This is a genomic window from Psychrobacter sp. NG25 (assembly GCF_015234355.1).
In the GTDB taxonomy this organism is placed as follows: domain Bacteria; phylum Pseudomonadota; class Gammaproteobacteria; order Pseudomonadales; family Moraxellaceae; genus Psychrobacter.
The window spans coordinates 288,358-331,389 of the sequence record NZ_JADGMV010000004.1; the positions used below are offsets into that span (position 1 = coordinate 288,358).

Genomic DNA, 43,032 nt, shown 5'->3' on the forward strand with positions numbered 1-43,032 from the left:
TGCTCTAGATAATTTGCTAGCTGGCCTAGCATACTTGCTGGTGTGGGTAGTTGTAAAAAGCGCACCGCCCCTGAAACTTGACGCATCATTTCAGGGATGTTCTGAATATTAAGTATATCGCGCTCTGGCTCAGCTAAATAATCATTGATGGCTTGCTCGGCACTGGCAATCGCGCTACGACTTTCTTGTATCAATGTATCGTGTGCCGTATTGAGCTGATGCAACGAGATATGAGGGTTGTTAAGTGGCAAGTAGATCGCCCCTGGCGTATGCATTTCTGCCATCGCAATAGCAGCATTTTCAGCATGCATCAATGCCAGTAGCAGATGATCAAAATCGTCAGGTGACGGCGCTTGCCATTTGTCTACTGCTGCTGCTGCTGTGCTGAGACTATCAGCTGCATTTGATAGACCAAGCAAGCACAGAGCCGAGCTCAACGTTGTTAGCTCTTCAATAATCTGGGCTGTCTGTGCATCAACAGGATTGATCGAATCACCGCGCGTATAGCTATCGACATTTTCTTTAATGGTGTTGATTTGGGTTTGAATGATGCTATTTAATGTATCGGTCAGCTCACGATTAGGGCCGAACAAAAAGCGTTTCATTTGCTCAAACTGAGGGGCTTCCAACTGATTTTTAGCATACTGCTCACGCAACTGTTGTGCTGCTTCATTATCGCGCTGGCATGCAAAACTGACCAAGTCAGCAAAGCGTTTATCCATCACTGGTAAGTAGCTTTGGAATTGCTGCTCTAAATAAATAAGGGTATGTTTTTGGTTAAGGTTCAGCGGTAATATCGTGGCGATATCAGTAACCGCTGCATTGGCTGCTTGCCAAAACAGGCTGCTGGTATTTGCCGCTATCAAGGCACAAGCTGCACTCATACCATCAAGTTTCTGCTGATCGTCTGGGCCAATATTGCCATCTTGATTAAGCAATGCAACACCAAGGCCACTGCGATAAGCGTAAGTTAATAACTCACTGTCTAGATTAAGCTCGTTCAGTGGCTGAAAGTTTTTTTCAGGATTGGCAATAACGACACTGCTGCTACCAAAGGCAGAGAAGTAGTCTGATGTAATAGCGGCATGTTGTCCATGAGCATTGAGCTTGTTAATAATATCCAGTAACAAGGTCGGCTCGACCGACTCTGTCAAGAGTACAAACTCTATGTAGCGCTCTAGTGTCATGATGGCTTCTGACAAATCCATAATCAGATCAGTATCGTTATTATCGCCATTATCATATAGTCGCTGTAAACTGTTGACGATAGAGGTGTTCAGTGCCTCTGCACCAACCAAAGAGATAAGCTCAAAAATACAAGACAGCTGTTTTAGTACAATGATAGAGTCTAATAATAGAGGCGCCTGACTACTATCATCATTAAATTCACTCAGATGAATCTCAGTATCTTTAAGGGTTACGATGATTTCATCATGCAATAAATGCAGTGACGGTAGGTTGAAATCAGTGACACTAAGCGTTGGGGCAGTTAATTTCATTTGCGCAGACTGATCCATAAGGAGTTTCCATATTGTACTGATGAGAATAGCAATGGTTTGGATGACGATTAAGAAAGCATTTATTGATAGTTTTTTGACGCTTTATATAACAATAATCAAGACTATATTGTACAAATGTCGATATCGCAAGTCATTTAAATGACGACTACATATAGGTTTTTAGTGCAGGGTAGTCTTCTGATAGCGAGGCATACCAGTTTTGGTTGGTATTTTCATCGCTAGGTGATGCCAGTAATAAAGACGCTAGATTGGCAAGGTTAGCATGGGCTGTCTGTCCGCCGTCTGTTTGTGTGTCTTCTTCGATAGCAAGTGTGACCTGTCCACCCGTCATCGCCAGATAAACTTCAGCTAAAATCTCTGAATCCAGTAAGGCTCCGTGAAAAGTACGGTCCTGCTTACCGACATTTAGGCGGCGTACAAGTGCATCTAGGGTGTTTTTCTGTCCAGGGTATTGCTGCTTTGCCATGAATAGAGAGTCGGTCACTTGTACTCGTTCGGCAAAGTCAGTCATACCGACTTTCGCAAACTCCATATTCAAGAAGTTCATATCAAATGAGGCATTGTGAGCGATGATTTCGGCACCGTCCATAAAGTCATATAGTGATTGAGCAACTTGATCAAAAGTGGGCTTGTCTGTTAAGAAAGCCTCAGAGATACCATGAATGCGAATAACTTCATCATCCATACCGCGCTGTGGATTGATATAAACGTGTAGTTTTTCGCCCGTGAATTTACGACCAATCATCTCAACGATACCGACTTCAATGATTCGATCGCCTTTTAGCGGATCAAGCCCGGTGGTTTCGGTATCCATAATGAGCTGGCGATCAGATTCGTGGCGATTTATCGGTTTGGGTAGCAGCGGCTTGAAATGTGGATTGGCACGGCTAGTATCACCATCAAATTTTGGGGCATCAGCGTCTATACGCATGTCTACATCTGTATCTGGCATATCTGTATTACTCATCGGTTTGCTAGCATTATCATCATGGTCATTCATTTTTATAGTGTTGTCTTGGTTGATCGTATGATCACCATGATTTTTATCGTCATGACTGTCTAGTGGCTCTTCGTCGAGATTGTAGTTATCTATGAACTCGTCATCTATGAGCTCTTCATCTACAAGGTCTTCGTCATCCATTATATCTAGACCTAATGGGTCGAAACTTAGCCAGTCATCATTAGACGATTTTTGTGTATTATCAGTCATTATTTGAGTTTTTTTTTAGCCGTATCTTGTAAGTCTATATCCGATATGTCCGCACTGCGTGACGTAACACCGAGGTTGGCTAGTTCATCTGCCTTTTCGTTACCTGCATGTCCAGCATGGCCTTTTACCCAGTGCCAGTCAACCTCTCGCTGTTGGCATAGGTTATCCAGTTGCTGCCAAAGGTCTTGGTTGGCGACGGGTTTCTTACTCGCTGTTTTCCAACCTCTTTTTTTCCAGCCTTCAATCCATTCAGTGATGCCTTTTTTGACATAGCTGGAGTCTGTCCAAATCTCAAGGTTGTGCCCATGCGGGCTATGGGTCAGGGCTTGTATCGCACCCATCAGCTCCATACGATTATTGGTCGTCTCTTTATCGCCGCCATATAAGTCTTGCGTGCGTCCATCGCTAAAAATAAGATGTGCGCCCCAGCCGCCAGCACCTGGATTGCCTTTGCAGGCACCATCTGTATAGGCAACCGTCGTGTTCGGTTTGGCAGCTAATGGATTCATCGCGTTACTGGTATTGAATGAGAGTACTGAAGTGCGGTTGTCTGACATAAAAAATTATTAACCTAATAAGTGATGAGTGTAAAGCACAGAGATTTTGCAAACGTTTTGTTCTGGCTATCACTCCATATGCTGAGGTTGAGTATAACAAATCTATCATTAAGATGGGCAGTCGTCACGCACAAAATCGCAAAGCCACATATCATAATAGTAACCTTTCCGTTTTCTGTTAAAATAGGCTGGCTAGCGTTAAGGTCTTGGCTATTTAACTGAATAAATATTTGCTTATTAAATCGCTACGTGACGCTAAAACTGTTTTCAACAACAGTTCAAGCTATCAGTTATCATTGTTTAACGGTAATTTTTTCATAAAAGTCTAATGCATAAATGCAGGATAATCCTATTATGTCCTTACGCTCAAACGTTTTTTATAAAAGTCTGACAAACCTAACGGTTGGTATTGCTGTGAGCAGTACGCTATTTTTGACGGCTTGTAATGATGGTGGGTCGCAACTCGATAAGGAAGTAGCTGCGCCAGTAGACCTCTCTGTGTTTGAAGGGTGTTATACGGTTAGTAGTGAAGAGCCTGCACAGATCAGAGTTAGCCAACAAAATGGCGCATGGGTCATGCAAATGAAAGAGCCTGCAAATGCGAAACGTGTTTGGGATGATGCTGAGCCGTTAGAGTTGATAGAAAACAGCGAGATACCAAAGTTTTTCTCTATTGATCCTGATAATGTCGATGCTGTCCTTGGTCGCCCTGATAGAGTGCTAGTGCTGGCTCATGTCAAACCTGTTTATGCCAATATCGATCCGCTACTAGACAGTGAGTATTTGTCCTATATTTATCGAGGAGCCAATACTATCTATCGTGTGGAGTGTGATGAGGTGAATACGGATATCTTAGCCAATCCACATGCCAATATCATTATTGATAATGTCAATGAGAGCAGCTAAACCAGCCTATCAATGCTCCTTTCTCCATACTTCTTTATTGCCTTGTGGTAAAAGCGATAACAAGTCATTTTTTATAAACAGTTAGGTCATCCATATGATCAGAGTCAGGCAATATGAATTTTTTTAGTTATGTGGTGTTGGGCGGGTTTTCTTATGCAGCTGGTTGGGTGATAAGAACGTACATACTCGATAAAAAGCCTGAACCGGAGCAGCCTTATAATCTCAAGCATCCTGCCATCTTGACGTATCTGGGCGGATTTTTTATTATCATGCTGATTGTCTCATGGCTGATTGGTCGTTATGCATTGGGACATGCTGCCATAGATTTTCCTTTTATTATTATCAATAGCTTGGTTGCCACCTTTGTTTGTTCGTTCGGTCTCAATCCTGAAAAAGCCAATTATGAAGTGCCTGATTAAATTATAGTATTGAATGAACTGGAAATAACAAAAGCCACGACCGAAACATTAATTCTCGATCGTGGCTTTTTTGATGCTGCGCTTTTGTTAACCTTCTAGGGTATTAACATTCACGAAGCTTTCTTAAGATTAGTACCAGTCTAGTCGTTATCTTTCTCATCAGGACTAGTCTTGTCGTCATCAGTGTTGTTCTTATCTTCTAACTTATTTTTAGTATTTGATTGTTCTTGCTTCCACTCTTTGTATTTTTGCAGATCTTTTTTGGCCTGTTTTAAACAAAATTTAAGTACCAGCGCATCATCGATATGGCCGATAAATGGAATGGAGTCAGGAATGAGGTCAATTGGATTTAGTACATAGAGCGCACCAATAACGCCAGCTGAGATAGTTTTAAAAGGAATCTTACGGTAGTCACCTTTGTAATAGTCTTTGACAAGACTCATAAATAACATCAGATCATCACTAAAAGGCTCAAGGTAGCCACTGTCCTCCAGTTTTTCTTTGAGTTTACTTTCTTTGCTAAGTAAATATTCCAAATTAGAGTCGAGTGCTTTGTTTTTATCCGTTTTTTTGTTAAACATAGTTATTACCTTTTTCCTTTGCGATGAATTTGTATTTACAGTAACAAATCTGATCGACCCGTATTGTGTGTCTCAGTAGCGAAAAAGTAAATATCGGTAAAGATTGGGCAACCATCAACGCTGAAAAAGCGTCTACAATATGCTGCCACAAGGTTTAAGAAAACAAATCATAAAAATAAAAGTGATAAGGTAGCAGTAAGATATGGGTATTAAGACTCAGTCATGGAAAGATGATAAAAATAGTCATGCAACTGAAACGAAATCTGGATTGAATCGTCGCCAGTTTTTACGTCAAGTTGGTATGAGTGCTGGGGCAGGGTTGTTAGCGACTCACAGTATCACTCAGGCCCTGGCCTCTAATGCTATGGATCCAAGCAGCACGCAACTGACTAAAGATGATCTGCCAACTGCGCTGATGGATGATGGTTCATTACCACAAATGTCACAGGCGTCGTTAACGCAGACAAACTGTATCACGCCTACAATTGAGACGCGACTTTTTGCCAGCTCTAACGTCGGTGGCAGTGACGACCGCACGCAATTGGCATTAGATCGTGTGGCGTGTGCGGGTTTTAAAGTAAATAATCCTGCGATTACCAATCGGCAGTATTTACGGTTTGCTGGTACGGATTCGCAGCGAGCGAGTGACCTGCAAAACATTGCTACAGGTGCTATCGCAGCACCCAAACTACTGCTGGGTGTGCGCGGTGGTTATGGTGCCATGCGTTTGTTACCGATGGTTGACTGGTCGACGCTGGGACGTATTATGAAGGAGCGGGGCACAATCCTCGCAGGCTTTAGTGATGTGACCGCTATTCAATGCGCATTGCTGGCAAAGGGAGATATGAGTTCGCTTGCGGCGCCGATGCTCTATAGTGAATTTGGCAAGTCCAAACCTGACGAGATCAGCTGTCGACAATTCGTTGAAGCACTCACCAACCCCAATCTGGCTATCAACATATCAGACGCGTCCTTAACCAGTCCTAGTTTGCCTAGTATTTTGACAAGTACTGAGCCAAAAGCTATAACTGGCACTATGTGGGGTGGCAACTTGAGCGTGGTATCGGCGCTGGCAGGTAGTGAGTATTTACCGCGTATCGATGGCGGTATTGTATTCTTAGAAGATGTAGGCGAGCAGGCGTATCGTATTGAGCGCATGCTATATGACCTATATCTCGCAGGTGTCTTTAAAAATCAACAAGCGATTGTATTTGGGGCATTATCTGGTACGGGCGAGGACAGCTATGACAAACGTTACGATGTGGCCACAGTCATTCGCCAATTGCATGAACTAACAGGATTGCCAATTTATAGTGGTATGAGCTTTGGTCACATTGGACAAAAGAGCAGCTTTCCACTCGGTGCAACTTGTCAGCTAACACCTAATACTGATAGCGGGTATCAGCTAGCATTTACCGATTACCCGACCATTAAGGCTGAAACCATACATGTCGAAGGATTGTGGCAAACAATTTAGGCATTAGACAAACTTTAAAAAACTAGCCATTAAAGAACCGTGTTAAATCGCTAACCGCGAAAACTTATCCTGATACTCTTTTGGTGTCAGCTCCGTTGCGCGCTTAAAGAGGCGTGTGAATGAAGAAATATCATCATAGCCCACTTGTTCAGCAAGCGATTTTATCGTCACATCTCCCAATTCTAGCAGGCGCTTTGCCTGCTCAATTCTGACAGCTTGAATATACTCAATCGGGCGCATGGCAACAGAAGATTGAAAACGCCTGTTTAAAGTACGCGGGGTGATATTGACCATGGCAGCCAATCCGCTCACCTGAATAGTCTGATAAAAATTTTCCTCAATGAATTCTTGTACCTGCTTGACCAATGGGTCTGAATGCGGTTTGTGCAACGTTACGTTGGTATAGCTGTTTTGATTGCCTCGTTTACTATCGATGATTTGGGTTTTGGCTACTTGAGTAGAAATCTCACGTCCGCAATAGCGCTCTATTAGTAACAATCCCAAATCATAAAATGCACTACCACCCGCCGCACAAAATATATTACCCGACTGACTGTCTGATTTACTCTTCGAATGGGTGACAAACTGATTCTCTTGTAAGTTAACGGGTGGAAAATCTGCCTTGAATTTACTGGCGTAACCCCAGTGCGTGGTGGCGATTTTATTATCTAATAATCCTGCTTTTGCCAGAAAAAAAGCGCCGCTACAGTTGCTGGCTATATCTGACTTGGTGTCTGCCAACCGCTTTAAATGGGGTATTAATTCTGCATTTCGGCTCAATACTTTATCGATTGAATCACCAATAGTCGGAATCAATAGCAAGTCGCATTCCGCCACTTCCTGAATATCGCAATGCGCTTGCATGATCAAGCGGTTGCTACATCTAATATCCACGCCACCAACGCTCGCTATCTGCACATTAAATCGTGGTTCTACTGGCTCATCTAAAAATCGTTGCCAACTGACACCAGTGAATGAGAATAAATCTAACGCACCTGTCAACGCGCTGCCGAGCACACCATCGAATCCAATAATAATGACTTTAAACGGTTTGAAATAGGGCATGGGTATCTATTCTCCTTTTACTTGACTGACCAAAAATATAAATTTTCTATCTGAATTTTCTAAATATAAGTGTTATTTATGTCGTATTTGACCATAATTATGTCATAAATGACAATACGGTAAGGCGTTAAATTAGCTTAATATCGATTGATAACCAAATTTAATCAGCTAACGAGAATACTATGGCAGCAGATACGCTTATCAATGACTTTGAGTTACCGTTCCAATTGTATGATGTATTGGGTACTGAAAATTTAACCGAGCATGCTAAGTTTGCAGAGCATAGCCGCGAAACGTTTGATGCCGTATTGGATACGGCCAACAAAATTGCGACCCAGTTGTTTTTGCCGCATAACCATGTAGCGGATAAGAATGAGCCACAGTTTGATGGTAAAAAGGTCAGCATGCTAAGTGATGTAAAAGTCGCTTTTGATGCATTCCGTGAGTCAGGGTTCATCGCTGGTCGTTATAGTTTTGAAGACGGCGGCATGCAGTTGCCTGAAACAGTGATGACGGCCGTGGCAGGTTATTTTATGGCTGCCAATCCATCAACGACTGCTTATCCATTTTTGACCACTGCTGCGATTAATGTGATTTCACATTTTGCTAGCGATGAGATTAAAGCTGCCTTTATGCCGCGCATGCTGACAGGTGAATTCACTGGAACCATGGCATTGACCGAGCCACATGCAGGTTCGTCACTTGCTGATATCAAAACCACTGCGGTAAAACAAGACGATGGTTCTTACCGCGTAAAAGGCAGCAAGATTTATATCTCAGGCGGTGATCATGAACTGTCTGACAATATCGTCCATTTAGTATTGGCCAAGGTGCCAGGTGGTCCAGGCGGCGTGAAAGGCATCTCTTTATTTGCTGTTCCCAAGTATCGCTTAAACGATGATGCATCGGTCGGCGAGCGCAACGATGTGCATTTGACAGGACTCATTCATAAGCTAGGCTATAGAGGCACGACGTCTACGGCATTGAGCTTTGGTGACGAAGGTGAGTGTTATGGTTATCTCATCGGTGAAGAGCATTTCGGCCTGCGCTATATGTTCAAAATGATGAATGAAGCGCGCATCGCTGTTGGTTTTGGCGCATCGATGGTTGGTTATCGCGGTTATCAGTATTCACTTGATTATGCTAAAGACAGAACGCAAGGCAGAATCGCCCCGAACAATAAACCTGAAGATGCGGCAACCGCTATCATTAATCATGGTGACGTAAAGCGTATGTTACTCGCGCAAAAAGCCTACTCTGAAGGTGGTATCTCCTTATGTCTATATGGTTCAAACCTGATTGACCGTATCAATACTTGTGAAGACGAAACATTAAAAAATGAGCTGACAGAGTTGTTAGATCTTCTTACCCCAGTATTGAAAGCATGGCCATCTGAATATGGGCCAAAAGCCAATGACTTGGGCATTCAAGTATTGGGCGGTGCAGGCTATACGCGTGAGTATCAGGCTGAGCAGTTTTGGCGTGACAATCGCCTAAACCCCATCCATGAAGGCACAAATGGTGTGCAGGCGCTAGATTTGTCATTCCGCAAGTTATGGCAAAAAGGTGGTTTGGGTATTCAAATTCTCAAACGTGAAATCACGCAGGATCTAGAAAATATCACTACACCTGAGAGCGCGCAACTTGCAGGTAAATTGATGCCTTACATGGGTCACTTACATGAAGTATTAGTGCATCTCAGCAAAGTGTTACAAACCGAAGAAGCCGTGACATTGACGGGCAACGCGCAAGCATTGATGAATATCTTTGCCTCAATTGTACTGAGCTGGATCTGGATTCGTCAAGCGAGTAAGGCTGAGCAGCTATTAAGCACGACGCAAAATGCTGAGCAGCAGAATTTCTATAAAGGCAAGATACAAGCGGCCAAATACTTCATCGATTGGGAACTACCATTAGTTAAACGCGACATCGAATTATTAACCAATACCAACTCGGTTTGTACTGATATGCAAACAGAATGGTTCTAAGGACAACTCTAAGGAAAGAGACATGACAAAAATTAATAAACAGTGGCGATTAAAAGCAAGACCAGTAGGCGAGCCTAGTGCCGAGACTTGGGATTATACCGAGACAGAAATACCGACTATCACCGATGGTCAGCTACTGATTAAAGTTGAATACATCTCTATCGATCCGGCGATGCGTGGTTGGCTAAACGATGCCAAATCTTATATCGCACCGGTACAGATTGGTGAAGTCATGCGTGCTGGTACTGTAGGCGAAGTGATTGAAAGTAAGCATGAGAAATTTATCGTTGGTGACTATGTCGCAGGTCACGATGGCGTGCAGTCCTATGCCGTCAGTGATGGTGCTAATCTGTACAAAGTTGATCCAAAACTGGCACCATTGTCTTACTACTTGGGCGTACTCGGCATGCCGGGTATGACAGGGTATTTTGGTTTGCTCAAAACAGGTCAGCCAAAAGCGGGTGAGACTGTCGTCGTCTCTGGCGCAGCTGGTGCTGTTGGTAGCTTGGTTGGTCAGATTGCCAAAATTAAAGGCTGCCGCGTTGTCGGTATCGCAGGCGGCGCTGAGAAATGCAAATTCTTAGTCGATGAGCTTGGGTTTGATGCGACAATTGACTATAAAAATGAAGATGTGAAAAAAGCACTAAAGAAAACCTGTCCAGACGGCGTCGATGTGTACTTTGACAACGTAGGCGGTGATATCTTAAATGACGTCCTCACACAAATAAACCTGCATGCGCGTATCGTCATTTGCGGTGCGATCAGTCAGTATAACAACACCACAGAAGTCAAAGGCCCATCGAACTATTTATCATTATTGGTCAATCGTGCCCGTATGGAAGGCATCGTGGTATTTGATAATATCAAAGAATATCCAGTCGCCATGAAAGATATCGCTGGCTGGATTCAGTCAGGTGATATGAAAGTGAAAGACCATATCGTTGAAGGTATCGAGACGTTCCCAGATACTTTGATGATGCTCTTTAAAGGTGAAAACTTCGGTAAACTAGTACTTAAGGTAGAGGGATAGATCATGACACTGAATACAAACGGAATTGCATCAGATGTAACGGGTAAACGAATTTTAATCACGGGCGGTGCATCAGGCATCGGGGCAGCAAGCGCATTATTGCTAGCCAGTCGCGGCGCAAAAGTCGTGATCGGTGATATGGCAGAAGAAATGGGAGAAGCGGTTGCCAAGCAAGGTCAAGACGCTGGCAACAGTATTGTCTTCAAAAAAGTAGACGTGACCAGTGGTGATGAAGTACGAGCGTTGTTCGACTTTGCAGTAGAAACGCTTGGTGGCCTAGATGTTGTGGTAAACAATGCTGGTATCGACCATAAGCCTTCGCCGATGCATGAGCTGAGTGATGAGGACTTTGATCGTAATATCGCAGTGAATTTAAAAGGCGTTTGGCACTGTATGCGTGCCGCCGTCAACTGTATGATACCTAATGGTGGCGGTCATGTGATTAACGTCGCATCTATCGCAGGCCTACGCTCAGCGCCTATGATTTCAGCTTATAGCGCTGCTAAACATGGGGTTATGGGTCTGACCAAATCTGCTGCTCATGAGTATGCCCGCGCCAATATTCGTTTTAACGCTGTATGCCCAAGCTTCATTGATACACCGATGGTACGCAATACCATGGCGACCATGGACGAGCGTACGCAGCAAGCAACGATTAAGGCAAGTCCACTGCGCCGCCTAGGAGATGTGAATGAAATTTCTAGTGCGATTGCATGGCTAGCTAGCGATGAAAGCACCTTTATGAATGGCCATGCCTTTACACTCGATGGTGGTATGCTAGCGTAACTGTGGCAATTGAGCGCTCATTATTTATTTACTAGTGCTCGATAATCGCTGTTAGATATGACAGCGATTATCTGCATTTAGCGACCTAGTGATGGTGCTCAGGCATGATTGTTTGAGAATATAAAGTTTATAAAAATATAAGGAATAACGATGAAAGATTTATTTGATTTAACCGGTAAAGTTGCTTTGGTTACTGGCGCTAGCCGTGGTATTGGCGAATCTATTGCTCGTTTATTGGCTTCAAGAGGCGCGCATGTGATCGTCTCTAGTCGTAAGATTGATGCTTGCCAAGCAGTCGCTGATAGCATCGTCGCTGATGGTCACAAAGCAAGCGCCTTTGCTTGTCATGTAGGTGAGATGGCGCAGATTGATGCGATTTTTGAGCATATCAAAAGTGAATTTGGTCAAATCGATATCTTAGTCAATAACGCTGCAGCTAACCCGTACTACGGCCATATCTTAGATACAGATTTAGCAGCTTTTGATAAGACCGTCGAAGTTAATATCCGCGGTTATTTCTTTATGTCGACGGCCGCTGGCAAAATGATGAAAGAGCAAGGCGGCGGTGTCATTTTGAATACCGCATCGGTCAACGGTTTGGTAGCAGGCGACAAGCAAGGCATTTACTCAATCACCAAAGCGGCGGTTATTAGCATGACCAAAGCTTTTGCAAAAGAATGTGGCCCACTCAATATCCGCGTCAATGCGTTATTGCCAGGTTTAACCGATACCAAGTTCGCCTCTGCCTTAACAACCAATGATAAAGTCTTAAAAATGGCGCTACATGCTATTCCACTAGGGCGCGTCGCGAATCCTGATGAAATGGCTGGCACAGTATTGTATCTAGTGTCGGACGCTTCAAGTTATACCACAGGCGCAACGATCGTTGTCGATGGCGGTATGCTGGCTTAATTAGCCGATCAGAAAACTTGGAATATAAATTCAAGAAAAGTTACTTAAGAACCGCATGAAATTTACTTTCATGCGGTTTTTTTGATTTGGTTTTTTGATGGAATGTTAAAATAATCTTGGTTTTGCACTAACGAATAAATTGCTAATTTTAAATGAGCATCAGCTGTATAGTGGCATAATAAAGCTGCTAATCGCTACTTGAATAATATAGGAATTAAGCATGAATTCAGTGATCAATCATAAAATAAATATAACTTCTCAAAATAAAACATGGCTATTCGTGCCAGCGACTCGCATCGACAGAGTAGCCAAAGCTTTTGCTAGTGGCGCAGATGCAGTTATTGTCGATTTAGAAGATGCCGTTGCGCCAGAGAGTAAAGCAGACGCCCGCGAAGCATTACAGCAATATCATGACAGCGCAGGTTATCAGCCGATTTGGGTACGTGTTAATAAGGCAGGTAGAGAGGAGTTTTTCAAAGACATAGTACTTTGTCAAAAAATGCCAAATTTGGCTGGCGTGCTACTGGCTAAAGCTGAGCAAGTCGCCGACATTGAGAGCGTATATCAGCTTACCAACTTACCTGTGATTGCATTGATTGAGAGTGCCATTGGATTATATCAAATCGACAGTATGGCAAAAGCAGTCGGGTTAGCCGCGTTTAGTTATGGATTTTTAGATCTGTGCAATGATTTGCGGGTACAAGTAGATACGCCTGCTGCGGATATCATCGCTAACCAAATCCGCTACCAATTAATTCTAACGTCAAAAGTACATCAGTTGGCAGCGCCTATTGATACGGTTTATCCTGACTTCAATGATGAGATAGGATTAAGCGCGCGAGTAAATTTATGGTCACAGATGGGCATGTCAGGAATGCTGTGTATTCATCCCAAACAAGTGGCTGTCGTCAAGCAGGCATTACAACCAACAGACGAAGCATTGTCATTTGCTCAGCGTGTGGTCGAGGAGTATGAGCGCAGTGGACAGGCAGTGTTTGAAATAGATGGTCAAATGGCAGATGCACCAGTGATTGAGAGCAGTCGTCAACTGTTAGATAAGTAGCTAAAGTTTGTTAAATCAACACTATTATTATTGATATAATGATTCTCTCACTCGATATTATTGTGCATAAAATATTTCTATAGTCGGTTCAATATAATTTAGATACAAGGAAGGCGAGTGAAAGTACTCAACTCGTAGACTAAGCAAGCCTGACACCGTACCAATTTATAGAGGATTGACTATACATAGACCATATTGCCCATCAGTATCAAACGCTCTTACTCAAAATCGGAGAAACTCATTGCGAGCTGTCAACTATAAGTATTTGATTGTGATTGTTCTACTAGCGCTTGCAGTGAGTTTTGCTATCTTTCGTTGGTGGCGAGGACCGCTGTTGCCTAGCTATACAGTCTCATCTATGCCATTGGTACAAACGGTAGTTGCGACCGGACGTGTCGTGACGACATCACGTACTCAAATTGGTAGTGAGGTGACGGGGGTCGTGCTTGAGCGCTTGGTACAAGAAGGCGACGAAGTGGCAAAAGGTGATTTATTATTGGTACTTAGCTCAGATGATGTGGCTGCACAAGTACGTCAAGCAGAGGCTGAGTTGGCTGAGCTTGTGACCAGTAGACGCCCACAAGCACAGGTTGACCTATCAAAAGCTGAGGTGCAGCTTACACAGGCGACTCGTAATGTGGCACGTCGACATGAATTGGCAGCAATTTCAGCGATATCGGATGAAGAAATGGAGCAGGCGGAGCAGTCCCAGAGCCAAGCCCGCAATGACTTGGAAGCGGCGCGTCTAAGAGCAAAGGCATTGGCTTCTGGCGGTGTTGAAGAAGCACTATTACGTGAGCGCATTGCGGCATTGCAGGCTCAACTGGCCAAGACAGAAGTGCGTAGCAAGGTTGCTGGCACAGTACTGACTCGTGACGTGGAGCCGGGCGATCTGGTACAGCCCGGTAAAACCTTATTTACTATAGCACTTGCTGGCAATACAGAGGTACATGTACCGCTTGATGAGCGCAATTTATCACGATTGGCCTTGCAACAAGAAGCGCTTGCCATCGCCGATGCGTATCCAGATCAACCTTTTCCTACTCGTATTGACTTCATAGCACCGAGTATTGATTCGCAGCGAGGTACGGTAGAGGTTCGGCTATCGGTTGATCCCGTGCCTGAGTTTCTACGACAAGACATGACCGTTTCAGTGAATATTGAAACAGGTCGCCGTGAGCAGGCACTGGTGCTGCCCAATGATGCTTTAGCCAATATCCAAGAAGATACGGCTCAAGTATGGTTGCTACGTGAGGGTAAAGTACAACGTCAAAAAATAACATTAGGACTTCGTGGTCTAGCGATGTCGGAAGTCATTGCAGGGCTGGATAACGGAGATCAAGTGCTGGTTGATGCGACTTCGCCATTGGTCGATGGTGAGCGAGTGCGTACTGATGAGTCAGCAACCCGTAATGAACCAGTGGTAACCTCCAAGTGAAAAATTTGTTCGGGCGCCTATGGATCGACGCGGTCATTGCGATCAGTTTTTTACGCGAGGGACGGGTACAGTCGCTGATGATTACATTAGGTGTGGCTATTGGTGTGGCTGTTATCGTGTTTATCACAGCCTTAATTCAAGGTTTACAAACCAATTTAATCGATAAAACGCTTGGTAGCCAATCTCATATTCAATTGGTATCACCAGATGAAGTTAATCTAGTGGCACCAGTAGCAGCGGGAACCGCACAGCTGATACAAGAAGATAAGCGTCCCCAACGGCTACGATCTATCAATAACTGGCAGCAGATTACCGCTACCTTAGATAAACTACCGTTACTGACGGCAGTATCACCTGTGGTATCAGGACCTGCGTTTGTTCGGCGCGGAGAAGCTTTAGAGTCGGTCGTATTAGTCGGAACAGAGCTCGAACGATACCAAAAAATCATACCGCTTGATGAGTATCTAATCAGTGGCGATCTGCGAGTCGGTGCTGATAATGTACTCATCGGCAGTGAGCTTGCCAACAATCTCGGTGTTCAAGTGGGTAGCAAGCTGCGACTCGATACAGGTGAGCAGGACAATACCGTGGTAAATGTCGCTGGGATATTTGAGTTGGGTGTCCGTGAGCTGGATGCACGTTATGTCTATCTGGACCTAAAGCAAGCACAGTCATTGCTCAGTTTGCCAGGAGGCGTCACAGTGATTGACCTAACGGTTGCCGATATCTTTGAGGCGGACAATATTGCTGAGCAAGTAGGGCGTCTGACCTCTTTGCAGGCAGAAAGTTGGATTGAGACCAATGCACAATTGATGAGTGGGCTATCAGCGCAGAGCTTGTCTACCAATATGATTATCGTTTTTGTGGGTATTTCGGTCGCCTTTGGTATTGCGAGCGTACTATCCGTCAGTGTGGTACAGCGTACTCGAGAAATTGGAATCTTACGTGCCACTGGCGCGACTCGTCAGCAAATCTTATGGATATTTTTGATTCAGGGTGCTGTGTTTGGTTTGCTTGGTTCTGTTTTGGGTAGTGCGGTGAGTTATGTGCTGGTGTGGGTATTTAACACTTTTGGCCCAAGTTTATTTTATATTCCAGTGTCTATAGAGCTTATCTTACTAGCAATGTTGCTAGCGACGCTAACCGGTGTATTGGCTGCTGCTATACCAGCGCGCCGAGCTGCCGCATTGGATCCCGTGGTGGCTATTCGTTATGTCTAATAATAACTCTCATGAAGTGCTGCGTTTAGAGGCACTAAAAAAATCTTATAATATTGGCCAACCCAATGAGATTGAGGTGCTACATGGTATTGACTTGCGCATTGATAATAATGATTTTGCTGCGCTCATTGGTCCCTCTGGCTCTGGAAAAAGCACCTTGTTGAATGTGCTTGGCTTGCTAGACAAACCGACTAGTGGTGAGCTGTACCTGCTCGGGCAGGCAACGAGTAATATGGATGATGCCGGTCGCACGGCACTGCGAGGTGGCAGTATTGGCTTTGTATTTCAGTTTCATCATCTTATTCAGGCATTTACTGCGTTAGATAACGTATTAATGCCATTGATGCTGACTCAGGGTCGCCCGAATCAATCTGCCATACAAAAAGCGCGCGAGTTACTGGCTTCGGTGGGTCTAGAGAAGTTCGCTAATACCAAGCCGAATGAGCTCTCAGGTGGCCAGCAACAACGAGTGGCTATTGCTCGCGCGCTCATCACAGAGCCTGCATTGTTATTAGCTGATGAACCCACAGGTAATCTAGATACAGTAACGGCTGCCGAGGTATTTGAGCTGTTTCGCAAAGTCAACCGTGAGCGTGATTGCGGTGTGTTGTTGGTTACTCATGATCCACGTCTATCTGCATCCTGTGATCGGACTATCAATCTGGTAGACGGTCTTATCGAAAGTGATTCGCTAAATGTTAAAAAATCTGAATTCTAATCCTAATATCACAAATTAGCATTACAGAAACTTTGCGAATATATCATCAATATACTTTTCTACTGCATCCGTATCATTCGTTACTTGCGAATATGTTCTCAAGCCGATCATTTGAATTTGAAAATAGCGGGCAAGTTCCTCGGCACTTTCATCTGTGTTAATCTCACCATTATCAATGGCTTGCTGAAAAACTTTAACAAAAGACGCTTCGATATTTTCTAGAATATTTGTCGCATGCGTAAGCAAGTCTGGACTGTCATTTTGTGTCAGCTCACTGATTGTTTTGACAATCATACACATGCCACTCGGGGTAGTGCTTTTATTGCAAACAGTCACGCTGTGAATGAAGCGTTTTAGGCCGTCAAGCTTGGTTTTTTCTTGTGCAATACTGTTAGTAAGGTTTGTAGCGCCTTGCTCAGCATAGCGATTTAATGCCTCTTTGAACAGGCTGTCTTTATTGCCGAAAGCAGCATAAATACTGCCAGGACGCATATCAACCACATCTTGTAGATTTCTCATCGATGTAGCGTGATAGCCCTTTTCCCAATATAGGTCTTTGGCTTTTTCGATTACGTCATCACGATTAAACTTCGCATGTGCACTCATAATTTTCACCTTAAAAGCGGTTGTCTTAGAACTATAGTCAAAGAAGTCTAAAATGGATACAAGGCATCCGACCGCAGATTGTACAAGTAGTACATCTAGGGAGGGTAACGCTGTAGCCATTTAGTAGTTCTCTGACTATATAGCTTTATTAATTAGAAAACCAAGTAACACTATTATCGTTTTCATTGATAATGATGTCACTTGGTTTTTATGTGTTATCTGTATTCAAACGGATGTGTCAGTCAGAATAGATTTAGTAAGGAAATCTACTCTGGTTTTAATGCTAATACATTGTCAATATCTTGGGCGCTGTGACGATTCTCTAGTTGTTCCCATGCTTCGCCCCAAGTACGGTTGACGATACGGCCACGTTGTACAGCTGGTCTCGCTAACATCGCTTTTGCCCAGCGCTGCACATGAGGATAATCATCAACTTGCAAAAATTCTTGCGCGTCGTACTGAGTGCCCACGACCAGATTGCCATACCAAGGCCAAGTGGCAATATCAGCAATGCTGTATTCGTCACCAGCGATAAACTCATTTTTTGCCAATTGCTTATCTAGTACATCCAACTGGCGCTTGGTTTCCATCGTAAAGCGATTGATCGCATATTCGAACTTTTCGGGCGCGTAAGCATAAAAGTGACCGAAACCACCACCCAAATACGGTGCAGAGCCATGTAACCAAAATAACCAGTTAAAAACTTTGGTACGCTCGCTACCTTTTTCAGGCAGTAGTACGCCAAATTTTTCAGCAAGATATACTAAAATAGACGCAGATTCAAATACAGCTTCGGAATCTTCACCACTTTGATCAACTAGGGCTGGAATTTTCGAGTTAGGGTTAACATCTACAAATCCTGATCCGAACTGGTCACCTTCGCCAATCTGAATCATATGGGCATCATACTCTGCCGCTTTGCCCAGTGCCAGTAACTCTTCTAACATAATCGTTACTTTCTGGCCATTAGGGGTAGCGATAGAATACAGTTGTAACTCATGCTCGCCTACGGGTAGCGCTTGCTCATGAGTAGCGCCTGAAACGGGACGATTGACACTGGCCCATTTGCCGCCACTCTCTGCGTCATGTGTCCAGACTTTTGGTGGTACGTATTGATCTGTCATTTTTATAACCCCTAGCGCTATTCTGCGTCTTTTGCGAAGTTTTGTGGATATAGTGCACGTGCAGCGACTTCATCAAAATCTGACTTAAACTCAACGCCTTTAGCGATATTTCGTGCTTTTTCTACGGCAGGGCGAGCATTGATGCTAGCAAACCAACGCTTCAGGTTAGGATAGTTATCTAAGCCGGGTTCGCCTAATATAAACGCGGCCTTATCAACCCAGCCCCATGCTGAAATATCAGCGATAGAGTAGTCATCACCAACCAAATACTCACGACCTTCAAGATGCTTATCTAACACTTCGTAATGACGCTCTGCTTCGCGAAGATAGCGATTGATGGCATAAGGGATTTTTTCTGGCGCTTTGTGACTAAAGTGTACTGATTGACCAGAGAAAGGACCTAAACCTGTCGCTACAAACATGAGCCATGACAACATCTCACCGCGATCTTCTGGCGCGCCTGCTAGTTGACCTGTTTTTTCGGCCAAGTACATCAATATAGCCGTTGAATCAAAGACACGTTTGCCATCATCTTCGAGAGCAGGGGTTTTACCATTAGGATTAATAGCGCGGTATTCAGGCGTATGCTGTTCACCTTTCAACGTATCTACTGGTACTAACTCGTATGGTAAGCCTGTTTCCATAAGATATAGAGCGACTTTCAGAGGGTTAGGGGTCTGGTGAAAATAGAACTTAAGCATTATCTTGTCCTTATGATATTGAAGTATGGGTCGTGGATCTGAACGGGTTTAGATTATATAAATATCGTTTTGTTAGAGCCACTATAAACAAAAATGAACGACCGTTCAAGTTTATTTGTAGTAGTTCGTTATCTCACAGCTTAGAGTAAGGGCAAAAAGGGTCTTCATTAAGCTGATTTTTGTGGACGTAATAATAAGGAAAGTCCAAGCGCGACAAAAGCGGCGATGCCAGATACCATATAGCTGATACTAAAGTCACCAGTGATTTCTGCCAGATAGCCTGCTGCCACTGGCCCGAGAGCCTGTCCACCTGAAAAAGCAAAAGTCAGCGCCGCGAGAGCACTTGCCGCCGCTGCAGGCCCGAAATAATCGCCCGCCGAGGCAGCCATAATGACAGGCACACTCCACACCACTAAGCCAAACAGGATAATTGACAGATACAGTCCTGAATGCCAATCAGTTAATCCGACCAAGAGATAAGCGATGGCAAGGAAAACAAAGGCTAAAGCGAGACCAAGACGTCTGCCAATGTGATCAGAAATCCAGCCAAACAACATACCTGAGAAGACGCTAAGCAGTCCAATCCATGCCCAAATACCACCCGCAGTCGCTTCACTTAATTGGTAGGAGCCAACCATGCTGGTGACGATAAAGGTCACGTAAACCATATAAGTAGCACCATAAATGGCGAAGATGATACCTAGATGCACGAGCAATTTAATGTTGCTGCGTTCTAGCTTTTTCTTGTTTTTCACAGGCAGAGTAGGTGCGCGCCCAAAAGGGTTTTGACTGACATCGTCTGGATGATTGCGAATCAAAGTAAAAGTAAGACAAGCCACCACGATGTTAATCACAGCAAAAATTAGCCAACCTGTCTGCCAAGACAGTAAGTTAGAGAAGGGTAAAAGTTTAGGTACGACAAAGCCCGATAGAATAATGCCAAACCCAGGACCCGCCATGACCAGTCCTAAAGCAAGTCCACGGTGTGAAGGGAAAAACCAATGCGACATGACACTCATCATCGGTAATACCACACCGCCACTACCGATACCCGTCAGCACATAGAGTGCGCAAAGTATGGGAAAGCTGGTGGTAAAAGCCATACCGAGCATCGAGACAGCGATCAAGAGCAGACTGCACGTCGCAGTAGCTCGAGTACCAAACCGAGGTAGAACGAACGGACTTAAAAGCACTGCAACGAGATAGCCTATCAGGTTGGTGAATCCCAATATGCCACTTTGAGTGTAATTTAATCCCAAAGAAGATGACATGGATGGTAGCAACATGCCAAATGCGAATCGTCCTAGCCCAAGTCCACAGAACATTGCCACAGAGCCTGTCGCAGCAACTATCCAAGCATAATGTAACTTGCCCAGCTTAAGAGGAGCAGTGCTATCCTGATTTTCTTGATCTTGATTGTCTTGTTGAATCATTCCATCAGCCATCTCGAACCTCCAACAAGTCGAAAGTTCTTAATAGCCATCGTAGCTGTATTTAGACCGAAGGCAACGACTTCCTTGTTTTGAATATTATCCATTTCACACGCATCCTTTTGTGCTTAATCCCTGTCAGTATTTCATTGACTATGTTTATGGCCTAACCATATTGATAGTCTAAGCATACTTGTGTCCAATAAAAATTAGTATAGCCTTACCTGAACGTTCGTTCAATGGATGTTTAAATAAATAGCTAAAATGATTTTGTAGCCAACATTAAAGAAAATGCCAGCTCACTTATGTGGCTGGCATTTTGACTACTATTTTTAACATCGTCTTTTAGTTAGTCGAGTTTTCTGCTCAATTCAGGAAAGCGCTTAATCATAAATAGCATCAGTAGCAGCGCTACAACAGCGATAGCTGCACCGACATATCCGACACTTGATAGTGAAATATGAGTCACGGCATAGCCACCGAATAGCGCACCAGTACCAATGCCTAAGTTGATAATGCCGGAAAACATCGACATTAACATGTCTTGCGCATTGACATCGACCATAATGACTTTGGCTTGCATCGAGATAATAAGCAGCATGAGCGCCGCGCCCCAAAGTAAGGCAATAAAGCTGAGCGCCCATACAGATGTAACCGCTAGCAATAGGGCAAGCATAGACACGAGCATCAGTATCGTCGATATCAGCATCAGTCTGGTATTGAATCTATCGCCCCAGCGACTAAATATCACGCTGCCGACAATCCCTGCTATACCGAATAGCAGTAATACAAGTGTTGCTGAGTTTTCACTGATTGAGCCAACGTGGCGCATGAAAGGTTCGATATAAGAATAAGCCGTATAGTGTGCGGTAAAAACAAGCAGAATAAGCAAGTATAAGCAGACCAATAATGGGTTTTTGAGTAGCTCTGGAATCTTCCTAAAAGACCCTTCAAACATACTGGGTAGTGTTGGTAATAGTCTAGCTTGTAGTACAAATACGATAAAAGCAATCAAGCCAATACCACCAAATGTCGCTCGCCAGCCAAACCATTGGCCGACCAAGCGCCCTAAAGGTACACCTAGTACCATCGCCAATGAGGTACCAGTCGCAAGTACGCTAAGTGCCAGAGCTTTCCTACCTTCAGGCGCGACACGTATAGCGATCGCTGCCGTGATTGACCAAAATATCGCATGAGATAAGGCAATCCCAACTCTGCTGATGAGCAGTACATCAAAACTCCATGCAAATACGGACAGCACGTGACTGGCAATGAACACCGCAAAAAGCCCCAAGAGCAAACGTTTACGCTCAAAACGACTGGTCAGCAGCATCAGTGGCAATGACATGGCCGCGACAATCCAAGCATAGAGTGTCAGCATCCATCCAGTCTCTGCTGTAGTGATAGAGAAGTCTTGGGCAATGTCACTCAATAGGGCGACGGGGACGAATTCTGTGGTATTCATAATAAAGGCGCTGACGCCCATCAAGAATACTTGAAAATACTGAGTCCGGCGAGCATCAGAGCTCGCCTCAATGTTGTGTTTCATAAGATCCAATACAAAGAAGGTGCTAATGCAAAATGATTAGCCAATAGTAGAATAAACAATTTTGGTAATACAAGCGTGGCGAGGCAAGATACCAAGTCAACAGCATTAGTTAAAGGGCTTTTTTGATAAGGATTGTTAATTAGCTGATAGGAAAGCTTAAATTAAAAAATAACAGGGATATCTATCTCACAAATAATTTATTGACATTAAAGACGATCGGTCATAATATCTATGCATGACAATGACTAAGCGAAAAGCCCGACGAGGGCGTCCACCCAATATTGAACGAGAGTTTACGGATACCCGTGAAGCTCTGTTGAGATCTGGGATGGAGATGCTGACAGAGCAAGGCTTTGCGACCACTGGTATCGATGCCATACTCAAACGTATCAATGTGCCTAAAGGTTCCTTCTACAATTACTTCAAAAACAAAGAAGCATTTGGACAGGAAGTGTTGCAGCAATATGCGTTGTATTTTGCTCGCAAGCTAGATCATTGTCTTTTGAATGATCAAGTGTCTCCTATGCAGCGTATTAATGATTTCGTTGAGGATGCTAAGTCGGGAATGATTAAGCATGAATTTCGTCGTGGCTGTTTGGTAGGCAACTTAGGCCAAGAGATTGTCGTGTTGCCTGACAGTTTTCGTTGTGAGTTGGAAAACATACTGCTTGATTGGCAGCAGCGTTTAGCAGCTTGCTTGCGTCTTGCAGTACAACAAGAACAAATGCATTCTAATAGTGATTGTGATGAGCTTGCTGCTTTCTTTTGGATTGGTTGGGAAGGTGCGGTTTTGCGTGCTAAGTTGGTACAAGACGTCAGTCCGTTAGATACTTTTTTCCGAGGTTTTGTAGCAGGGATACAGAAGTAATTTTTTTATCTATACTTTTAGACGACCGGTCTAAATTATTTTTTATTTATTTATAGACGATTGGTCTAAATAGGAGCTGTTATGTTTAAAGCAATATTAATTGAAAAAAATGACGATGTTTATCAGTCTAGTCTGACTGAAATACAGGACACGCAATTACCAGAAGGAGATGTCACGGTTCGTGTGGCATTTAGCACGCTTAATTACAAGGATGGATTAGCCATTACTGGCCGTAGTCCTGTGGTACGTCAATTTCCAATGGTTCCAGGAATTGATTTAGCGGGCACTGTCGAAACGAGCAATCATCCTCGCTACAAAACTGGCGACAAGGTGTTATTGAATGGTTGGAGCGTGGGCGAGAAGTATTGGGGTGGTCTATCACAGAAAGCCAGATTGAATGGTGACTGGCTTATCCCGCTCCCTGAGTCGATGACTGAACGTCAGGCGATGGCGATAGGTACAGCAGGATATACCGCGATGCTTTGTCTAATCGCATTGGAGCGTCATGGACTGACACCAGAGCGTGGTGAAGTGTTGGTGACGGGTGCTAATGGCGGCGTGGGTAGCTTTGCCATCGCACTTTTGGCAAACCAAGGTTACTCTGTCACAGCCTCTACGGGTCGTCTAGAGGAGTCGGAGTACTTAAAAAGCCTTGGTGCAACGACTATCATTGATCGTGCCGAACTGAGTAGTCCGGGCCGCGCACTTGGTAAAGAAAGATGGGCCGCTGCAATCGATTCTGTTGGCAGTCATACGCTTGCCAATGTTTGTGCCAGTATATGTGAAGATGGTGTAGTCGCTACTTGTGGATTGGCTCAAGGCATGGATTTCCCTGCTACTGTTGCGCCTTTTATTTTGCGCGGAGTGAGTTTGCTTGGTATCAATAGTGTGACGCGACCTTATGATGAGCGTATAGAGGCATGGAAACGCTTGAGTACGAGTCTGGATATGACACAGTTGGATGCAATCACGAGAGAGATTGGTCTAAGCGAAGTTATTCCGACAGCAAGTGAGTTATTGGATGGAAAAATTCGTGGTCGAATAGTCGTTGATGTAAATCGTTAAGACATAGGTGATATGCTTAATGCTTTAACACTAGCGTTTCCATACTAATACTTAGCTTCGTACTAGCATGTGAACAAGTGACGTATAGAAATACCGAAAGCTGAGTGTTTAAAGTGAAAAACAATTATTCACAAACAGGCACACACATCGGTATTTATTTTTTATCATTTAATATGCTATCATTATTGCGTTGTCTATCGTGGGTTTAACAGTTTTGTCATCACCGACTATTCTTGTAATAGCAGTGGTGTGCAAACCTTGCAACTTCCAGCACGATATAAAAGAACTCTGGTAAAGCGCATGAGCCTGTACTCCGACATCCTCATTTGTGCCTGATTTTATTTGCCCATATGGGCTTATATCATACTTTTTTGTCGGAGTTACAGGAGTCTAAGGTGTTTAATCTCATGAGCCACGTTGCTAACCAATCCAAATATACTCGTCGTTATCATCCACATCATCTTTTAGCGCAATACGTGATCAATCAAATAGACACGCTTGAGCTGCGTTCGCAAGATATTATCAAAAAGATGGGTTATCCGCTAAAGCATACCATTCCTGCGTGTGAGCGCCTGCGTCATGTATTGTCGAGCAAGTTCCTTGGGCTTGATGGCAGCTATATTGATAAATATTTTACCGCTGACGAATTTTTAGCGACGCTATTTTCAGTGCTCGATATACCTTACGAACCCTTTGCAGATGATATTGCTCAAATCAAACACGACTTAGTTAACCCTCCAAAGTCTTTATGTACATATAGTTTAAGAGCAGAGATAGATTTTGAGTTTGTGGATGCGAATTGGATGGTTCGTTGCGGAGTATCGCGTTTGGCTCATATATGTCTACCTAATGATTTTGTTGAAATGAATAAAGCAAAACGCACCTCGATCGTAAAAGACGCTATCTATGATCATTATCAGCAGTATGTGAGTGGTTTGCCTTATGATGGTGTGATCAAGGGCTATCAACTAATTGCTGAGCAGAATAATGAAGTGATTGATACCATAGCGTATGGATTACCAAAATCTAGCAACGTCTGAATACAAAGGCTTCTATAGAATTAATGATTTAACATCTTAACGATTAGCAAGTATTAGATGTTGTAAAAAAAGTCCCTATTCAAATGAATAGGGACTTTTTTTGGTCTACATTATCTATATGACATAAACTGGCCTGTCACTTAAAAACGATGGGTATAGCCAACCGTATAAGTACGTCCTAGACCTTTGTAATCAAATGCTGATGCAGGTGCGTAGCTACCATAATATATCTGCGCTTGTTGCCCCCAAACGGTGGTGTAATCTTTGTCCAATAGGTTTTGAACGCCCAGACTAAACTCGCCTGAAGGCAAGAAGTATGTGTAATCTAGATCAACCGTGGTATAGCCATCTAGCTCTTGAGTAGAGTCGCTACTTGAATCGTAACCTGAGACGTCACGCATCATATTTGCTTGTAGCTTAAGCGCTTGATTGTCATCTTCCCAGCGTGTCCACAGAGCGTATTTGGCTGGGCTGGTGTCAGTCACGACAGTGTCTTCGTAGCTACCATCAACCTGCGTCTCGCTTTTAACCCAATGTGCCAGTGCGCCGATGCTCACATTGTCATTAATCGCATAGTCACCTTTTGCTTCAACACCATACACACGTTTTTTATTATCACTTTGAGTGATCAGCAGTGTGCTGCGATCATAGTCAATACTGCCATCCGATAGGCTATAGTAACCAGTCAGCTGACCCGTCAAATTGTTATGATTAAACGACGTGCCTAACTCGTAGCTATCAGTTTTGATGCCATCAAGTTCAGTACCTGAAACATTAGAGCCATTAACAAGCTCATAATAGTTTGCTGCATTTTTTGCATAGATGCCTTGACCATAAAACTTTGCAGGATCAGGCAACTCAAAGCCTTGCGAGAAGTTCGCAAAATAGCGTAGGTTGCTGTTAGGTTTATAATTAAGCCCCAAGTTAAATAGGCTAACATTATAGTCAGTGCTACCGCCAGGGATCGCGTCACCACCAGTGGCATTGCCTAAAGCAATATCAGTCTGTACTGTGCTAGAGACAAAATCATCGATTTTATTGTTTAGGTGTTGGTAGCGCATACCAGCTGTCGCGCTTAGCTTATTGGTTAGCTCATAATCACCTTGAATGAAACCAGCGATAGAATTTACCTCAGTGCCAGGGTAGCGTCCAACGGTGGCAAACTCATCATTGACCAGACCACCAGTAGCAATGCTCGTACCCTGATTAAATATCATTTTATTACTGTCAAGTTTGTCTTGATAGCCATCGATACCATAGGTTAATTTGAGCTTGTCAGTCCAATCCTTGCTTAGTGCGACACGTGCTGAAGTTACGTCAGTTGACTGCTCTGAAGCGGCAAAGTAAGTGCCATAGATGAATGGAATAAAGCTGAGCTCTTCAGTGCGATGTGAGAGCTGAGCATATACTTCATGACCGAATAGCTCAGTATTGTGGTAATTGGCATTGTATTGCTGACGTTCCGTACTGGCCTGACGATCACTCTCAAAACCTTCACTAATCTCGGCACCGAATGGATAAGTGGTTAGATCATACTGAATACCGTAATCCGTATCCTGCTCACTATTATAGTACTGTGCTGACAAGTCTAAGGTTTGCTTTTCATCAATCTGTAGTTGTGTACTGGTCAAGATATCAATGGTCTCATTGTCTTGCAACGAACCCTGAGTGGTATCAGGAACCAGCATTTTACCACTGCCATCAAAGAAAGAGCCGGTCTGTTCATAAGTGACGGCTAGCTTACTTTTGATATTTTCTGTACCACCGCCGATTGAGGCATGACCTTTGTAAGAGATATCATCCTCATCCTGAAAGCCGGAAGTTGCTTGTATAGAAGTGGTGATTTGTGGTTCACCAGCTTGTGCTTTTTTGGTCTTGATATTGATAATACCACCGGTTGCGCCACCACCATAGACTGCCGATGCACCAGACAATACTTCGATACTCTCGATATTTTCCATGCTAATCGAGTCTAGATAACGACTGATAGCACGTGATGAATTGAGTGATACACCATCAATCATTACTTGCATACTACGCCCACGCAAGTTTTGACCTGCGCTCGTACGACCGCCGCTACCCAAATCGAGGGAGGGTACTTCTTGAGCGATAAAGTCGCCTAAACGCTTACCCGTACGTGCCGCTTCATCGACTTTGTACTCATCAATATACCAGACAGTCGCTGGAATATCAGAGATGGCTTTTGGTGTTTGGTTGGCAACCACCACGATAGGATCAAGCGTGACACTTGGCTGAGCACTTTGGTCGGTATCAATCGTTGTGTCAGCAAATGCTGGACTGAATTGCAATAGTGTCCCTACAGCTAGAACCATAGGTGCTTTTTTTGAGGTCTGTAGGGTGGTTAGAATGGCGCTATACAAACGAGAGTAGGGCAAAGTACGAGATAAAGTATGGCGCTTAGACATAATGATGGAACCGTAGTGTAAATGATAATTGTTAATGATACCTTTATCATCTAAATATGTCTATAGGTTATGGTTTGGTAAATAGAACTGACCGAATATGTCTTAGAAGACGATGAATATGATAAATATGTAACCAATGGAAGAGAATAGCTATTGAAAATAGTCTCAGACACACACAGAAAAACCGTCTGATGCTCTTTGCATTAGACGGTTTTATAAGATTTTCAATGCAGCGATTTTACACTCTATACTTTAGGCTTTGATGAGAGAGCTATTTAAAATGCGCCGCTAAGCCCAACAAACAAACTCGTTGATTTATCATCATCACCTTGTGAATGCGTAACACCTGCATTGGCACTCAGTTGACCAAAGTTCTTAGATAGCCCAAGTGTCATTGCAAAGTTGTCATCGTCAGTTTGTGCCATTGGTGTGCTAAAGCTAATGTTAGACAATGTGTTTAGGCGTGCTGTTACGGCTTCACGATTGTCACTTAGCTGCTTTTGATAATGGATATCACCGAACACGTTTAGTTTTTCCATGACATTATGATTGGCTTTGACCCCAAGCTTGCCATAAGTAGTTGTGTATTTTTGCTCATCGAACTGCATGGCGATGCCAGAGTTTTCTTGTTCTTCAAGCTCACTAATCTTTACACGGCTAGCAGTTGCACCGATATATGGAGTGATAGCAACGCTGCTTACTTGCATTGGGTAGCCGGCCTGTACGTTGGCATAAAAACGTTTGCCATCAGCATTTGATTTAAATTCTTGCTTATAGCTGCCGAGCGTGACGGCGCGTGTGACATCCACATCCATATTGCCAAAACCCACAGCACCATTAATTTGTACGCCACCAAAATTGTCTAGCGTATTGCTATGATAGACACCAAACCCTACTTCATCTAATTCAATATTGCTTAAACCCGTAGCGACACCTGAGTTATCAAATTCTTTTTGAGTAATGTTGCCATATAAGCCAGTGACTGCGTTTGCTGAATTGGGATGAGCAAAGTCTACGCCGAATAGTACTTGTGTATTGTTATCACTATCAAACCCTGCGATGTCTTGATCTTCAAATTCACCTACCGCCCATAACGTACGGTCAGGCTTTTGCTCACTGCTTTGGATTTGGTTGACGTGAGATTGTAAGCGCTCATTGGTTGCTAGTCCTGTGGTAGTTGCAATATGTGGCAGGACACCGATTAGGCTAGGCGCAGTGACAACAGCATTTGCATAGTCAGCAATCATTTGATGCGCACTACCGGTCGGATGTATGCCATCCGCAAAAAAGTAGGTTTCGTTGGCATCTGGAGTGACTAAGTCGCTTGATCCACAAGTGAGGGAGCTGTCTGTATTACAAGCAGGTGTCGTGATATTAGTAAAGCCGTAGGCGGTAGGGTTGTCTGCGACTTCTTGCAATAAGCTAAACATATCTAACGGTATGATATTAGCCCCAGTATTTGCCACACCACTGAGCATAAATTGATTATATAGACTGGTTACACCAGTACTTTGCGCTTGTGCTACAGCTCCTTGCTCGATAGCTCTAGGTGTTAGACCGATATCAGGAATATTGGGTACTAAAATATAATTTGCACCATTGTCTTTTAGTGTATTGATGGTGTCGACCTGACTAGCCACTGCGCCAAGTATCGTGGTTTGGGCATTATCAGGATCTGTAGCCGCAGCAAGTAGGTCGTTTGCACCTGCCCAAACAACATATAGTCCATTAGGATCTACTTTGTTATTGGCGACATAGCTATCGACTTGGCTATTGGCAGAAGCCACTGGAATGCCAAAAGCAGTGACGTCTACGCCTGCTCTTGCGCCGCCAATGGCATAGTTATTACCCGTTTGACTACCATCATAGGTATTGGCGACAGCGGTTGTACCTAGCTGCTCAGCGAATGAGGTTGCCCATGTATTGTCAGGGTTGGTAGTGAACTGACCTGATTCCTCAAGTCCAAAAGTGCCTTGGGTAAGTGGACTGAAGTATCCACCATCCGTCAAACTGTCACCAAAAAACGTCACGCTACTATAGTCATTAGCATGAGCGAGTCCGGCCGTACATAGTGTAATGGCTAGTATGCTCTGAGTAAGGGTTTTTAGAGTAGGGCGTTCAATAACAGCACGAGGTGTATGATGAGACATATCGACTTCCTTGTCGTAAATATGGCGGGATTATTAATCGATTGTAACTACTTTTTAAAAACCTAGCAATCTATTTGACTGTAGAGTCCTGTCTTATTTACTGGGTCTTACTAATCTTTAGGTCAATATAATCTCAAAATTCTAAGCAATATTTAATGCCAGAGAGCTTTAAAACGTCACTCTTTAACGCTTGCTGTCATTATTAATATTGTATATTTGATTTAGTTTAAAAGAGAGTCAAGGCAACCGAGTGCAGATATATGTGTGATACTTCAAGCGAGGTTAACGCGGTCACCCTTTTATAGAGAATTGACTATAAGTAGCTGCTTTGTCGATAATGATTTATGATAAGCAGACATTATGGATTATTTATATAAAAGAAAATCATGATTTTCATTAGCAATACCATCCGGCTCAATGACCACGAAGTAGATATTAGCGCCATACGTGCGCAAGGTGCTGGCGGGCAAAACGTCAACAAAGTCTCTTCTGCCATTCATCTGCGTTTTGATATAACGACATCAAGTCTCAGCGCTCCGCAAAAAGAGCGTCTACTGACCAGTAATGATAACCGTATTAGTAAAGAAGGTGTGTTTGTACTAAAAGCGCAGCAATTTCGCACGCAAGAAAGAAACAAGGCAGACGCTATTGAGCGCTTGCAACAATTTATCATACAAGCCACTTCTATCAGCAAAAACCGAAAGCCTACAAGGCCTAGTAGAAATGCCAAGCGTAAACGTGTAGATAAAAAAACCCAGCGAGGTAAGACCAAGGCGCTGCGAGGTAAGGTAGACTTTTAACCTGCTATAAATACTTATATTTTGAGCCGCATATATATCTAAAAGTGTCTGAATAAGAGACAATACGCCCATAGATTTTAAGGCACTGTGACATTGCAAATAGTCGTGCACTTATAAGCTATTACAAATAAGTAATGGCTCACACTTAACAACGTTAATCCAAATAAAAAAGGCAGTTCTGAATGACCAATGATAACCCGTTTAACTTTTTACCCTTGCAGCCTATCGGTAGGAACGAGACTGATAGTGCTAATGCCTATGCTCCTGAAGACATGATTAAAATATACGAACAGCAGTTTCTCATTAAAGTACCTGAAGAGCAGCTGACTGAGTTTTTGCCAGCACTAAAAAGATTTTATGACATTGATAATAATACGTTAGACATCAGTGCTATTATTTTTGAAGCCATCGCGGAATCAAGTATTATTTACAATCACAAAATCAAAGTAGGCGACTATCAAATACTAGGTGGGTTGATAGAAGAAGCGATTGAGTATGATGAAGACAATAAAAATGAAGAAGGTGTCGAAGAAGATATCCAAGCTTACACACTAGAATGTAAACGTACTTTTTTCATCAATGATGTAGAGATACCTTATCATTTCAATTTATTTATTTATGGTGATGGCTATTCTACGTTAACCAAAAAAGAAAGCTTGTTAGAAAAAATGTATTGGTTCGTCAGAGGTAGATTCGAAGAGCATCTGTTGGATGACGCTGAAGATAATGAAAGCTTAGAATCTATCAATGAGCAGCTAGCCAGCTTATGTATTCGTGAAATGGATCTGTCGACTATAGATGGAATAGTCAACTATGTAGAAGACAACATCATGGATGATGCCATGGTAGAGGCACTGAACAAGTTATTAGATGATGCTGAGTAGTATAAAAGATAAGCCTATAGAGTAGGTTGTCGCGGCACATTGCACATTCTATATGAGCTGTGTCTAAGGCGTGTTGAGCATTCACCGATAGCTGCTATTAGGGTTATTATTGAACGTTCAACACGCCTTTATAGTGAGGGTATATCATAAGTTCATTAGCTTTTTAGTTGATGTAATCTAAAGAGTCCATACTATTTACAGACATTTATATAAGCGGGTGGCACTGCTACAGTAAGCCAAACATTATTTTCTGCTTGATAAAACTTGCACCCATATTCTTGCATTTTTTGACTATCAATATCTAATACAACTGTTTTGCCATAATACATGCCAGTTTTCAAGACTGTCTCATAATCTGCTGTCAAATGAACATATTGCTTGTTTGAAAAAGAGCATTGTCTAATAGCAGCGAGTAAAACAAATGATAAGGTCTGTTTATGCAGGATTCATCATTGCCATTAATTGAGACTTGTCTTTTATAGTGATAAAACCATAGTGCATATCGATAAGGTTCTGCTTTTGCCACGATTGTATGATTTTATTGATGGTTTGTCTGGTCGTGCCAAGCATAAAGCCAAGCTCTTCTTGCGATAAGCGCAGATCTATTTTGATATCATCTCCCGTTTGCTTGCCATAAGTATCGATCAGTCCAATCAGCATACTAGCCAGTCGCGCTGAGGTATTGAGTGAGGTAGCATCGTCAATCCAATCAAATGCTCGGCGGATTCGCTGGCAAGTAATAAGGGCTAGATGCTTGTATAAAATCGGATGCGATTGCGCTGTCTGGATTACTAGGTTTCTAGGGATGGAGATGAGCGTTACTTTGTTAATCGTCCACGCATCATGGGTGCGAGGATTGTCATCTATGATAGATATCTCACCAAACCACTCGCCATTAGATAGATGCGCCAGTGTCATGGCATGCCCACTAGCACTCACATTACACACTCTAATCGTACCCGACACAACAAAGTGTAGAGCGGCATCATCGCCATCACCGATGGCATGAATCATTTGACCTTTTTGGTATACTTTTAGCATAGCATCACCCGCCAGTAGCGGCTGCACAATGGCTGGTAGTTGACTAAACCATGGGTCATCATTTAAATAATGATTAATATTCATAAGTGTAATGTTTTTGACAGATTTGGTTTTATAAAATGGTGTAAGGTAATCATTCGGGATATTTAAAACAGTAAAGGAATACACCATGCAAACAGCTATGCAAACCACTACATCAATGGATTCATCATCGAGTGTACACCATAATATGAGCGAACAAGAGTGGCAGATGCGAGTAAATCTTGCTGCCTGTTATCGAATGATTGCCTCTTATGGCTGGGACGATCTGGTATTCACTCATATCTCTGCACGCGTACCGGGTACTGAGGATGAGTTTTTAATAAATCCGTATGGGATGTTATTCGAAGAGATTACAGCATCCAGTCTGGTTAAGGTCAATAAATTAGGCGAAAAAGTAGCACCATCAGAGTTCGACGTAAACCCAGCTGGGTTTATCATTCATAGTGCTGTGCACGAAGCTCGCGACGATGCGCACTGCGTCATTCATCTGCACACAAATGATGGCGTTGCTGTCTCAGCGCAAGAAAGAGGCTTACTGCCCATCTCGCAACAGTCATTATTTCCACTATCTAACTTGGCATACCACGACTACGAAGGTGTCGCATTAAACCCTGAAGAAAAAGTACGCTTGGTTGCTGATTTAGGCGATGCTCACTTCATGATTTTGCGTAACCATGGTCTACTCACTTGTGCTGATACGGTCGCCAATGCGTTTTTGTACATGTATATCATGCAAAGAGCTTGCGAGATTCAAATCAAAGCACAGAGCGGGGGCGGTGTATTGACACCAATACCAGCACAAATTTTGGCAGGTATCCAAGCTGCGTCAGAGCAAGTGACTCGAGGCGCGAATGGCGATATCGCATGGCCTGCATTACTAAGAAAATTACGCCGCACTGACCCGTCATTTGAGGAGTAAGTCTCTCATGATAACTCTTGATGAGTGGCAACGGCAGGGACAGTATGAAACTATTCATGGGCACCAAATATTTACTCGGTATGCAGGGGATAAAAGTGCGCCCGTATTGCTATTGATTCATGGTTATCCTAGTGCCAGTTGGGACTGGGAGGGCATGTGGGAGGCGCTAACCGAGCACTATTATGTCATCACCCTCGATATGCTGGGGTTTGGATTGTCAGACAAACCCAAAAACGCGCGTTATCTAATCAGTGAGCAGGCCGATATTTATCAAGCTGTTTTAGAAAAGCTGGGCGTTAGTGATTATCATATATTAGCGCATGACTATGGTGATACAGTGGCTCAGGAATTGCTGGCAAGACAAGTTGAGGGGTGTGCTGGGCTACGCATTGCTAGCGTATGCTTCTTAAACGGTGGTCTGTTTCCTGAGACGCACAAACCTATCTTGGTGCAAAAGCTACTGCTATCGCCATTAGGCCCTCTGGTATCAAAGCTGATTAATAAACAGAAATTTGCAGGCAGCTTACAGCGGATATTTGGCCCCGATACACAGCCTACGTCAGAGGTGATAGACACGCTATGGCAATTGTTAAATCACAATAACGGATTGGGTGTGATGCATAAGTTGATTAACTATATACCCCAACGCCAGCAGTACCGTGAGCGATGGGTAAGTGCGATTATCAACAGTAATATACCTGTGAAATTGATAGCTGGTGCCAAAGATCCCATCTCAGGACAGCATATGATTGATCGTTATCGTCAGTTGATACCCAATGCTAATATAACCAATATGCTTATGTTAGGTCACTATCCGCAGATAGAAGATGCGGCGGCAATCACAGCGGGCTATCTACAATTTAGGCGCAGTATTCTGTAAATACAGTTCAATCTAAAAAACGCAGAGCATCAAGTGGTGCTCTGCGTTTTTTATTCTATTCTCATTACTTGAGTCTCAAGTGCATGTAAGCTATTAGCTGAGTTAGAAAAACGCATCACGGAATGAATAGCATAGGTCAAAGTGCATTAAGTTCAGAAAATTGAAGCGATAAGCTCAATCCGTTCCATGTTTTTCAATGCTGACCCATTTTTTAAACCTTTGATATGATGAACAAGTGATTTTGACGCCATTCTGATTGACACAACTCTGGATATATTTCTAACTCTTCGCTCATCTCTCCTCAAAGGGACACTGAATTTCCTATATAATGAGAGCTATTTCGTTATTGATAATCCATTCAATTTAGGCTTTTTGAGCAAAAAAGCTTTTCCTCAGGTAAAACGGTGCTCTATGTTTAACGCTTCCTCGACTCGTTTGAATAAATACATCAGCGAAAGCGGTATCTGCTCCAGGCGAGATGCTGATCGCTTTATTGAACAAGGTAATGTGTACATTAATGGCAAGCGCGCTTCGGTGGGTGACCAAGTGGCTGCTGGAGATGCGGTAAAGGTTAATGGGCAGCTTATTGAGCCACGAGAGCCCGATGATTTTGTGTTTATCGTCTTGAATAAGCCGGTAGGTATTGTGAGCACCACAGAAAGCTCTGAGAAAAATAACATTGTCGATTTTGTGAGACATAGTTTACGTATTTTCCCGATTGGACGTTTGGATAAAGATTCCCAAGGGTTAATATTTTTGACCAATAATGGCGATCTGGTCAACAAGGTGCTACGTGCTGGTAATAACCATGAGAAAGAGTATTTGGTCACGGTGAATAAGCCGTTAACCGATAGTGTTATCGAGGGTTTAGCAGGCGGTGTGCCGATGCTTGGCAAGATGACGAAAAAATGCCCAGTGACTAAAGTAGCGCCTAATGTGTTTAACATTACGCTAGTTCAAGGTCTAAACCGTCAAATTCGCCGTATGTGTGAGCATTTTGGTTATGAAGTCGTGAAGCTTGAGCGTACGCGGATTATGAATGTAAGCCTCAAGGGTACGCCCGTTGGAGACTGGCGAGACTTAACGCCAAAAGAATTGTCTGTATTACTTAAATCTGTAGAAGACTCTTCTTCGCAAGACAGTAAGTCATCTAAGAAATCTAGTAATGCGCCACGAAAAAAACCTCGTACCGATGCTTCATCAAAGTCAAAACCATCTTCAAAATCGGCGGGTGCGGCAAAGGGGCGTAACAAATACGCTAAGGATGATGCTAAAAAGCCAGCGGGTTCTAAAGGTAGGGATGGACGTCCTGCTGGTCGTGGTAAGCCGTCAGGGGGTAATGGTAAGTCTGGAGGCAATGGCAAACCTGCTACCAATGGCAGGCGTCCTTCAAAAGGCCGAGGGTCTAAGCGGTAGTAGTTTCGCGATCATAAGTTTTTAACGTGCGACTGCTTTCTTCATTTTTTAAATGTCCGTAAGCTAAATAATTTTAACTTTGACCTTAACAGGATAATATTATGTTTAAAATAAAAGTAGAACGCATTGTCAAAAAACCGATCGATGAGGTATTTGAGGCACTGAGTGACCACGCCAGTTATGGCTCATTTAAAGCGGTAGGTGTAGCTAAGTTGGTGAATGAAGGTGACAAGGAGCGTAATGGCGTTGGGGCTTTACGTACCATTCAATCGGGACCTGTTAAGTTTTGGGAGCGAATTACGGCGTTTGAGCGTCCTATTCACATGCAATACCAAATCGAAAAATCTAGACCTATAAAAATGCAACATGATAAAGGTGTTATTGATTTAAAAGACTTGGGCGATGGCACCACACACGTGACTTGGGTATCTGAAGGTCGATTGACGGTACCATTGCCATTAGTCGGTCGCCTATTTGACCGTCAAATGCAGAAACAAGGAACCATAGGGTTTAGTAGCATACTTAAATCTATAGAAAGCCGCTAATCTAGCGGCAATGTTGGGTTTTTTGATATCACTCTCTAGTGGTGGCTTATTTTATTTGAGTCATCACTGTCAGTTTTAATCCGCTTTATTCTTAGCAGCTTCAATCTCGTTAAAACGCGCTAACTGCTCTGGCGTTGCTTTCTGTTGATACTTCTCTTTCCACTCAGCATAAGGCATGCCATAAACAAGCTCGCGCGCATCCTCGTATTCGATTTCAATACCACGCTCTTCACCAGCCGCTTTATACCATTTGGATAAGCAGTTACGACAAAAATCAGCAAGGTTCATCAGTTCAATATTTTGTACATCTTTACGCTCGTCTAAATGAGCTAGTAAGCGACGAAATGCCGCGGCTTCTAATTCGATGTTTGATTCTAATTCTGCCATAAGGTTTTTCCTAATTATTAACGCTGTTACTGTTTTATAGAGGATTGATTATATAATCAAGAAGTCGCTGTTGCTATTAATTGCACTAGCCTAGCTTATAAATAAAGTCCTGCATAGTCAAAAAAAGTACGAAATGTCTGCGAATTGTCTATGCTATTTAATGAGATATTTGCTTTTCGTAGGGAGAGTGGTAATGAGGTCTAAATTTAAAACTTCTGTTATTTATAACGTGTTGATTCTGGGCTTATCATTTGGGATAACGTTACCAGCTGCTAGCGCAGACCTTGCAACGACTCAAGCTATGGCGGAGCAAGGTAATGCGGATGCTCAATTTGAGCTTGGTATTCTCTATCACGAAGGCAATGGTGTGGAGCAGGACGCTAGTAAAGTGGTCGAATGGCTCACCAAAGCGGCCAATCAGGGACAAGCAAAGGCTCAATATGTTCTGGGCGCTATGCACTATTTTGGTAAAGGTGTTGAGCAAGATTATACCAAGGCTAGGGAGTGGTGGCAGAAGTCAGCTGAGCAAGGCTATGATGAAGCACAGTATAGCCTTGGCGTTATGTACAGTCATGGCGAAGGGGTTGCTCAAAGCGATAACCAAGCATTTAATTGGTATCAAAAAGCAGCTAAGCAAGGACATGCTGATGCTCAAAATAACCTCGCGGTTATGTATGAGAACGGCAATGGCATGGCTAAGGACTATGCTAAAGCAGTCATGTGGTATCAGAGATCAGCAGCTCAAGGATTAACTGAAGCCGAATATAATCTGGCATGGATGTTCGAAAATGGCTATGGCGTAGATCGAGATTATAATCAGGCATTCAACTGGTATCTGAAAGCGGCTGAGCAAGGTGATGCCACGGCAGCATATGTCATCGGTATGATGTATAACTATGGCAGAGGGGTACAGCAGGATAAATCTCAAGCTGATATATGGTTAAATAAAGCTTGTGGGAGTGGGGTGCAAATACGCTGCAATCGGTAACAGCTGTTTTGTTAGATAGGTTTAAATCATTGGGTGTATTTACTGTAGGTAATTGAAGTATTTAACAGGTATTTTTAGTCGTGTATAGAGTCAAAGAACTCTAAAACGATTAGCGCTTGAATTGAGGACATGCCCTAGCAGCAAGGCACTCTTTTCCATTTACCCTCTACACGTTGTAAGGTGTCGTCGTCAAAGCGTGCCAGTTGCTTATGCGGATAACGTGTTGCGTAGCCTAAAACTGCCTCTAACGTTTTATTACGCACGAACTTTTTGCTTTGTGGATCATAGAGCCAGTAAATATATTTCTCACTGTGGTCACCTTCTGCGGCGTTCAATACCAGATCAAAATAGCCGTCGTAGTTTATGTCTACGTATCTGGTACTGTACGCAGATGCCTCAAACCCCGATAACTTTTGCACCAGTTTTTTAGTGTCTTTATCAATGACATCTACTCGGGTAATAGTAGAGCGATACCAAAGGTCATTATCAACGCCATAATATTTAAAAGAAAACTGTGGATAGGTTTTAATAGGAATCGCTGGGGTAAAGGTGGTTTTTTTGACTGTCGCTTTGCCCTCAGGATAGTGGGTGACGGTTCCGACCAAAGTATTGCTGCGTAAATTTAGAGTGCCATCGATAGCATATTCTGGTGGCGCTTCTAAACCCACCTCTGGATCATATGATTTTAAGGTAATGTTCAATCCTTTTTGAAACCCTTCGACTGAAACACTGTCATCCTTGTTTAGATAGAATAAAGTGCCATGCGGATTCCACACCCCTGAATATATCGTTAATAAAAACTTTCCATCATCTGAGTGCCAATCACGCTCGGCATAAGTGATGACATCCGCAATTGGTTTGATAGGTTTTGTAATAGTAGCTTTACTGATAGAAGGCTTTTTTATAGGCGTAGCTGCTTGCGTGTTAGGCACCGTAATCATTATTAGTGCTGGCAATAGTAATCCGCTCAAAGCACTTTTGAGCGTTATGTATCCGCATTTTAATCGAAGCATTAACATATCCTATTCTCTTATCAAACGTTTGTGTGATGATACGTCCGCATCTTAGTTACCGATTGAACGAGAGCCACATAGAGCCACACATTGTGCTCACCTTCCTTGGTTGCACTGATTTTTTATTATAGCGCTGTTCAGCTGGTGTCACCGAGCATTTATTGTTAATAGAGTTGGTTTGAATTTTATGATTTAGGTGTTTTTAATACGGCTATAGGTTATTTGATTTTGGACTAAGTGATAGGCAGATTAAACGCTGGATTGGTAGGCTCTTATCTCTGGTTATACGGTCAATAGTTCGACTCCTGTATAGCGCACCAATCACGATTTAATACTATTTTCAGGCTTGCAAAGTTTATTAGTCAATATAAGGTTAATTAAATAAATGGCTCATTTGGATATACATGCTAAAGCAGAGGTTGGCAAATCCTTAGTAGGGTTCACATTAGGTGAAAAACTGGAAAGCTTTTTGCCTTATGTCGATCAGACTATAGATGGAAATAAAGTTCCTTGGACTGTTTATTTAGCTTTAGAAAATACAGGTGTATTACTGTACGAGATACAGAATAAAAACGAATATAGAATATATTTTTCGGATCCTAAGCTGGAATTTGTATTTAATAAGCAAGGAACTTTATGCATTATTATTGCTGGTACTGGTTATCAAGGCGAAATATTTGAGGGTGGTATCAAAATTGGTAGCCGTATCGGAGATATAGATCATGCGTTAGTTTTGGATGATACGGAAGATGTGCATTATCTAGCGGATGATAAAGGACAGTTCATTGAAGAGATATATTTCGTAGCTGGGGGCTTAGAGCTTGAAGAAGATCCCGACTCCATCATAGAAGAAGTTAGGATTTATAATTACAACTTAATATAGTAACTATTCTGATAGTAACTATTCTGGTCTAGATATCATCTTATTCAAATAATCTTGCACCGTTCAAACAGTACACCGTGGAGTATACTAGGCTTGGTGAAGACAAAGCTGTGGCGGGTACAACTAAAAAGATACACCTAGCCGATGCCGATGTATATCACCTCGATTTTACAGTCATTGGCAGTGGAGTCCATGACAGTCAAGTTGAAGGGGTTTGATAGCACAAGCGGATTGCTTTAGTACTGATAAAAGCTATGATTTAAAGACATTTCATAGTAATAAAGCGGCAATGAATCGAATCATTGCCGCTTTATTGTTAAGCGATGACGTTACTTAGCGTTACTTGGCTTTACTTTGATTTGTCACCAAGTTTATAAGCCAAGACGTAATCACCAATGGTTGTACCAACTGAACCATGTCCACCAGCAACCAATAGCACCATTTGCTCACCTTTAGAATTCAAATAAGTCATTGGTGTGGCTTGACCGCCTGCTGGAATACGAACGTTCCATAGCACGTCGCCATTTTTCAAATCATAAGCTCGGAAGTTGTTTTCCGTCGCTGCTGACAAGAACGCTACGCCGCCCTTAGTAATGATAGGACCACCGATACCAGGGACACCCAATTCCAGTTTGATAGGAATAGGAGACAAGTCTTGTACGGTACCATTTTTACGCTGATAAGCGATGTCACCAGTGGCTAGATCTGCACCTGCTATCGTGCCCCATGGTGGCTGCTGACAAGGAACACCTAGCGGCGATAAGAAAGGCCCAAGCTCGACTGCATAATCGGCGCCTTCGTTCCCATTGACTCCTTGCTCACCTTTGTTGGTTTCTGCATCGCCCAATGTATCTCTAGGAATGAGTTTTGAGGTAAATGCCAAATATGTCGGCATACCAAACATTACGCCATTCTCAGGATCGACCGCGATGCCGCCCCAGTTAAAGGTGCCGAAGTTACCAGGATAGATCAAACTACCATTGGTTGATGGTGGTGTATAGCGACCATCATAATTGAGCTGATTGAACTCAATACGACACATCATTTGATCAATGAGACTGGCGCCCCACATGTCTTTTTCAGTCAACGGTTCAGGCTCAAAGCTCAAACCAGAGTAAGGCTGAGTCGGTGCTGCATGCTCTCCTGCTACCAGATACCCTTGCGGCGCATCACGTTCTTTAATCGGTACAATCGGCTCGCCAGTTGCACGGTTCAAGACATAGACGTCACCTTGTTTGGTCGGTACGACCAATGCAGGCTGGACACCATCAGCGGTATCTAAGTCAAGCAATGTTGGCTGAGCAGGGGTGTCCATATCCCAAAGGTCATGATGGACAAACTGCTGAACCCAGCGTGCTTCACCGGTTTTGAGATCTAACGCGACCACAGACGTTGCATATTTTTCTTCAGCGGCATTTCGATAACTGCCTAGCTGATCAGGCGTACGATTGCCCATTGGGAAATAGGCTAATCCAAGCTCTTCATCGGCAGTGGCGACTGACCATGAATTCGGCGAGCTGGTCTTATAAGTTTGGGTTGGGTCATTGACATCGAAAGGTGCTGTGTTTTCAGGATCGCCTGAGTCCCAGTTCCAAAGCAGCTCACCAGTATTGACATTATAAGCACGGATCACACCAGAAGGTGAGTTGACATCATAGTTATCGTTGACAGCACCAGCTACGATGATGGTATCACCAGCGATTACTGGTGGTGACGTCGAATAATAATACCCTGCTTGATTAAATGGCATGTTATGCATCAAATCTAGTGCACCATCATCACCAAAATCTTGGCAGCGTTGACCAGTGTTTGGATCAAGTGCATATAATTTAGCATCAGAGGTTGGAATAAATATCTTGGCATCGCATTGTTTAGACGCGTTTTCAAAAGTATTACCAACGATTTTTTCAACCATCACATTACTGCTGGCCGCAGCTTCATTAGTAATGGCGCTGTTATCGGTTGTCTCTTCATTAGTAAGGGCAGGCGTCGTATTAGAGCCCGATTGACCAGCATAATAAGACACACCACGGCAAGTTTGATGCTGGCGTTGTAGGTTTTTCTCTACTTTTGGATCAAACGTCCATAGTGACTCACCAGAGTCAGCATCTAATGCCATTACCCAGTTGTGAGGCGTACATAAGTACAGCGCATTGCCAATTTTTAACGGCGTTGCTTGATAAGTAGTCTCGCCGACATCGTCAGGACCTTTGACATCACCTGTTTGGATTTGCCAAGCCAGCTCTAAATCTTTGACATTATCAGTGTTGATTTGAGTTAAAGGCGAGTAACGTTGCCCATAGTCAGTACGACCATAAGCGCTCCATTCACCATCTGGCGTTTGCTGGCCGTTTGATAGAGGATCACCAAGATTTGCAGCAGTATCGGTTGATGTTGCGTTTTGCTCGCCATCATCTGCGGCGCTCAAATCAAGCTCGCCTAATTTATCAGTGGCGTTGTTTGCTAAGCTACCAAAAGAGAGCAGCGCGCCTACGCCGACACTAGCAAGCAGTCCCCAATAATATAGAGGGCTTTTCTTATTCGTCTCTGTGGTCGTGTTTGTTGACGTGCTAGCAGCGCTCGTCGATACGGCAGTCTTATGCCCACGCATCTTATTTGACACCCAAGGCAATAGCATGAGCAAACCAAATATGAGCGGGAAACCAACTCGAGGTGCTAGTGCCCACCAGTAAAAGCCAGATTCCCACAGTGCCCAGACAATGGTCGCGACTATAAAGAGAGCATATAGCCCGTAAGCACTCCAATGTTTTTTGAACAATAAAAATGCTGTCGTTAGCATGATAACGCCAGCAAAAAGATAGTAAGGACTACCGCCTAAAGAGAGCAGATAAGCGCCACCGATAAGTAGAGGGGCGGCGAAAATTGCCATAATGATCGCTACGAGTTTTTCCATGAGCGGTATCACCTGTTTACAGAAAGTCAAATTGACATGCAGTGGTCGACACCCAGTAGCCATTAAACGTCTAGGCGTCCAGCAATACATGCATAAATAAAAAACAGAACGTTGGATGACGTTCTAGACTCTATTTTATCATTTGTGCATAAGTTCGGTAAAGGTGGGGTAAGCTGAGAGTAACGGTTCAGCAGGGTTTTTTAGTTGTTGAATTGTTTCTGACACAGTTACATAAAGTCGCGACTATACTGACATATTTCTGCATCATCACGTACTGCCATCAAGCGATTAAATCCTGATAGTTCCTATTTTAATAGGCTAAAAATCTAGCTTGCCGTTTGCATAGCAGATATTGTATATAGTATGTGCTTTATTGACTGTGGTATATGCCAAGATAAGTATGTTTTATTATTACCGCCAGGTGGCGTAGTTAAAATTTCCCAAGTTAACATCTAACAAATTGACAGCAGG

37 protein-coding genes and 1 pseudogene (1 of these 38 only partly in view) are annotated in these 43,032 nt (G+C 43.2%); 22 read left to right on the forward strand and 16 right to left on the reverse strand.

Annotation, left to right across the window (positions count from 1 at the left end):
- Both IPZ60_RS08310 and dnaQ read right to left on the reverse strand, forming a co-directional pair.
- Positions 1–1,517 carry the 5' portion of a hypothetical protein gene (locus IPZ60_RS08310; protein WP_194197333.1) on the reverse strand. 166 nt of this gene lie to the left of the window's left edge, so 1,517 of the gene's 1,683 nt are visible here — the first part of the coding sequence; it begins with the start codon at positions 1,515–1,517; its stop codon lies off the left edge, out of view.
- A 148-nt stretch (positions 1,518–1,665) separates the two neighbouring features.
- Positions 1,666–3,287: pseudogene (dnaQ, locus tag IPZ60_RS08315) on the reverse strand (DNA polymerase III subunit epsilon).
- Between the two features lie 354 nt (positions 3,288–3,641).
- Here dnaQ and IPZ60_RS08325 point away from each other — a divergent pair.
- On the forward strand, positions 3,642–4,193 hold the full coding sequence (locus tag IPZ60_RS08325; RefSeq protein ID WP_227669289.1) for a hypothetical protein: 552 nt from the start codon (positions 3,642–3,644) through the stop codon (positions 4,191–4,193).
- 113 nt (positions 4,194–4,306) lie between these two features.
- Positions 4,307–4,612: a hypothetical protein gene (locus IPZ60_RS08330; protein WP_194197335.1), complete on the forward strand. Its 306-nt coding sequence runs from the start codon at positions 4,307–4,309 to the stop codon at positions 4,610–4,612.
- A 140-nt stretch (positions 4,613–4,752) separates the two neighbouring features.
- Here the strand turns inward: IPZ60_RS08330 and IPZ60_RS08335 are convergent, their stop codons facing one another.
- Positions 4,753–5,193: a YkvA family protein gene (locus IPZ60_RS08335; RefSeq protein WP_194197336.1), complete on the reverse strand. Its 441-nt coding sequence runs from the start codon at positions 5,191–5,193 to the stop codon at positions 4,753–4,755.
- A gap of 202 nt (positions 5,194–5,395) precedes the next feature.
- Here IPZ60_RS08335 and IPZ60_RS08340 point away from each other — a divergent pair, with 202 nt between their 5' ends.
- Positions 5,396–6,670 (forward strand): LD-carboxypeptidase, encoded by a 1,275-nt coding sequence (locus tag IPZ60_RS08340; protein ID WP_194197337.1) that lies wholly within the window; start codon positions 5,396–5,398, stop codon positions 6,668–6,670.
- A 42-nt stretch (positions 6,671–6,712) separates the two neighbouring features.
- Here the strand turns inward: IPZ60_RS08340 and IPZ60_RS08345 are convergent, their stop codons facing one another.
- On the reverse strand, positions 6,713–7,735 hold the full coding sequence (locus IPZ60_RS08345) for a GlxA family transcriptional regulator (protein WP_194197338.1): 1,023 nt from the start codon (positions 7,733–7,735) through the stop codon (positions 6,713–6,715).
- Positions 7,736–7,917: 182 nt separating this feature from the next.
- Between IPZ60_RS08345 and IPZ60_RS08350 the strand changes: the two genes are divergently transcribed.
- From IPZ60_RS08350 to IPZ60_RS08385, 8 genes are all read left to right on the forward strand, one after another.
- Positions 7,918–9,723, forward strand: a complete 1,806-nt coding sequence (locus IPZ60_RS08350) for an acyl-CoA dehydrogenase (protein WP_194197339.1) — start codon at positions 7,918–7,920, stop codon at positions 9,721–9,723.
- A 22-nt stretch (positions 9,724–9,745) separates the two neighbouring features.
- Complete coding sequence (locus IPZ60_RS08355; RefSeq protein WP_194197340.1) at positions 9,746–10,753, forward strand: NADP-dependent oxidoreductase; 1,008 nt, start codon at positions 9,746–9,748, stop codon at positions 10,751–10,753.
- A 3-nt stretch (positions 10,754–10,756) separates the two neighbouring features.
- On the forward strand, positions 10,757–11,539 hold the full coding sequence (locus IPZ60_RS08360; RefSeq protein ID WP_194197341.1) for an SDR family NAD(P)-dependent oxidoreductase: 783 nt from the start codon (positions 10,757–10,759) through the stop codon (positions 11,537–11,539).
- Positions 11,540–11,689: 150 nt separating this feature from the next.
- Positions 11,690–12,451 (forward strand): SDR family oxidoreductase, encoded by a 762-nt coding sequence (locus IPZ60_RS08365; RefSeq protein ID WP_194197342.1) that lies wholly within the window; start codon positions 11,690–11,692, stop codon positions 12,449–12,451.
- A 220-nt stretch (positions 12,452–12,671) separates the two neighbouring features.
- Complete coding sequence (locus IPZ60_RS08370) at positions 12,672–13,514, forward strand: CoA ester lyase (protein ID WP_194197343.1); 843 nt, start codon at positions 12,672–12,674, stop codon at positions 13,512–13,514.
- 241 nt (positions 13,515–13,755) lie between these two features.
- Complete coding sequence (locus tag IPZ60_RS08375) at positions 13,756–14,952, forward strand: efflux RND transporter periplasmic adaptor subunit (RefSeq protein ID WP_194197344.1); 1,197 nt, start codon at positions 13,756–13,758, stop codon at positions 14,950–14,952.
- Positions 14,949–16,172, forward strand: coding sequence for an FtsX-like permease family protein (locus IPZ60_RS08380; RefSeq protein WP_194197345.1), 1,224 nt, complete (start codon positions 14,949–14,951; stop codon positions 16,170–16,172). Before IPZ60_RS08375 ends, IPZ60_RS08380 begins: the two co-directional genes overlap by 4 nt.
- Positions 16,165–16,890: an ABC transporter ATP-binding protein gene (locus tag IPZ60_RS08385; RefSeq protein ID WP_194197346.1), complete on the forward strand. Its 726-nt coding sequence runs from the start codon at positions 16,165–16,167 to the stop codon at positions 16,888–16,890. The genes IPZ60_RS08380 and IPZ60_RS08385 overlap by 8 nt, the downstream gene beginning before the upstream one ends.
- 21 nt (positions 16,891–16,911) lie before the next feature.
- On the opposite strand, the gene IPZ60_RS08390 is transcribed toward IPZ60_RS08385, so the two are convergent.
- From IPZ60_RS08390 to IPZ60_RS08410, 5 genes are all read right to left on the reverse strand, one after another.
- Positions 16,912–17,496, reverse strand: a complete 585-nt coding sequence (locus IPZ60_RS08390; RefSeq protein ID WP_194197347.1) for a TetR/AcrR family transcriptional regulator — start codon at positions 17,494–17,496, stop codon at positions 16,912–16,914.
- A 266-nt stretch (positions 17,497–17,762) separates the two neighbouring features.
- Positions 17,763–18,620, reverse strand: a complete 858-nt coding sequence (gene yghU / locus IPZ60_RS08395; RefSeq protein WP_194197348.1) for a glutathione-dependent disulfide-bond oxidoreductase — start codon at positions 18,618–18,620, stop codon at positions 17,763–17,765.
- A 17-nt stretch (positions 18,621–18,637) separates the two neighbouring features.
- Positions 18,638–19,321, reverse strand: coding sequence for a glutathione S-transferase family protein (locus IPZ60_RS08400; RefSeq protein ID WP_194197349.1), 684 nt, complete (start codon positions 19,319–19,321; stop codon positions 18,638–18,640).
- A 167-nt stretch (positions 19,322–19,488) separates the two neighbouring features.
- Positions 19,489–20,766 (reverse strand): YbfB/YjiJ family MFS transporter, encoded by a 1,278-nt coding sequence (locus IPZ60_RS08405; protein ID WP_194197350.1) that lies wholly within the window; start codon positions 20,764–20,766, stop codon positions 19,489–19,491.
- A gap of 334 nt (positions 20,767–21,100) precedes the next feature.
- A complete protein-coding gene (locus tag IPZ60_RS08410; RefSeq protein ID WP_194197351.1) occupies positions 21,101–22,300 on the reverse strand; it encodes a sugar transporter in 1,200 nt (399 codons plus the stop codon).
- Positions 22,301–22,541: 241 nt separating this feature from the next.
- Here IPZ60_RS08410 and IPZ60_RS08415 point away from each other — a divergent pair, with 241 nt between their 5' ends.
- The 3 genes from IPZ60_RS08415 to IPZ60_RS08425 all read left to right on the forward strand — a co-directional run bounded on the left by IPZ60_RS08415 (position 22,542) and on the right by IPZ60_RS08425 (position 25,273).
- Complete coding sequence (locus tag IPZ60_RS08415) at positions 22,542–23,168, forward strand: TetR/AcrR family transcriptional regulator (protein WP_265087453.1); 627 nt, start codon at positions 22,542–22,544, stop codon at positions 23,166–23,168.
- Between the two features lie 81 nt (positions 23,169–23,249).
- Entirely contained in the window at positions 23,250–24,233 is a 984-nt protein-coding gene (locus IPZ60_RS08420; protein WP_194197353.1) for an MDR family oxidoreductase, read from the forward strand.
- Positions 24,234–24,640: 407 nt separating this feature from the next.
- Positions 24,641–25,273: a hypothetical protein gene (locus tag IPZ60_RS08425; RefSeq protein WP_194197354.1), complete on the forward strand. Its 633-nt coding sequence runs from the start codon at positions 24,641–24,643 to the stop codon at positions 25,271–25,273.
- 140 nt (positions 25,274–25,413) lie between these two features.
- Here IPZ60_RS08425 and IPZ60_RS08430 read toward each other — a convergent pair whose 3' ends face one another.
- Both IPZ60_RS08430 and IPZ60_RS08435 read right to left on the reverse strand, forming a co-directional pair.
- On the reverse strand, positions 25,414–27,699 hold the full coding sequence (locus IPZ60_RS08430) for a TonB-dependent receptor (RefSeq protein WP_194197355.1): 2,286 nt from the start codon (positions 27,697–27,699) through the stop codon (positions 25,414–25,416).
- A 275-nt stretch (positions 27,700–27,974) separates the two neighbouring features.
- Positions 27,975–29,849 carry an autotransporter domain-containing protein gene (locus IPZ60_RS08435; RefSeq protein WP_194197356.1) on the reverse strand — a complete coding sequence of 625 codons (1,875 nt, stop codon included), beginning with the start codon at positions 29,847–29,849 and terminating at the stop codon, positions 27,975–27,977.
- A gap of 386 nt (positions 29,850–30,235) precedes the next feature.
- Between IPZ60_RS08435 and arfB the strand changes: the two genes are divergently transcribed.
- Both arfB and IPZ60_RS08445 read left to right on the forward strand, forming a co-directional pair.
- Positions 30,236–30,649, forward strand: coding sequence for an alternative ribosome rescue aminoacyl-tRNA hydrolase ArfB (gene arfB / locus IPZ60_RS08440; RefSeq protein WP_194197357.1), 414 nt, complete (start codon positions 30,236–30,238; stop codon positions 30,647–30,649).
- 182 nt (positions 30,650–30,831) lie between these two features.
- Positions 30,832–31,533, forward strand: coding sequence for a hypothetical protein (locus IPZ60_RS08445; RefSeq protein ID WP_194197358.1), 702 nt, complete (start codon positions 30,832–30,834; stop codon positions 31,531–31,533).
- A gap of 191 nt (positions 31,534–31,724) precedes the next feature.
- On the opposite strand, the gene IPZ60_RS14360 is transcribed toward IPZ60_RS08445, so the two are convergent.
- Positions 31,725–31,979: an RNA 2'-phosphotransferase gene (locus IPZ60_RS14360; protein ID WP_369074415.1), complete on the reverse strand. Its 255-nt coding sequence runs from the start codon at positions 31,977–31,979 to the stop codon at positions 31,725–31,727.
- Entirely contained in the window at positions 31,969–32,658 is a 690-nt protein-coding gene (locus IPZ60_RS08455) for a Crp/Fnr family transcriptional regulator (RefSeq protein ID WP_194197360.1), read from the reverse strand. The genes IPZ60_RS14360 and IPZ60_RS08455 overlap by 11 nt, the downstream gene beginning before the upstream one ends.
- An 85-nt stretch (positions 32,659–32,743) precedes the next feature.
- Between IPZ60_RS08455 and IPZ60_RS08460 the strand changes: the two genes are divergently transcribed.
- The 4 genes from IPZ60_RS08460 (at position 32,744) to IPZ60_RS08475 (ending at position 36,376) form a co-directional block, all read left to right on the forward strand.
- Positions 32,744–33,535 carry a class II aldolase/adducin family protein gene (locus IPZ60_RS08460; RefSeq protein ID WP_227669290.1) on the forward strand — a complete coding sequence of 264 codons (792 nt, stop codon included), beginning with the start codon at positions 32,744–32,746 and terminating at the stop codon, positions 33,533–33,535.
- A 7-nt stretch (positions 33,536–33,542) separates the two neighbouring features.
- Positions 33,543–34,415, forward strand: coding sequence for an alpha/beta fold hydrolase (locus tag IPZ60_RS08465; RefSeq protein ID WP_194197361.1), 873 nt, complete (start codon positions 33,543–33,545; stop codon positions 34,413–34,415).
- 411 nt (positions 34,416–34,826) lie between these two features.
- A complete protein-coding gene (gene rluF, locus IPZ60_RS08470; protein WP_194197362.1) occupies positions 34,827–35,831 on the forward strand; it encodes a 23S rRNA pseudouridine(2604) synthase RluF in 1,005 nt (334 codons plus the stop codon).
- Positions 35,832–35,932: 101 nt separating this feature from the next.
- On the forward strand, positions 35,933–36,376 hold the full coding sequence (locus IPZ60_RS08475; protein WP_194197363.1) for an SRPBCC family protein: 444 nt from the start codon (positions 35,933–35,935) through the stop codon (positions 36,374–36,376).
- A gap of 75 nt (positions 36,377–36,451) precedes the next feature.
- Here IPZ60_RS08475 and IPZ60_RS08480 read toward each other — a convergent pair whose 3' ends face one another.
- Positions 36,452–36,763, reverse strand: a complete 312-nt coding sequence (locus IPZ60_RS08480) for a DUF1244 domain-containing protein (protein ID WP_194197364.1) — start codon at positions 36,761–36,763, stop codon at positions 36,452–36,454.
- A 193-nt stretch (positions 36,764–36,956) separates the two neighbouring features.
- Here IPZ60_RS08480 and IPZ60_RS08485 point away from each other — a divergent pair, with 193 nt between their 5' ends.
- Complete coding sequence (locus IPZ60_RS08485; RefSeq protein ID WP_194197365.1) at positions 36,957–37,751, forward strand: SEL1-like repeat protein; 795 nt, start codon at positions 36,957–36,959, stop codon at positions 37,749–37,751.
- Between the two features lie 134 nt (positions 37,752–37,885).
- Here IPZ60_RS08485 and IPZ60_RS08490 read toward each other — a convergent pair whose 3' ends face one another.
- Positions 37,886–38,764, reverse strand: coding sequence for a hypothetical protein (locus IPZ60_RS08490; RefSeq protein WP_194197366.1), 879 nt, complete (start codon positions 38,762–38,764; stop codon positions 37,886–37,888).
- A 385-nt stretch (positions 38,765–39,149) separates the two neighbouring features.
- Between IPZ60_RS08490 and IPZ60_RS08495 the strand changes: the two genes are divergently transcribed.
- Positions 39,150–39,647, forward strand: a complete 498-nt coding sequence (locus IPZ60_RS08495; RefSeq protein ID WP_194197367.1) for a hypothetical protein — start codon at positions 39,150–39,152, stop codon at positions 39,645–39,647.
- 349 nt (positions 39,648–39,996) lie between these two features.
- On the opposite strand, the gene IPZ60_RS08500 is transcribed toward IPZ60_RS08495, so the two are convergent.
- Positions 39,997–42,561, reverse strand: a complete 2,565-nt coding sequence (locus IPZ60_RS08500) for a membrane-bound PQQ-dependent dehydrogenase, glucose/quinate/shikimate family (protein ID WP_194197368.1) — start codon at positions 42,559–42,561, stop codon at positions 39,997–39,999.
- Positions 42,562–43,032 lie beyond the last annotated feature (471 nt).

What these genes read in the sequence shown, in the direction of transcription:
- IPZ60_RS08480 (WP_194197364.1), bottom strand. Translation starts at nt 36,763, where the DNA reads ATGGCAGAATTAGAATCAAACATCGAATTAGAAGCCGCGGCATTTCGT.
- IPZ60_RS08405 (WP_194197350.1), bottom strand. Translation starts at nt 20,766, where the DNA reads ATGGCTGATGGAATGATTCAACAAGACAATCAAGATCAAGAAAATCAG.
- IPZ60_RS08425 (WP_194197354.1), top strand. Translation starts at nt 24,641, where the DNA reads ATGAGCCACGTTGCTAACCAATCCAAATATACTCGTCGTTATCATCCA.
- IPZ60_RS08350 (WP_194197339.1), top strand. Translation starts at nt 7,918, where the DNA reads ATGGCAGCAGATACGCTTATCAATGACTTTGAGTTACCGTTCCAATTG.
- IPZ60_RS08390 (WP_194197347.1), bottom strand. Translation starts at nt 17,496, where the DNA reads ATGAGTGCACATGCGAAGTTTAATCGTGATGACGTAATCGAAAAAGCC.
- IPZ60_RS08490 (WP_194197366.1), bottom strand. Translation starts at nt 38,764, where the DNA reads ATGCTTCGATTAAAATGCGGATACATAACGCTCAAAAGTGCTTTGAGC.
- IPZ60_RS08355 (WP_194197340.1), top strand. Translation starts at nt 9,746, where the DNA reads ATGACAAAAATTAATAAACAGTGGCGATTAAAAGCAAGACCAGTAGGC.
- IPZ60_RS08485 (WP_194197365.1), top strand. Translation starts at nt 36,957, where the DNA reads ATGAGGTCTAAATTTAAAACTTCTGTTATTTATAACGTGTTGATTCTG.
- IPZ60_RS08410 (WP_194197351.1), bottom strand. Translation starts at nt 22,300, where the DNA reads ATGAAACACAACATTGAGGCGAGCTCTGATGCTCGCCGGACTCAGTAT.
- IPZ60_RS08495 (WP_194197367.1), top strand. Translation starts at nt 39,150, where the DNA reads ATGGCTCATTTGGATATACATGCTAAAGCAGAGGTTGGCAAATCCTTA.
- IPZ60_RS08345 (WP_194197338.1), bottom strand. Translation starts at nt 7,735, where the DNA reads ATGCCCTATTTCAAACCGTTTAAAGTCATTATTATTGGATTCGATGGT.
- IPZ60_RS08400 (WP_194197349.1), bottom strand. Translation starts at nt 19,321, where the DNA reads ATGCTTAAGTTCTATTTTCACCAGACCCCTAACCCTCTGAAAGTCGCT.
- IPZ60_RS08475 (WP_194197363.1), top strand. Translation starts at nt 35,933, where the DNA reads ATGTTTAAAATAAAAGTAGAACGCATTGTCAAAAAACCGATCGATGAG.
- IPZ60_RS08415 (WP_265087453.1), top strand. Translation starts at nt 22,542, where the DNA reads ATGACTAAGCGAAAAGCCCGACGAGGGCGTCCACCCAATATTGAACGA.
- IPZ60_RS08500 (WP_194197368.1), bottom strand. Translation starts at nt 42,561, where the DNA reads ATGGAAAAACTCGTAGCGATCATTATGGCAATTTTCGCCGCCCCTCTA.
- IPZ60_RS08420 (WP_194197353.1), top strand. Translation starts at nt 23,250, where the DNA reads ATGTTTAAAGCAATATTAATTGAAAAAAATGACGATGTTTATCAGTCT.
- IPZ60_RS08325 (WP_227669289.1), top strand. Translation starts at nt 3,642, where the DNA reads ATGTCCTTACGCTCAAACGTTTTTTATAAAAGTCTGACAAACCTAACG.
- rluF (WP_194197362.1), top strand. Translation starts at nt 34,827, where the DNA reads ATGTTTAACGCTTCCTCGACTCGTTTGAATAAATACATCAGCGAAAGC.
- IPZ60_RS08365 (WP_194197342.1), top strand. Translation starts at nt 11,690, where the DNA reads ATGAAAGATTTATTTGATTTAACCGGTAAAGTTGCTTTGGTTACTGGC.
- IPZ60_RS08465 (WP_194197361.1), top strand. Translation starts at nt 33,543, where the DNA reads ATGATAACTCTTGATGAGTGGCAACGGCAGGGACAGTATGAAACTATT.
- IPZ60_RS08435 (WP_194197356.1), bottom strand. Translation starts at nt 29,849, where the DNA reads ATGTCTCATCATACACCTCGTGCTGTTATTGAACGCCCTACTCTAAAA.
- IPZ60_RS08360 (WP_194197341.1), top strand. Translation starts at nt 10,757, where the DNA reads ATGACACTGAATACAAACGGAATTGCATCAGATGTAACGGGTAAACGA.
- IPZ60_RS08445 (WP_194197358.1), top strand. Translation starts at nt 30,832, where the DNA reads ATGACCAATGATAACCCGTTTAACTTTTTACCCTTGCAGCCTATCGGT.
- IPZ60_RS08340 (WP_194197337.1), top strand. Translation starts at nt 5,396, where the DNA reads ATGGGTATTAAGACTCAGTCATGGAAAGATGATAAAAATAGTCATGCA.
- IPZ60_RS08330 (WP_194197335.1), top strand. Translation starts at nt 4,307, where the DNA reads ATGAATTTTTTTAGTTATGTGGTGTTGGGCGGGTTTTCTTATGCAGCT.
- yghU (WP_194197348.1), bottom strand. Translation starts at nt 18,620, where the DNA reads ATGACAGATCAATACGTACCACCAAAAGTCTGGACACATGACGCAGAG.
- IPZ60_RS08370 (WP_194197343.1), top strand. Translation starts at nt 12,672, where the DNA reads ATGAATTCAGTGATCAATCATAAAATAAATATAACTTCTCAAAATAAA.
- IPZ60_RS08385 (WP_194197346.1), top strand. Translation starts at nt 16,165, where the DNA reads ATGTCTAATAATAACTCTCATGAAGTGCTGCGTTTAGAGGCACTAAAA.
- IPZ60_RS08460 (WP_227669290.1), top strand. Translation starts at nt 32,744, where the DNA reads ATGCAAACAGCTATGCAAACCACTACATCAATGGATTCATCATCGAGT.
- IPZ60_RS08335 (WP_194197336.1), bottom strand. Translation starts at nt 5,193, where the DNA reads ATGTTTAACAAAAAAACGGATAAAAACAAAGCACTCGACTCTAATTTG.
- IPZ60_RS08455 (WP_194197360.1), bottom strand. Translation starts at nt 32,658, where the DNA reads ATGAATATTAATCATTATTTAAATGATGACCCATGGTTTAGTCAACTA.
- IPZ60_RS08430 (WP_194197355.1), bottom strand. Translation starts at nt 27,699, where the DNA reads ATGTCTAAGCGCCATACTTTATCTCGTACTTTGCCCTACTCTCGTTTG.
- arfB (WP_194197357.1), top strand. Translation starts at nt 30,236, where the DNA reads ATGATTTTCATTAGCAATACCATCCGGCTCAATGACCACGAAGTAGAT.